55 protein-coding genes and 1 pseudogene (1 of these 56 running past the window's edge) are annotated in these 56636 nt (G+C 58.3%); 29 read left to right on the top strand and 27 right to left on the bottom strand.

Annotation, left to right across the window (positions count from 1 at the left end; genetic code table 11):
* The 8 genes from ACMRQN_RS04445 to ACMRQN_RS04480 all read left to right on the top strand — a co-directional run.
* The coding region (locus tag ACMRQN_RS04445) for an ABC transporter permease (protein ID WP_418733983.1) at positions 1-731 on the top strand (731 nt) is incomplete at its 5' end.
* Positions 732-826: 95 nt separating this feature from the next.
* Positions 827-1960 carry an ABC transporter substrate-binding protein gene (locus tag ACMRQN_RS04450; RefSeq protein ID WP_158048576.1) on the top strand — a complete coding sequence of 378 codons (1134 nt, stop codon included), beginning with the start codon at positions 827-829 and terminating at the stop codon, positions 1958-1960.
* A 183-nt stretch (positions 1961-2143) separates the two neighbouring features.
* Positions 2144-3316, top strand: coding sequence for an ABC transporter permease (locus tag ACMRQN_RS04455; protein ID WP_418733984.1), 1173 nt, complete (start codon positions 2144-2146; stop codon positions 3314-3316).
* A gap of 1 nt (position 3317) precedes the next feature.
* Positions 3318-3977, top strand: coding sequence for an ABC transporter ATP-binding protein (locus tag ACMRQN_RS04460; protein ID WP_418733985.1), 660 nt, complete (start codon positions 3318-3320; stop codon positions 3975-3977).
* Positions 3978-4045: 68 nt separating this feature from the next.
* Entirely contained in the window at positions 4046-4486 is a 441-nt protein-coding gene (locus tag ACMRQN_RS04465; RefSeq protein WP_418733986.1) for a DUF4418 family protein, read from the top strand.
* A gap of 54 nt (positions 4487-4540) precedes the next feature.
* A complete protein-coding gene (locus tag ACMRQN_RS04470) occupies positions 4541-7009 on the top strand; it encodes an aminotransferase class V-fold PLP-dependent enzyme (protein WP_418733987.1) in 2469 nt (822 codons plus the stop codon).
* A 185-nt stretch (positions 7010-7194) separates the two neighbouring features.
* On the top strand, positions 7195-8028 hold the full coding sequence (locus tag ACMRQN_RS04475) for a radical SAM protein (protein WP_418734090.1): 834 nt from the start codon (positions 7195-7197) through the stop codon (positions 8026-8028).
* Positions 8029-8101: 73 nt separating this feature from the next.
* The gene (locus tag ACMRQN_RS04480; protein WP_158048570.1) at positions 8102-8758 is read left to right on the top strand and encodes a DJ-1/PfpI family protein; all 657 of its coding nucleotides are present in this window, start codon (positions 8102-8104) and stop codon (positions 8756-8758) included.
* Between the two features lie 89 nt (positions 8759-8847).
* On the opposite strand, the gene ACMRQN_RS04485 is transcribed toward ACMRQN_RS04480, so the two are convergent.
* A complete protein-coding gene (locus tag ACMRQN_RS04485) occupies positions 8848-9855 on the bottom strand; it encodes a radical SAM protein (protein WP_158048569.1) in 1008 nt (335 codons plus the stop codon).
* An 843-nt stretch (positions 9856-10698) separates the two neighbouring features.
* Here ACMRQN_RS04485 and ACMRQN_RS04490 point away from each other — a divergent pair.
* The 18 genes from ACMRQN_RS04490 (at position 10699) to ACMRQN_RS04575 (ending at position 27854) form a co-directional block, all read left to right on the top strand.
* A complete protein-coding gene (locus tag ACMRQN_RS04490; RefSeq protein WP_418733988.1) occupies positions 10699-12639 on the top strand; it encodes an NADH-quinone oxidoreductase subunit L in 1941 nt (646 codons plus the stop codon).
* A gap of 16 nt (positions 12640-12655) precedes the next feature.
* Positions 12656-13525, top strand: coding sequence for a respiratory chain complex I subunit 1 family protein (locus ACMRQN_RS04495; RefSeq protein ID WP_418733989.1), 870 nt, complete (start codon positions 12656-12658; stop codon positions 13523-13525).
* Between the two features lie 12 nt (positions 13526-13537).
* Positions 13538-13981 carry an NADH-quinone oxidoreductase subunit B family protein gene (locus ACMRQN_RS04500; protein WP_158048566.1) on the top strand — a complete coding sequence of 148 codons (444 nt, stop codon included), beginning with the start codon at positions 13538-13540 and terminating at the stop codon, positions 13979-13981.
* A 5-nt stretch (positions 13982-13986) separates the two neighbouring features.
* Positions 13987-14871 (top strand): NADH-quinone oxidoreductase subunit C, encoded by an 885-nt coding sequence (locus ACMRQN_RS04505; protein WP_418733990.1) that lies wholly within the window; start codon positions 13987-13989, stop codon positions 14869-14871.
* A gap of 2 nt (positions 14872-14873) precedes the next feature.
* Complete coding sequence (locus ACMRQN_RS04510) at positions 14874-15962, top strand: nickel-dependent hydrogenase large subunit (RefSeq protein WP_418733991.1); 1089 nt, start codon at positions 14874-14876, stop codon at positions 15960-15962.
* Between the two features lie 6 nt (positions 15963-15968).
* A complete protein-coding gene (locus ACMRQN_RS04515) occupies positions 15969-16337 on the top strand; it encodes a 4Fe-4S dicluster domain-containing protein (protein WP_417300559.1) in 369 nt (122 codons plus the stop codon).
* Between the two features lie 191 nt (positions 16338-16528).
* Positions 16529-17431, top strand: a complete 903-nt coding sequence (gene rhaD, locus ACMRQN_RS04520; RefSeq protein ID WP_417295269.1) for a rhamnulose-1-phosphate aldolase — start codon at positions 16529-16531, stop codon at positions 17429-17431.
* 181 nt (positions 17432-17612) lie between these two features.
* On the top strand, positions 17613-18290 hold the full coding sequence (locus ACMRQN_RS04525; RefSeq protein ID WP_418733992.1) for a CDP-alcohol phosphatidyltransferase family protein: 678 nt from the start codon (positions 17613-17615) through the stop codon (positions 18288-18290).
* Positions 18291-18461: 171 nt separating this feature from the next.
* Positions 18462-19769, top strand: a complete 1308-nt coding sequence (locus ACMRQN_RS04530; protein ID WP_418733993.1) for a phenylacetate--CoA ligase family protein — start codon at positions 18462-18464, stop codon at positions 19767-19769.
* On the top strand, positions 19769-20200 hold the full coding sequence (locus tag ACMRQN_RS04535) for an amino acid-binding protein (RefSeq protein ID WP_276997151.1): 432 nt from the start codon (positions 19769-19771) through the stop codon (positions 20198-20200). Before ACMRQN_RS04530 ends, ACMRQN_RS04535 begins: the two co-directional genes overlap by 1 nt.
* Positions 20190-21602 carry a D-alanyl-D-alanine carboxypeptidase family protein gene (locus ACMRQN_RS04540; protein WP_418733994.1) on the top strand — a complete coding sequence of 471 codons (1413 nt, stop codon included), beginning with the start codon at positions 20190-20192 and terminating at the stop codon, positions 21600-21602. The genes ACMRQN_RS04535 and ACMRQN_RS04540 overlap by 11 nt, the downstream gene beginning before the upstream one ends.
* A gap of 43 nt (positions 21603-21645) precedes the next feature.
* The gene (locus ACMRQN_RS04545; RefSeq protein ID WP_418733995.1) at positions 21646-22086 is read left to right on the top strand and encodes an FHA domain-containing protein; all 441 of its coding nucleotides are present in this window, start codon (positions 21646-21648) and stop codon (positions 22084-22086) included.
* A gap of 41 nt (positions 22087-22127) precedes the next feature.
* Positions 22128-23858, top strand: coding sequence for a thiamine pyrophosphate-dependent enzyme (locus ACMRQN_RS04550; RefSeq protein ID WP_418733996.1), 1731 nt, complete (start codon positions 22128-22130; stop codon positions 23856-23858).
* Between the two features lie 11 nt (positions 23859-23869).
* Complete coding sequence (locus ACMRQN_RS04555; RefSeq protein ID WP_158048557.1) at positions 23870-24451, top strand: indolepyruvate oxidoreductase subunit beta; 582 nt, start codon at positions 23870-23872, stop codon at positions 24449-24451.
* A gap of 18 nt (positions 24452-24469) precedes the next feature.
* Positions 24470-24892, top strand: coding sequence for an amino acid-binding protein (locus ACMRQN_RS04560; RefSeq protein WP_276995744.1), 423 nt, complete (start codon positions 24470-24472; stop codon positions 24890-24892).
* 18 nt (positions 24893-24910) lie between these two features.
* Positions 24911-26302, top strand: a complete 1392-nt coding sequence (locus ACMRQN_RS04565) for a phenylacetate--CoA ligase family protein (RefSeq protein WP_418733997.1) — start codon at positions 24911-24913, stop codon at positions 26300-26302.
* A gap of 126 nt (positions 26303-26428) precedes the next feature.
* Positions 26429-27346, top strand: a complete 918-nt coding sequence (gene gluQRS, locus ACMRQN_RS04570; RefSeq protein WP_418733998.1) for a tRNA glutamyl-Q(34) synthetase GluQRS — start codon at positions 26429-26431, stop codon at positions 27344-27346.
* A gap of 61 nt (positions 27347-27407) precedes the next feature.
* Positions 27408-27854 (top strand): universal stress protein, encoded by a 447-nt coding sequence (locus ACMRQN_RS04575; RefSeq protein WP_418733999.1) that lies wholly within the window; start codon positions 27408-27410, stop codon positions 27852-27854.
* A gap of 151 nt (positions 27855-28005) precedes the next feature.
* Here the strand turns inward: ACMRQN_RS04575 and ACMRQN_RS04580 are convergent, their stop codons facing one another.
* Entirely contained in the window at positions 28006-28959 is a 954-nt protein-coding gene (locus tag ACMRQN_RS04580; protein WP_418734000.1) for a prenyltransferase, read from the bottom strand.
* 92 nt (positions 28960-29051) lie between these two features.
* Here ACMRQN_RS04580 and ACMRQN_RS04585 point away from each other — a divergent pair, with 92 nt between their 5' ends.
* Together ACMRQN_RS04585 and ACMRQN_RS04590 are read left to right on the top strand one after the other, a co-directional pair.
* Complete coding sequence (locus tag ACMRQN_RS04585; protein ID WP_418734001.1) at positions 29052-29495, top strand: acyl-CoA thioesterase; 444 nt, start codon at positions 29052-29054, stop codon at positions 29493-29495.
* A gap of 33 nt (positions 29496-29528) precedes the next feature.
* The gene (locus ACMRQN_RS04590; RefSeq protein WP_418734002.1) at positions 29529-30425 is read left to right on the top strand and encodes an acetamidase/formamidase family protein; all 897 of its coding nucleotides are present in this window, start codon (positions 29529-29531) and stop codon (positions 30423-30425) included.
* A gap of 424 nt (positions 30426-30849) precedes the next feature.
* Here the strand turns inward: ACMRQN_RS04590 and ACMRQN_RS04595 are convergent, their stop codons facing one another.
* The 9 genes and pseudogenes from ACMRQN_RS04595 to ACMRQN_RS04635 all read right to left on the bottom strand — a co-directional run bounded on the left by ACMRQN_RS04595 (position 30850) and on the right by ACMRQN_RS04635 (position 36796).
* The gene (locus ACMRQN_RS04595; RefSeq protein WP_418734091.1) at positions 30850-31278 is read right to left on the bottom strand and encodes a 3H domain-containing protein; all 429 of its coding nucleotides are present in this window, start codon (positions 31276-31278) and stop codon (positions 30850-30852) included.
* A gap of 15 nt (positions 31279-31293) precedes the next feature.
* Positions 31294-31461: pseudogene (locus ACMRQN_RS04600) on the bottom strand (HTH domain-containing protein); the annotation flags it as partial.
* The gene (gene nadC / locus ACMRQN_RS04605; RefSeq protein WP_418734003.1) at positions 31458-32342 is read right to left on the bottom strand and encodes a carboxylating nicotinate-nucleotide diphosphorylase; all 885 of its coding nucleotides are present in this window, start codon (positions 32340-32342) and stop codon (positions 31458-31460) included. The pseudogene ACMRQN_RS04600 and the gene nadC, both read right to left, overlap by 4 nt.
* Positions 32339-33682 carry an FAD-binding protein gene (locus ACMRQN_RS04610; protein WP_418734004.1) on the bottom strand — a complete coding sequence of 448 codons (1344 nt, stop codon included), beginning with the start codon at positions 33680-33682 and terminating at the stop codon, positions 32339-32341. The genes nadC and ACMRQN_RS04610 overlap by 4 nt, the downstream gene beginning before the upstream one ends.
* 6 nt (positions 33683-33688) lie before the next feature.
* Positions 33689-34702 carry a quinolinate synthase NadA gene (nadA, locus tag ACMRQN_RS04615; RefSeq protein WP_418734005.1) on the bottom strand — a complete coding sequence of 338 codons (1014 nt, stop codon included), beginning with the start codon at positions 34700-34702 and terminating at the stop codon, positions 33689-33691.
* 230 nt (positions 34703-34932) lie between these two features.
* A complete protein-coding gene (locus tag ACMRQN_RS04620; protein ID WP_418734006.1) occupies positions 34933-35322 on the bottom strand; it encodes a hypothetical protein in 390 nt (129 codons plus the stop codon).
* Between the two features lie 118 nt (positions 35323-35440).
* Complete coding sequence (dut, locus tag ACMRQN_RS04625; protein ID WP_418734007.1) at positions 35441-35890, bottom strand: dUTP diphosphatase; 450 nt, start codon at positions 35888-35890, stop codon at positions 35441-35443.
* A 3-nt stretch (positions 35891-35893) separates the two neighbouring features.
* Positions 35894-36340 carry a transcriptional regulator NrdR gene (gene nrdR, locus ACMRQN_RS04630; RefSeq protein ID WP_296058818.1) on the bottom strand — a complete coding sequence of 149 codons (447 nt, stop codon included), beginning with the start codon at positions 36338-36340 and terminating at the stop codon, positions 35894-35896.
* 117 nt (positions 36341-36457) lie between these two features.
* Positions 36458-36796, bottom strand: a complete 339-nt coding sequence (locus ACMRQN_RS04635) for a hypothetical protein (protein ID WP_418734008.1) — start codon at positions 36794-36796, stop codon at positions 36458-36460.
* Positions 36797-36911: 115 nt separating this feature from the next.
* On the opposite strand from ACMRQN_RS04635, the gene lexA reads away from it, so the two are divergent.
* Positions 36912-37562: a transcriptional repressor LexA gene (gene lexA / locus ACMRQN_RS04640; RefSeq protein WP_297148885.1), complete on the top strand. Its 651-nt coding sequence runs from the start codon at positions 36912-36914 to the stop codon at positions 37560-37562.
* Here lexA and hflX read toward each other — a convergent pair.
* The 16 genes from hflX to dapA all read right to left on the bottom strand — a co-directional run.
* Positions 37522-38862, bottom strand: coding sequence for a GTPase HflX (gene hflX, locus ACMRQN_RS04645; RefSeq protein ID WP_418734009.1), 1341 nt, complete (start codon positions 38860-38862; stop codon positions 37522-37524). The two genes, lexA and hflX, sit on opposite strands and share 41 nt — an antisense overlap.
* Before the next feature lie 2 nt (positions 38863-38864).
* Positions 38865-39782: a diaminopimelate epimerase gene (gene dapF, locus ACMRQN_RS04650; RefSeq protein WP_418734010.1), complete on the bottom strand. Its 918-nt coding sequence runs from the start codon at positions 39780-39782 to the stop codon at positions 38865-38867.
* A 25-nt stretch (positions 39783-39807) separates the two neighbouring features.
* Positions 39808-40779: a tRNA (adenosine(37)-N6)-dimethylallyltransferase MiaA gene (gene miaA / locus ACMRQN_RS04655; protein WP_418734011.1), complete on the bottom strand. Its 972-nt coding sequence runs from the start codon at positions 40777-40779 to the stop codon at positions 39808-39810.
* A gap of 5 nt (positions 40780-40784) precedes the next feature.
* Positions 40785-42155: a tRNA (N6-isopentenyl adenosine(37)-C2)-methylthiotransferase MiaB gene (gene miaB, locus ACMRQN_RS04660; protein WP_418734012.1), complete on the bottom strand. Its 1371-nt coding sequence runs from the start codon at positions 42153-42155 to the stop codon at positions 40785-40787.
* A gap of 6 nt (positions 42156-42161) precedes the next feature.
* Positions 42162-42479, bottom strand: coding sequence for a stage V sporulation protein S (locus ACMRQN_RS04665; protein ID WP_366513193.1), 318 nt, complete (start codon positions 42477-42479; stop codon positions 42162-42164).
* A gap of 132 nt (positions 42480-42611) precedes the next feature.
* Positions 42612-43712 carry an ATP-binding protein gene (locus ACMRQN_RS04670; protein ID WP_418734013.1) on the bottom strand — a complete coding sequence of 367 codons (1101 nt, stop codon included), beginning with the start codon at positions 43710-43712 and terminating at the stop codon, positions 42612-42614.
* 3 nt (positions 43713-43715) lie between these two features.
* Positions 43716-45248 (bottom strand): ribonuclease Y, encoded by a 1533-nt coding sequence (gene rny, locus ACMRQN_RS04675; RefSeq protein WP_296058835.1) that lies wholly within the window; start codon positions 45246-45248, stop codon positions 43716-43718.
* Between the two features lie 217 nt (positions 45249-45465).
* Positions 45466-46032 (bottom strand): regulatory protein RecX, encoded by a 567-nt coding sequence (locus tag ACMRQN_RS04680; protein WP_418734014.1) that lies wholly within the window; start codon positions 46030-46032, stop codon positions 45466-45468.
* A gap of 6 nt (positions 46033-46038) precedes the next feature.
* A complete protein-coding gene (recA, locus tag ACMRQN_RS04685; protein WP_158048538.1) occupies positions 46039-47094 on the bottom strand; it encodes a recombinase RecA in 1056 nt (351 codons plus the stop codon).
* A gap of 173 nt (positions 47095-47267) precedes the next feature.
* Positions 47268-48434, bottom strand: a complete 1167-nt coding sequence (gene pgsA / locus ACMRQN_RS04690; protein ID WP_418734015.1) for a CDP-diacylglycerol--glycerol-3-phosphate 3-phosphatidyltransferase — start codon at positions 48432-48434, stop codon at positions 47268-47270.
* Entirely contained in the window at positions 48434-49747 is a 1314-nt protein-coding gene (rimO, locus tag ACMRQN_RS04695) for a 30S ribosomal protein S12 methylthiotransferase RimO (protein ID WP_418734016.1), read from the bottom strand. The genes pgsA and rimO overlap by 1 nt, the downstream gene beginning before the upstream one ends.
* A 12-nt stretch (positions 49748-49759) precedes the next feature.
* Positions 49760-50257: a YajQ family cyclic di-GMP-binding protein gene (locus ACMRQN_RS04700; RefSeq protein WP_296058843.1), complete on the bottom strand. Its 498-nt coding sequence runs from the start codon at positions 50255-50257 to the stop codon at positions 49760-49762.
* 14 nt (positions 50258-50271) lie between these two features.
* Positions 50272-51417, bottom strand: coding sequence for a helix-turn-helix domain-containing protein (locus ACMRQN_RS04705; protein ID WP_418734017.1), 1146 nt, complete (start codon positions 51415-51417; stop codon positions 50272-50274).
* A 3-nt stretch (positions 51418-51420) separates the two neighbouring features.
* Positions 51421-54027, bottom strand: coding sequence for a DNA translocase FtsK 4TM domain-containing protein (locus tag ACMRQN_RS04710; protein ID WP_418734018.1), 2607 nt, complete (start codon positions 54025-54027; stop codon positions 51421-51423).
* An 84-nt stretch (positions 54028-54111) separates the two neighbouring features.
* A complete protein-coding gene (locus ACMRQN_RS04715) occupies positions 54112-55971 on the bottom strand; it encodes a ribonuclease J (protein WP_418734019.1) in 1860 nt (619 codons plus the stop codon).
* Positions 55972-56040: 69 nt separating this feature from the next.
* Positions 56041-56636 carry the 3' portion of a 4-hydroxy-tetrahydrodipicolinate synthase gene (gene dapA, locus ACMRQN_RS04720; protein WP_418734020.1) on the bottom strand. The gene runs 301 nt beyond the window's last position, so the window shows 596 of its 897 coding nt (coding positions 302-897); its start codon lies off the right edge, out of view — the gene reads right to left on this strand; the stop codon is at positions 56041-56043.

Raw genomic sequence — 56636 nt, forward strand, 5'->3', positions numbered from 1 at the left:
CGTTTCTCTTTGTGTTCCTTGAAGTTTGGGATATCGCCACGCTGAAGACTGGGTATATGAAACTGCCGTTTATCCCGAGCCCCGACAAAGTGCTCGAGCAGCTCACGGTTAACCACCTCAAGGTGATCGAGTCGGCGCAAGCGTCTCTGTTGTTGTTGTTTGAGGGCCTTAGCATTGGCTTGGTTTTGGGGTTTGCTTCGGGCGTTTTATGCGGCTGCTCGCGCTTGGCGAACTATTGGCTTGCGCCGCTGCTGAAGATTGTGGGCCCCGTGCCCGGTTTGGTGTGGCTTCCCGTGTTCGTGAAGATGTTCGGGTCGAGCCATGCGGGATCGGTGGCGGCGATCGTGCTGGCTGCTTGGTTCCCCATGACGCTCATGTTGTCGAATGCCATTAAGAACACCGATATCGCGCTGATCGAAAGGGCTCAAACGCTCGGGGCATCGAAAACGCGCATCGTAGCCCATGTGATGATCCCGGCCGCTGCGCCCGCATTGGCCGACGCCCTGTTCATGGCCCTTGCCGGTTCGTTCGGGGCGCTGTCGGCGGCAGAGCTTTGCGGCGTCAAGTCTGGCCTTGCGCTCGCCGTGAGCACATGGGGAACCATCGCGAACTTCGGCGTAGTGTTCGCTTACGTTTTGGCCATGATAATCATCTTCGCCACCCTGACGGCTTTGATGTTCGCGGTGCGCAATTGGCTGCTCAGGTGGCAGAAGGGCCTTGTGCGTTGGTAGTGCTCACTCAGCTTCGCGCTGTTTGATGACAGGAAGGGCCGCCGATCAGATCGGGCGGTTCGGGAATCGATGAAGACAAAAGGGAAAGGGACAATATGAAGGAAAGTACTAGCAAGGGCTTGAGCCGTCGCTCGTTCGTGAAGGCTGCCGGTGCTACGGCGGCGGTTGCAGCGATGGGCGGCGTTGTGGCTGGTTGCGCCGGCGGCGAGTCTGCCAAGCAGGAGAGCAGCTCTGCTGCTGCGTCGAGTGACAAAACGCCGTGCACCATCGGCTACTGGGGCGGCTCCCCGTGCGAGCTTCCCGTGTACGTGGCTATCGAGAACGGCTATTTCGAGGAAGCGGGCCTCGACCCGAAGATCACTTTGATCACGAGCGACGTGTCCATCCTGCTCGCTAACGACGAGATCGACTTCTTCGAGTCGACCCCCGGCGACTTCCCAGCCATTTACCAGGGCATGCCTTTGAAGCACCTCGACACAATCCATGTGGGTTGCTGGTCGGGCGTCACGAACAACCCCGACATCAAATCCTGCAAAGACCTCGCCGGTCGCCGCGTGGGCACCACCATGATGAACGGCCCCGCATACACTGAGTGCATCTCGCTGTGCGCCCGCGAAGGCGGCGACCCCTCCACCATTGAATGGGTGAAGTACTCCGGCTCGACCATCGCGGATGCGTTGAAGAACGGCGAGATCGACGCAGCGTGCGGCTCCGATGCCACCACCTATCCTATTCGCTGGAACAACAAAGATGATGTCCATTTCTTCTACACGTCTTGCGAGGATCTTGGCGAGTACTACTGCTGCTTCATCGGCTGCAATTCGAACAACCTCGCCAAGTACCCCGAGATGGGCGATAAGCTGACGAAGGCGATGGCAATGGCCAGCGACTACATCAACGAAGATCCCCAGCGAGCCATCGACATGGCCATGGAGAAGGGCTATGCCGATAACGCGTTCCCCGAGATCCAGCGCGGCTTGACCGTGAACTACTTGTGGGGCCATGGCAACGAGAAGGACATGCGCGCTTCGAGCAAGGAGCGTTGGCGCGAGCTCTACGACGCGGGCGTGCTCACCGAAGCTCCTGCTGATGCTTCGAAGGTCGATGCCTACCTCGACAGCCTTGTCGACATGGTGGTTGACTTCCGCGGCGACGTCGCGAAGGACACGGCCGACACGAAGGGCTGCGCTGCTCGCTTGGCCGAGTTGGGTGAGATTTACACCATCTAGTTATCGTAAGCGCAATTAGGCACATCTCTTTTGATGACACAGGGCGGCTCGCCAAGGCTCATTGCTTTGACGAGCCGCTTGAGCGAACGGTTTGTGGGGCGAAAGCCGCGCTGCACGAGGGAGAAATCGAGAGACGAAGGGAAAGGGAAGGCGTTGGGTTCGTTGATACTGCGCAGCTTGCGCATGCGTAAAGTGCAAACGGCGTCGATCATCGCATCTGTCGCGCTGAGCGCGGCGTTGATTCTCGCGTTCGGCCTTGTTTACGGAGGCGTTACGAAGGGCATAGAGTTGTCGGACGAGCGCGGTGGCGCTGACATCATGGTGGTTCCAGCCGATGCCGAGAAATACTTGACCGGTGCTGACCTTCTGTTCACGGGCGCACCGGTGTCGATGTACATGACCGAAGATGAGGTGCGTGCCGTTTCTGACATTGAGGGAGTTACGCGCGTGACGGGGCAGTTCTTTAGCCAAACGCTCGACCAATCCTGCTGTTCGGCGACAAGCCCCACGCGTCTCATTGGCGTCGATTTCACCACCGATTTCGTGGTAACGCCCCTTTTGGATGAAGGGTTCGCCGGCGAGCTCGGTGCGAACGAAGTCGTCGTCGGCAGTCGCGTCGACGGCATCTCGCAAGGGCAGATCTCAATCTTGGGCAAGCCGTACAACGTGGTTTCCACGATGGCCGAGTCGGGCGGAGAACTTGACGAGTCCATCGTCATGGACATCGATACCGCACGGGAGATATCTCGCAATACCGATGGCAACGAGCGCTATTGGGATATGTACGGGGATCCATCCGAGCTGGTCAGTTGCATCATGGTCGAGATCGACGATGAGCAGCTCACTCGCGTTGAGACCAAGCTGAACCTTATGCGCGAGCTTTCCTATGTTGAGCATTCGGAGACCGCAGAGCGCGCACAGGCTCAGCTCAAGGCTGTGTTTGTTCTTCTCGCCGGGTCGGCGGTGCTTATGTTGGTCGTAACTCTCCTTCAGATTTTCGCGCGATTCTACTCGTGCGTGTGGGACAGGAAGAGCGAGCTGGCTTTGTACCGCGCAATCGGCGCAAGCAAGTCAGATATCAGGAAGCTCATCGGCGGCGAGGTTTGCTGCCTTGTGGTAATTGGACTGGTTGTCGGCCTTGCTTTGGGAGCGGTGGCCTATGAGTCGCTCATTTCCCTGCTTCTTGACACTTTGGCGTTCCCCTTCGTGGGCTTGGGCGCTCCGGCAGTTGCGGTATTTTGCTTGGGTATCATTGCCCTGTTTGCTTTTGTGTCTTTCCTGTCGGTCGTTTGGCCGCTTCGTCAAGTCGGGCGGTTGGATCCATCGTTGGCAATGCAACAGGGGGATATCGATTAACATGGCATATCTGAAAGTCGAGAACCTCGGCAAAACATACGGCGAAAACGTGATCCTGGAAGGCATTTCGTTCACTGCCGAGCCCGGCGATTCCATCGCCTTCGTCTCGCCGTCCGGGTCGGGAAAGTCTACATTGCTCTCTATGCTGGGCCTTCTTCTCTCATCGACGACCGGAACGGTGATCGTCGACGGAAAAGACAGCGATTCGATGGGAGACAAAGAGCTCTCTGCGCTGCGGCGCGAGACCTTCGGCTTCGTGTTTCAGCATACTCAGCTCGTAGGGTCGCTTCGTGCCATAGAGAACGTTACCGCCCCTGCAAGTTTTGCGGGCAAGATGCCCTTCGATGCGCGCCGGCGCGCGCAGTCGCTTTTAACCGATCTTGGCCTTGCCGACCGCATGGATCATTTTCCGTATCAGCTAAGCATCGGGCAGAAGCGACGCGTTTCCGTTGCGCGCGCCTTGCTGCTCGATCCCCCGATCATCATCGCCGACGAGCCGACGAACGACCTCGACTCGTCGAGTTCTCAAAGCGTTGCGGATACGCTGTTCTCGCGCGTGGAAGAGGGCGGGATCCTTCTGTATGCAACGCATGATCAGGCGCTTGCTTCGCGCGCGAAGCGTGTAATGCACCTTGAGGGCAAGACGTTCGTCGAGCGTTGATGCGCGCATGTCTTCTAAAAAGGCGAAACTGAATTAATGATGCGCGAATCTTTACGAAAGGGATTTCAATGAGGAAAAACGTTTGGAAAGCTGCTGCGGCCGCGATTGCCGTATGCATGCTTGTGATGGTTGCCGCGTCGCTTTTCATCGAAGGTTGCACGAAGATGCTTGAGACGACGGCTGGCAATATGGTTCCTATGAAATGCCATTGGGTCTTCGTCGCAACTGCGATAGTGGGCATCGTGGGGCTTGTGGGCGCGTTGTGTTCGTTTGTGTGCTCCACGAAAGAGGGACGTCGCGTTTCGTCGATCCTTGTTGCAGTTTGCGCTGTTGCTGCAATCGTGCTGACAACTTCGCTTGGCATTGGAATATGCGCAAGCGCGGAGATGGCCTGTCATCAGAAGGCTTTGTTTGTTTGGGTCCCCGCCGGCATCGCTCTCGTGATTTCCCTTGTCCAGGTTGTCAAGGCTGACCCGAAAGCGGCTGACGCCCCGAAGATGAAGCTTTAGCAACCTAGCCCGTGCTGCTGGCGTTCCCATCTGAGAAACGAAGAAGGAGAGCATTTGGCGCAGCTTTCGAGGCGTCTTCAAGAGAAGCCATCTTCGCATCTCGTGGCCTCGTGGATAGAGTGGTACCGGAGAACCCCGATCTTGGTCTCTCGCAGCATAATGGATGCGGTGGACGCTGGGGAATTGAGCAAACCTTTGGATCGTTCGGGATTTCGCGCCATGCCACGCTTGCGCGTTGAGGATGTTGTGTTTGGCGAGGAGCTTCTTTCCGCAAACGATGCGGGCATTCCGTCAATCGAAGCTTTTGGTAAAAGCGGGGTTCTATCTGCTCGGGAGCTGGCCTGTCTATCGGCGGATCCCCGTAAGAAAGACGATTTCGAGCCCGCAAACCCTGAATGCGGCTTCGCGATTGATGTTGCTCGCGATATGCTATCTGAAGCGAAAGAGAGATGCGACAGCCGCGGCTATTCTTCTGAGCTAGCCTGGGCCGACGAGTTCGCGCAAAACGTGCGCCGCGATTTCCCATTGTTGAACGACCGTAAGCACAGACGCTCTTTGGCCTATTTGGATTCGGCCGCCACGGCGCAGCGCCCTGCATCGGTGCTGCAGGCCATGGAAGATTTTGACAAGCACGAAAACGCGAACGTATACAGAGGGGCCTATGAGCTCTCGATGCAGGCAACCGCTTCTTTCAACGATGCGCGTCAGGCGGTGGAGGAGTACCTGGGTGCTTCTCGCCGTGAGGTGGTTTTCACGCGGAATACGACCGAGTCCATCAACCTGGTTGCACTTTCGTGGGGGTCGCACAACATAGAGCGCGGCGACGTTATCGTGACGACCTTGGCAGAGCATCATTCCAACTATCTTCCATGGCTGCTGCTGAGCCAGCGAGTCGGCGCGCACGTCGAATTGGTGTGGTTATCTTCCGATGGCTCAATCGACGAGGCAGATTACGAACGTGCTCTTGCCCTGAAGCCTAAGCTTGTGGCCCTTTCCCAGATGTCTAATGTGATAGGCGTTGAAAACCCCTTAGACCGGCTCGTTAAGCGCGCCAAGAGCGTTGGTGCTCGAGTTTTGATCGATGCAGCGCAGGGGCTGCCTCATTGCGGGATGCGCGTTGACGAGCTTGATGCTGACCGGGTCGCTTTCTCGGGGCATAAGATCTATGGCCCTATGGGCATTGGGTGTCTATGGATCTCGGCCGATGCTTTCAACGAGATGGACCCTGTGATGTCGGGCGGCGGCTCGATTTCCCATGTGGGCGAGGGCAGCTACTACTTGCGTCCCTTGGCCATTCAATATGAGGCGGGCACTCCTGCGATTTCTCAGGCAATTGGTTTGGCAGAGGCTATCCGCTATGTGAAGGGTCTGGGCCCGAACAACATCTGCGGGCACGAACGCGTTATGACCCGTTACTTGATGGACGGCTTGCGCTCTATAGAAGGCGTTACCGTGTGGGGAGACCACACTGCGCAAGAAGGTCTTCATGGCTTGGTCTCGTTCACGGTTGAGGGCGTCAAGCCCATTACCGTGTCGAAATTCCTCGCATCGTTGGGCGTGGCGATTCGCGCGGGAGGCCACTGCGCGCTGCCTCTTCACGCCAGTATGGGCTTAACGGGGACGTGCCGCATTAGCATGGCCACATATACAACAAAAGAAGAGCTTGATGCTGCGCTTTTAGCTTTGCGTCTGTTGGTGCGACTGCTTTCGCGCAGCCGGGCGCTAAAGGAACCCTTTGCGCGCGAAGATTCGATTCGCCGCCATTATGCGCAGGTGGCCGCGCAGGCTTCGCAGTGCGATATCCATGTTGGAGAAGCGGTGCAGCTATATGATGACCGCATCGTAGCCGGGCTCCCCGATGCGGCGATCGCGGCTTCGCGTGGCTGTGGAGACCCTGTGGCGAAGGCAGAGCTCAAGGCCGGCGAGCACGTTCTTGATTTGGGAAGCGGCGGAGGCATAGACGCCATAATCGCATCGCGTCTTGTGGGTGCTTCGGGTCATGTTTATGGGCTCGACATGACCCCCGAGATGATAGAACTAGCCAATAAGAACGCAAGCGAAGCCAACGCCGAAAACGTTGAGTTCATCGAGGGAAACATCGAGTCGATTCCGCTGCCTGACAATTCGGTTGACGTTGTTTTGTCTAACTGCGTTCTTAACTTTAGCAGCAATAAGCGCGCTGTTATGCTTGAGACTCTTCGCGTGCTTCGCCCCGGCGGGCGATTCGTGGTCTCCGACATCGTCTCATGGCAAGCGATTCCAGATTCTGCCCAGCGCGATTTGTGCGCAATCATGGGATGCACCAACGGGGTGTCTACGCGGGAAGAATACGAGACTTTTCTTGAAGAGCTTGGATTTTCGCGTGTGAATTTGGAAGTGAAAAGCATTTACACGAGCGCCGTTCTGCAGGGCAAGGCAAAGAAAAAAGGAAGGCTCGAGTCCGTTGAGGCCCTGAAATCCGCAGGTGTCTGGGAAGCTGTGGATGGTGCTTGCGGCAGCGTGGTTATCTGCGCTTACAAATAGCAGGGAGGCTGCATCTCTTGGACCGAATCGTCTTGAAAATAATCGAACAGGCACGTTCGGGAGAGCATCTTAGCCGCGACGAAATCGCGTGGCTGCTTTCGTTTCCAGAGGAATCCCCTGAGAGCCTCCTTGTGGTAAAGGAGGCGAAGAGGCTGGCTTGGGAGAGGTGCCGCGGCCGTGCTTTCGTGCATGCCCAAATTGGCCTTGACTCGCTGCGTTGCCCGGGGAATTGCCGATACTGTTCTTTTGCGCAGGTCAATGACTCCAATAGCAGAGAGTGCTCCGTGATGGACATGGATGCATTGCTCGCTTTCGCGCGCTTGTTCAGCCAAGAGGGCGCAAATCTGATTTCGCTGATGTCGACGGCCGCGCTCCCTTTCGAGAAGCTGCTTTCCTTTGTAGCGGTAGCACGTCTTGTCATTGACGACCATGTGATTCTTTTGGTGAACGGCCCAGATCTCTCGCTCGAGCAGGCAATCGAGCTTCGGGAGGCAGGTGCTGATGCAGCGTATCATGCTGTTCGCTTGGGAGAAGGTTATCTGACTGACTTGGATCCTCGAAGAAGGGTGCAGACGATTGAGAATATCCAGGCTGCTGGCTTGGCCTTGATGAGCGGCGTTGAGCCTCTATGGCGCAATGCCCCCGAAGATGAGCTGCTTGATGCTATTGAGAGGCAAATCGGCTTGCGACCCGTATGGACAGGGTGCTGCAGCCTGACTATTGCGGAAAACTGCTCTATACATGGCCTAAAGCCCGCATCGCGCTCAAGAGCAAGGCAAGTTGGCGCTATCATTCGTCTTGCTGCCGGTTCTCGCATACCTGTTGGCGGCGTCGGCGGCGTTGCGTGGGTTGATGCAGGGACCGACCCCCGAATGCGCGGGAGGAGCTCACATCATGAGTCCTTGCGCCGGGACATGCGAGAAACTCGACGCGATCTGGAAAAAGACGGATGGCTTGTTGCAGGCCAAGATGAATCCTGGGCATATTGCTTGCGGGGCGTGAAGCCTAGCGCGTGGTGAGCGCCTTCGGGGCCGTTGCCTCCGTTGTGCCGAAAACGAACTCGCTGAGCATTCTGGGGAAAGGGGATCTATCATGAATCGCGAGATGGCTTCTGCGAACGCCGGCGCCCCCGGCGAGCCGAAGGGCGCGAGCGAGGGCAAGAAGGTTCTTCTGTTCTTGCCCGAGGCGTTTGAAGACCTTGAGGCGGTTGCTGCGCTCTCGATGTGCGGGTGGACAGGGTACAGGGCCCATCTTCCGAACGTGTCCGTTGACTGCACAGGCTTCCACGAGGTGGCGCACGGGCGTTTCGGCCTTTCCGTTCCCATAGATGTCCCCATTGGGGAAGTGGACCCCCTCTCATACGATGCGCTTGTGGTGCCCGGGGGATTTCATGGCTTTGGCTTCGATGAGGCCTATTGCCCGGAACTGCGCGCTTTGGTGCGGGCGATGCACGGCAACGGCGCTTTCGTGGCAACCATGTGCGTGGGTGTCCTTCCTGTTGCAGAAAGCGGTATCCTTAAGGGCGGAAAAGCAACCACGTATTCGCTCAGCAGCAGGCACGACAACTTTGGAAGGCTCAAAGAGCTGGGCGTCAACCCCGTGAAGAAGCCGGTTGTGTGCTGGAACGGCATCGCATCATGCTCGGGCCCCGCATACAGCGAGCAGGTTGTCGAGCTGATGCTCGAGCATCTGGTCGGGCCGCAGGGTGCAATGGAAATCGCGCGTTTCCGCAAGGGTCTTCCAGGCTAATCGCTCTCTAAGTTGCCGTTTTGGCCGAGCACCCACTGCCCTTTGGCGTGACCCCCCGGCGACGGACAGCCTGGGCCGCCCCTCCGGCATCAGCGCATCGCCGTCTTCGCGAACATGGCCGAAGGGCCCTCGAGGACCTCCCAGCCGCATTCGCTATACAGGTCGCGGCAGCGATCGGCGGTCCAGCCTCGCACGGTCTCGGCCTCGACATCGCGAGGGTTCGACCCGACTTCCGCCCACAGCAAGTTGGCGCCCGCGAACACCCCGAGCCCGTTCGGCTCGTGCGTGCAGTTTCCTGGGACGGCAGCGCCCGTGGCAAGCGCAACGGCCGCGACGATGGTCGCCATGCGGGCGTAGCTCAGCTGCCCATGCGCGGCGAGCGGCGACGTTGGGATGCTCGTGCGCCGCATCGCACCCGAAAAGCATGCCCCAAGGTCTCGAGTGAGCAGGGTTTTCTCGACCAGCTCCTCGACGGAGTGCTCCGGCCCGACCGGCTCCACGCACATGCCCACTTGAAGCCCCGCCTCGCGAGCGTTTTCGATCGACTTGATGCGGCGGGCGACGGGGATGCGGGTGAACTCGCCCTCGCCCATGCGGATGGCATGGTAGACACCCGTATAACCGGCATCTACCAGGTCATTTGCGTGCTGGAGCGAGAAATCGCCAGTGTTCGCGATGAGCGGAACGTCGGATATCATCGCGTCTTTGATGGCTCTCGATAGCTCGAGGAACCGGTCGGCGTCCATGTCTGCGGTGGACATGACGTACACGGCGTTTACGCCTTGGCGCTCCATGGAATTCACGCCGGCGATGGCGTCTTCGGCGGAAAGCACACTCGCATCGGGAAAGACGCCGTTACATGCGGCGAACGAGCAGAACTTGCAGTCCATGGGGCATGATCCGGTGTTGATGCCGATCTGGCCGTGAATTTCCGCTTTTCCTTGCGAAAGCCCGGCGGAAAGCAAGCGCCCCGCGCGCTGGATGGCAAAAGCCTCCTCGCTCAGGTCGTCGATCTCAAAAAGACGCGTGACCTCAGTCTTTGTAAGGTCCGATCCGTCCAACGCCTTGTTGATCGCGGCAGCAACGTCATGGTTCATGATCTTCTCCTCCTCAAGCGCCGCAGCGGCCCCCGCTGCGGCGCGCTCACAGCAGCTCTCTGTATGAGACGTATGGCGATTATACGCTTAGATTCATTAATGGACAATGGCATATATAGGATGTCGTCCATCTTAGGTATTGCTGACCGTTGGCCTTTAGCCGCAATCGCCATTTTATTTCTTCTGGCTCTGCTGTTTGGGAAATAAGGACTTATTGGTGGGGGCCGAACAATAGCTGCATCGACTGGCGCCTCCCTAAAGATTAGAGGGGGTTTTCTTCGAAAGCCGCAGGCGTTTGAAGAAAGGTTATCTGAAAACCATCGACAAGCTTTGCATTGAGTACCTTGCGAGTGCCAGCAAAACACGAGCTGGGGATACTGAAGCCGCTCCCGTACGCCCCGCTCGCTTCTCTATTCGAAAAGGAAGGGGGGATTCGGGGGGAATGAAATCGAGAAAGCGGATAACGTGGGAGTACTGAAATCCACGAATCGGGGCCTCATCAGGCATTATCGGTCTCTGCGGTTATCGGCGATATTGTCAAAAATCACCCTTGACCCGCTGGGGGTCAAGGGGTCGCAGGTTCAAATCCTGCCAACCCGACCAGCTTTCTCAAGCGGGTCAGATGGAAATCTGGCCCGCTTTTTTCTTTCGCGAGATAATTGCTACCTCTGCGATAGCCCTTTTACCGATTGATTTCGACCTGCACCCCAAAGGTACAGGTCGTACCCTTTCTTTAATATTAGAGTAGACGCCACGCGAGTCTCGCGTTCGCCTTCTTGCTTGCGTTTGGCGTTTGGCCTCCGCCTTGGGCGGGAAGGTTTCTATTCAAGTAAAGGAGTATGCATGGAGCTGCTAGCCTCCCTCATTGTCGTTCCCGTTGTTGCGGCATTGCTGCTTCTCGCGATCAAAAACGACCGTGCGCGCGATGTGATAGCCATTGCCTTCGCCGCGCTTATCGCGTTGCTCTCGATTGCGTTCGCGGTTGTGTTCGCGGGGCCTGGCACCTATGAGTTCGCTCTGCCCGCCGAATGGGGGCATCCGCTTTCTCTGGTGAACCTTGCCATCGACCTCACCGTCGCCATCTTCGTCGTGTGCTATGCGATCCGCTACAAACGCCCGCTCGCATTGGGCCTGGCCGCGCTGCAGATCGTTGTGGCCCTGTGGTTCGAGTTCGCCGTTCAGGCGGGTGCCGAATTCTCCACGACGATGCGCGTCGATGCGCTCGGCGTGGTCATGGTGCTCATCATCGGCATCGTCGGCTCGGGCATTTGCGTCTATGCGCTCGGCTACATGAAGGATTTCCAGGCTCACGAGCTGCATGGGAACCCGCAAGCGCGCGATCGCCGTCCATGGTTCTTCGCGATCATGTTCGCGTTCCTCTCTGCCATGTTCAACATCGTCCTCGTCGACAACATGGCGTGGATGTACACGGCATGGGAGGTCACCACGCTGTGTTCATTCCTGCTCATCGGGTTTACGAAGTCCGAAGAGGCCATCAACAACGCGTTCCGTCAGATCGTGATGAACCTTCTTGGCGGCGTTGCATTCCAGTTCTCCCTTGTCTACCTGGGCGTTTTCGGCCTGCCGCTTTCTTTCTCGACGTTCGTCGAGATCGGTAGCGCCTTTCCGACGCTCGTTATGCTGCCCGTCACTTTGCTCGCGTTTGCGGGCATCACGAAGGCCGCGCAGATGCCTTTCCATACATGGCTGCTCGGCGCAATGGTCGCCCCGACGCCGACATCGGCTCTGCTGCATTCCTCCACAATGGTCAAGGCGGGCGTGTTCTTGCTCGTGAAGCTCTCGCCGATCTTCGCGGTGAGCTTGGTGCCCTCCGTGATGGTGGTGCTCGTCGGTGGCCTCACGTTCGCGCTGTGCTCGTTCATGGCTATCTCGCAGAGCAATGCCAAGCGCGTGCTCGCGTATTCCACCATTGCGAACCTCGGCCTCATCACCGCATGCGCGGGCGTGGGAACCCCCGAGGCCGTTTGGGCGGCAATCCTGCTCATCATCTTCCATGCAGTTGCGAAGAGCCTGCTGTTCCTGTGCGTCGGCACCGCCGAGCACCATATCGGCAGCCGTAACATCGAGGACATGGATCTGCTCTTCGAGCGCATGCCTCGCCTTGCCCGCTTCATGATGCTCGGCATCATGTGCATGTTCGTGGCGCCTTTCGGCATGCTTATCGCGAAGTGGGCGACGCTCGTGTCGTTCGTCGAAACGGGCAACGTCGCGCTCATCATCTTGCTCGCATTCGGTTCCGCCGCGACGTTCATGTTCTGGGCGAAGTGGCTCGGCAAGCTCTCGGGAATCGCGGGCGAGCCGCAAAACGTCGAGCTTTCGGTGCATAAATCCGAATGGGCGGCGCTGCTTTTGATGGCGGGGCTTGTGTGCGTGACGTGCGTTCTGCTCCCAGTCATGTCGTCGGGGCTCGTCGTTCCCTATATCCAGACCGCGTTCCACTACGGTGGGCAGGACATCTCCGACGGGAACCTCTGGATCGCTGCGATCTGCGCGGTGCTCGTTATCCTCATGCTCTTCGCGGGGCTTGGCCGCTCTTCGAAGCAGAAGAAGGTTGACGTCTACCTCGCGGGTGCTTCGTCAGACAACGCGGCTCGCACGTTCCGCGGCTCTCTTTCCACTCCGGTTGAGGCCACGTCGCGCAATATGTACCTCGACGGTGTCTTCGGCGAGGCTCGCATCGCCCCGATCGGGTCGGGCGCATGCATCGTGATCATGGTTGCGGCGATTGCTTGGGCGGCTGCTATGCTGCCAGGCTTGTTGTAGGAAGGCGAGGCTTCTCATGACGCTCATCGTTACGGTCATCGGCATCATCGCATTTGCGATTGCGGGCCCCATCATCGGCTGTTTGCTCGCGGGACTCGACCGCATCATTTCCGCGCGCATGCAGGGACGCGTCGGGCCGCCGCTTCTGCAGCCCTATTATGACGTGCGCAAGCTTTTCTCCAAGGAAAACGCCTCCGTGAACACGTCCGAGCACGCGTATATCCTGTTCGCGTTCATCTTCACCCTGGTGGCGGGCGGCGTGTTCTTCTCGGGCGGGAACCTGCTTCTGAGCGTGTTCCTCGTGACGCTCTCCTCGCTGCTCTTCATCGTGGCCGCCTATTCTTCGCGCTCGCCGTACTCTGAAGTGGGCGCCGCACGAGAGACGCTGCAGGCGATGGCGTACGAGCCGATGCTCTACCTCATGTGCGTCGCGTTCTTCATGGCGTCGGGGTGGTTCGACGTTGCTGGCGTCTTCTTCCTCGATGCTCCCGCAATTACGACGGCATGGCTCGCCTTCCTGGGCTTCTTGTTCGTGCTCACGATCAAGCTGCGCAAGTCGCCCTTCGATATTTCCATGTCGCACCATGCGCACCAGGAAATCGTTCGCGGCGTCACGACCGAGATGAGCGGCCCTACGCTCGGCTTGGTGGAAGTGATGCACTGGTGTGAGAACGTGCTGTTCATGGGGTGGGTCGCGATGTTTTTCATCTGGTCGAACCCGCTCTCGATCATCCTTGCAATCGTCGTCGTTCTCGCGGTGTACTTCCTCGAGATCTGGATTGATAACAACTTCGCCCGCGTGAAGTGGCAGCTCATGCTGAAGTCCGCATGGCTTGTCGCGCTCGTCGCCGGCGGCTTGAACGTGGCCGTTCTGGCCTACCTGTAAGGAGGCTCACTTATGGCTTACAACTCGAAATCACCTTGGGTCATCCACTACGATGCCTCAAGCTGCAACGGTTGCGACATCGAGGTGCTCGCGGCGCTCTGCCCGGGCTTCGACGTCGAGCGCTTCGGCATCATCAACACCGGCAACCCCAAGCATGCCGACATCTTCCTCGTCACCGGCAGCGTGAACGAGCAGAACATCAAGGTTGTCCAGGAGATTTACGACCAGATGCTCGAGCCGAAGGCCGTCGTTGCCTGCGGTATCTGCGCGTGCTCGGGCGGCGTCTTCCACGACTGCTACAACGTGCTTGGCGGCGTTGACAAGGCAATCCCCGTCGACGTGTACGTGCCAGGCTGTGCCGTCCGCCCCGAGGCGATTATCGACGGCGTCGTGCAAGCGATCGGCATCCTCGATGAGAAAGCGAAGGCTATGGCGCAACAGAAGAAGGGAGCGTAGGACCTATGGAATTCTCCTCCGAGTTCATTCCGCTCAAGTTGGCCGAGGTGCCGGCGCTCTCCGACCGTATGAAAAGCGAGCATGCGCGCTTCGTGCAGATTCTCGCGGTGAACACCGACGCGGGCGTCGATTTGGTCTACTCGTTCATGATGGACGGCGGCGCGCTTTGCAATTACGAGGTCAAAGGCGTGAAGAAGACCGACGTCGTGCCCTCCATCACCGGCAATTTCCTCGCAGCTTTCGTGTTCGAGAACGAGATCCACGACCTGTTCGGCGTCACGATCGAGGGAATCGCCATCGACTTCGGCGGCAAGTTCTACCAGCTTGCCCAGTCCGAGCCGATGACCATTATCTCTCCCGCTCAGAAAGCTGCCCGCGAGAAGGCCGCCAAGGCTGCGGAAGCCAAGCGCGTTCGAGCCGCGAAGGTGGCCGAGACCGAGTACGCAGCCGATCACCCCGATGCCATCAAGCAGATGAAGCCAAAGGTCTCGGGTATCGACCCTGCGCAGATGACCGACTTCGAGGAGCGATTCGCGGGCACCGACCCCGAGAAGCTTGCGCGCATCAAGGCTGCGTTCGCGGCGAAGGCGGCCAAGGCTGCCGAGGCGGAGCAGTCTCGCAAGAGCAAGCGTGAGACCCGAGCGGCGGAACTCGAGAATCTCGACCCCGAGAAGGCCGCAAAAGTCCGCGCGGCCCTCGAGCGCAAGAAGAAGGCCGCCGAGGCGAAGCGCGCTGTCGGCTCTACCAACGTCGAGCGCGACGCCGAGATCGAGGCCAAGCTCGCCCAGCTCGATCCCGAGCGCGCGGCCAAGGTCCGCGCCGCCCTCGATGCGAAGGCGCGTAAGGAAACCGCCGAGCGTGCTGCGAATACCGGAAAGGACGGTGAATAACGATGGGCAAGGCAACCGTCATCCCCTTCGGTCCGCAGCACCCCGTGCTGCCCGAGCCGCTTCACCTCGATCTTGTGGTCGAAGACGAGAAGGTTCTCGAGGCGATTCCTCAGATCGGCTTCGTCCATCGAGGCCTCGAGAAGCTCGTCGAGACCCGCGATTACAACCAGTTCATCTTCATCGCTGAGCGAATTTGCGGCATCTGCGCGTTTGGCCATTCCATGGGCTATGCGGAGACTGTCGAGAGCCTCATGGGCGTCGAGATCCCCAAGCGCGCCGAGTACCTGCGCGTCATCTGGCACGAGCTCTCGCGTGTTCATTCACATATCCTTTGGCTCGGTCTTGCCGCCGACGCCTTCGGCTTCGAGAGCCTGTTCATGCATTGTTGGCGCCTGCGCGAGCGCGTGCTCGACATCTTCGAGAAGACGACCGGTGGCCGCGTCATATTCTCGGTCGTGAAGGTGGGCGGCGTCGTGCGCGACATCGACGCGGTGCGGTTCGCCGAGATCAAGCGTGTGCTCGAGGGCATCAAAGACGACTATCGCCAGATTATGAACGCCTTCCTGAAGGATTCATCGGTCAAGAACCGTACCGTCGGGGTGGGGCATGTGAGCCACGAGGACGCGCTTGCGCTATCCATGGTGGGTCCTTTCGCCCGCGCCTCCAACGTGAACTACGATGTGCGCATGCTCGGCCGCGGCGGTTACGCGGAGCTCGCCGATTTCCGTCCCATCCTCGACGACCAAGGCGACTGCTACGCGCGCTGCAAGGTCCGCGCTCTCGAGGTGCTGCAATCCATCGACATCATCGAGGAGATGATCTCCAAGATCCCCGAGGGCGACATCTCGGTTTCTGTGAAGGGCTCTCCGGTTGCCGGCTCCGAGGCGTCCAACGTCGTCGAGCAGCCGCGCGGTGAATGCTACTACTATGCTCGCGGTAACGGCACGAAGTACCTCGAGCGCATGCGCATGCGCACACCGACCTCGCAAAACCTCGCAGGAATGACCGCGGCGCTCAAAGGCTGCGATTTGGCTGATGTGAACAACATCATCCTCACCATCGACCCCTGCATCAGCTGCACGGAAAGGTAGTAGAACATGGGTGGATTCAAACTGGGAAAGATGACGCTCGGCTCGCTGTTCAAAAAACCCGAGACTGTGCTTTACCCCGTGGAAAAGAAAGAGGCCCCCGCAGGACTTAAGGGCCATATCGTCAACGATGCCGATGTTTGCATCCTGTGCGGCATCTGTCAGCGTCGCTGCCCGTGCGCGGCTATCGTGGTGGAGAAGCCCAACCGCAAATGGACTATCGACAAGTTTCGCTGCGTCCAGTGCGGCACCTGTGTGCTCGAGTGCCCGAAGCACTGCCTATCGATGGAGCCCGGCTGGCCAGCGCCTTCGAGGGAGATGTATACCGAGTCGGTAGACGTTCCCGAGCATCCCAAGCCGATGAAAAAGGTTAGTTAAGAACAGCGTTCTCGTATCGTCCATTGGGCGAAGGTTCTCGAATGCGCGTTTTGAAGGGACCCTGCGGGGTCCCTTTTCATTTTCGCCAAATTCACGGTTCTGATGTTGCGCAACGGAATCTAGCGGTATAGTCGGGCCAGTCGAGGAGGGCGGCGTTGCGATGCGTCCGAATGAGGGAAGGTTGTGAAACGATGGGCTTTTTCGATAGCGCGCAAGGCATGATTGACAAGGGAGTTTCTGCGGCGAAAGGCGTTGTTTCGGGCGTTGCCGTGGAACAACAGCCCTTCATGAAGGGCTTTGCGCGCCTGTGCGCCGACGGTTGGGACCAAGGCTGGCACGAGCGCAACGGCGGGAACCTCACCTATCGCATGACCGAGGGGGAAGTGGCGGATTGCCGTCCGTTCTTCTGCGAGAACCCGTCCAACTGGATTCCCCTCGGTGTTCAGGCTGACAACCTTCGCGGAGCCTTCTTCGCCGCGACCGGTGCGGGATGCTATCTGCGCAACGTTGCCCTCGACATAGCTCGCAACGTGGGGATTGTCGAGATTAACGCCTCGGGCGATGCCTGCCGTGTAGTTTGGGGTCTTAAAGACGGGGGGAGACCTACCTCTGAATTCCCCTCCCATTTCATGATTCACTCGGTTCGCCTGGACGCGACTGGAGGTGCGTCCCGCATCCTCTACCATGCACACCCCACCAATGTGGTCGCGCTCACTTCCGTGATGCCGCTCGACGCTCGCGCTATCACGCGTGCGCTCTGGAAAGTCATGACGGAGTGCATCATCGCTTTCCCGAAAGGTGTTGGCGTAGTTCCGTGGATGGTGCCGGGAGGATCTGAGATCGCGATGGCGACAGCAAAGCTCATGGAGACTTTCGATGCGGTCATTTGGGCACAGCACGGTCTGTTCTGCTCGGGTGTCGATTTCGATTCCGCGTTCGGTCTCATGCACACCATCGAGAAGGCGGCGGATATCTATGTGAGGGCGCGCCTGCTCAACGGGGGCGGCGATTTTGCGAACACCATATCCGACGACGGGCTTCGCGCCATCGCCCGGGATTTGAGGCTGGATGTAAATGAGACGTTCCTTGACTAGGTTTCTTCCAGCCGGGCTTTGGCGCACAGTGAGCAATCCGCGATCGAATAAACGTGCTAGCAACATCTCCGTGGGGAATCGGCGAAGTGTTTCGCTTCGGATAAAGCAGGGCGCTATAATAACTCGCTGCAATTAACACGACTGACCCGCTGGGGCTTTATTTACTGGGGGCTTGGCTTATATGGCGAAGATGATAGACAAGGCCGCGAAGAACGACCTGACACCCGAGGAAGACGAGGTGCTCGACACCATCTTCACCATTCCAAATCTCATTTCGACGATTCGCCTGTGCATGGTTCCGTGCTTCATCGTTTTGCTTCTGACCGGCTACGACATCCTTGCGACGGTTCTTTTCGCCGTGGCGGCGGGAACCGACTGGATTGACGGGCAAATCGCTCGCCGCACGCACACGGTCTCGAAGCTTGGTCGACTGCTTGACCCCGCCGTCGATCGCATCCTCATGATCTCAGGCGTCGTGTGCCTGCTCGCCGTCGGGCGCCTGCCGCTCTGGGTTGTCGTCTTGGTCCTTGGCCGCGATCTGCTGCTCCTTATCGGAGGGGCGTATCTGCTCAAGAAGTGGCGCATTCGCGTTGCGGTAATCTATCCTGGCAAGGTGGCGACAACGTTTTTGTTCGTCGGATTTGCAGCGCTCCTTCTTAACTGGCCGGTCCTTGCTGGCATGGGGGTTGTGCCCTTCTCTTGGCTGCCGGGTTTCTCTTCCGGCCCTTACTCGTGGGGCATCTGGTTTGTCTACGCAGGCCTTATCGTCGGCGCTTTCACGACGATCTATTACGTCGCAGCGGGCGCCCTCAAGCTATCCGCTGCGAAGCGCGAAATGCGCAAGGCACGTGCCGAATAACGTTTTCGGACGCTGGAAATCTAGTTTTGCCGCCCTTTTCCTATGACGGGGTGGGCACAAACGCTACACTGTACGAGTTAACCCTAGCTATCGGGTCAAATTTTGCATCCAATAGCTTGGTGACGTGGGCAAGGGCGCTCATGCGCCGGGTAAGATAAGGAAGGACTTGAGGTGTTTTTTCAAGAAGAAATCGAGACTATGCCGCGCGAACAGCTGCGCGAGCTTCAGCTCGAGCGAATGAAGAAGTCGATTCGTCACGCGTACGACAATGTCGATTTCTATAAGAAGTCCTTCGCCGAGGCCGGTGTCACGCCCGATGACCTGACCTGCCTCGAGGATATCGCGAAGTTCCCGTTCGTCGTCAAGCAGGACATGCGCGACGCTTATCCGTTCGGCCTTTTCGCCGTTCCGAAGAAGGACGTTGCCCGCATCCATGCATCCTCTGGCACCACCGGCCAGGCGACGGTCGTCGGGCATACCGCGAATGACATCAAGAACTGGGGCGACTGCTTCGCCCGCGGCATCTACATGGTTGGCGGCTCCGCCGATTCGACCGTTCAGGTGTCCTACGGCTACGGCCTGTTCACAGGTGGTCTCGGTGCACACTATGGCGCTGAAGCCGCTGGCTGCTCGGTCATCCCGACCTCTTCGGGCAACACGAAGCGCCAGATCCAAATGATGGCCGATCTCGGTACCGACATCCTGTGCTGCACGCCTTCCTACGCGCTTTATTTGGCCGATACGGCTATCAGCATGGGCTATGATCCTGCAAAGGATTTCAAGCTCTCCGCCGGCATCTTCGGCGCCGAGCCTGCCTCCGAGAACATGCGCCAGGAAATCCGCGACAAGCTCGGCATCCGCTACTGCGATGTGTACGGCCTGTCCGAGGTCATGGGTCCGGGCGTCGCGATGGAATGCTCCGAGTCCCATGGCTTGCATCTGGCAGAAGACCATTTCTTCGCCGAGATCATCGACCCTGAGACGCTCCAACCGGTGCCTGACGGCACGTATGGCGAGCTCGTGTTCACCACGCTTACGCGCGAGTGCTGCCCGCTTGTGCGCTACCGCACGCGCGACATCACCCGCATCATCAACGAGGAGTGCGCATGCGGGCGCACCCATCGCAAGATCGACCGCATCATCGGCCGCTCTGATGATATGATGATTATCCGCGGTGTGAACGTGTTCCCGCAGCAGATCGAGCAAATCATCACCGGCTTCGACGAGATCACGGCGCACTATCAAATTGTGCTCACCGATAATGGACCGCTCGACAAGGTCACGCTGAACGTCGAGACGGTGCCCGAGTTCCCGATCGACGAGATCCGCAAGCTCGAGGACTTGAAGGCGCGTCTTGGCGCCGAGCTTAAGAGCAACCTGCAGATCAAGGTTGACATCAAGATCGTCGAGCCGAAGTCTATCGAGCGCAGCGAAGGCAAAGCCAAGCGTGTCATCGACTTGAGAGAAGGGAAGCACTAATGATTTCTCAGCTGACTGTTTTCCTGGAGAACGACAAGGGTCGCCTCGCTTCTGCATGCCGCGTGCTGAGCGATGCGGGCGTGAACCTGCATGCCCTGAATCTCGCCGATACAGCCGATTTCGGTGTCGCCCGTGTCCTCGCCGATACCCCTCATGCCGCTGCCGAGGCGCTTCGCGCGGCCGGCTATCGCGCGATGGTCACACCGGTCCTTGCCGTTCGCGTCCCCAACGTGAAGGGCGGACTCGCGACTCTGCTTGAGTTTTTGGACCAGCAGTCCGTCAACATCGAGTACGGATACTGCTTCTCCGTCAATCCCGAAATGGCGATCGATGTGCTGAAAATTGGTGAAGCGGAAGGCATCGAGGCCAAGCTCGAAGAGGCTGGCTTCGCAACTGTATCCCCGGAAGAGGTTTACCAGCTTGATTGCTAGCTCTCGTCATATCGCGCGTAGCGCCCGTGCCCCCTTCGGGGTGCGGGCGCTTTCCGCGCTTTGCGCCTGCATTCTCGCAGTCTCGCTCTCGTTCACTCTCGTGCCCGCCACCGCTTTCGCCGGCGTCGCGAAAACCGATGTCGTCGCTGGCGAGACCGTCGAGTCGCGCGGGCTTGCCGTCTCGCAGTGCCCAAGCATCGATGCGACGTACGCTTATGTCATCGACGGCAACGGTACGGTGTATTTCGAGCGCGACCCCGACAAGCAGACGCATATCGCCTCGGTGACCAAGATCATGACGGCGATCGTTGCCTTGGAGAACTCCCAGCTCACCGATCAGGTGACGGTGAGCGCTGAGGCAGCCTCCATCGGCGAGTCCTCGGCATCGCTCAAGGAGGGCGACGTGCTTTCGATGGAGGACGCCATCAAGGCGCTTCTCACCTCGTCGGGCAACGACGCGGCTATCGCCATCGCGGATACCGTAGGCGCGAAGCTCGGCGGCGCGGGCGGCGCGCGGGCGGCATTCGTTGCCGCGATGAACGCTAAGGCGGGGGCTCTCGGGTGCGCAAACACGCTGTTCGCTAATCCCCATGGGCTCGATTTCAACCAATACGCGGGTGATATGCACAGTACGGCCCGCGATGTGGCAACGATGTCCGCCTACGCGATGAAAAGCCAGACGTTCCGCGATATCGTCTCGAAGGACAAGGCGACGATCACGGTCACGCGCGGGGGAGTCGCAACTCCGCTCGAGCTGGAATCGACCGATGAGCTTATCGGCGTCTACGAGGGCGCTTGCGGCATAAAGACAGGATTCACTTCGCTCGCCGGGGAATGTTTTGCGGGTGCCTGCAACCGCGATGGGCTCGACTTATATGCAATCGTGCTCAACTCGTCAAGCGAGCAGCAGCGCTTCACGGACGCGAAGACGCTTTTCGACTGGGTATACGCCAATAGTGTGAACTACTCGTATGCCCATGCGAGCGAAACGGCTACGATGTCCTGGGGTTCTTCCACCAAGGAAGTTCCCGTCGTTGCCGAGGTCGCGCATGGCGATTGGACGGATAAGACGATCAAAGCGACCTTCTCCGAACCAGACGGCTCGCTCGACGTGTTCTCGCTCAAAGGCAACGTGAGCTGTACAATGAGTTTCGACAACGTGAGCGGGAATGTGCATGAGGGCGACAAAGTTGGTAGCGCTGTCTTCAAGCAGCACAACGAGACGATTGCCACGGTCAACCTTATCGCGTGCGAGGACGTTGCGGCGCCGAATCCTCTCGAAGCTGTCGGTATTTGGGTGGGCAGGCTTCTGTCTCATTTCACCGGGAGTCAGACCGTTGCAGCGTCCGTTGACTTGAACGACACCCCGCTCATCAACGACAAGACGAAGGCCAAGTACTGATTCGCTACACTTTCATATGCAAGACGAAAGAAGGACGAGCATTATGACTGAAACGTGCCCCGTATGCGGTGCAACTCTTAACCCAGATGCTTCTGCGTGTCCGACCTGCGGATTCAAGTTGCTTGGCGCAACGCAGAGCTTCAAGCCGTTTCCCATTGAGGGAAGGGACGTGCCTGCGGCAGACCATCCGCAACACCAGTTCGTGCTGAGAGTTGTCAAGGGTCCCCAAATCGGAATGGTCTACAGGCTCGGCGATGCGCCGATGAGCGTCGGGCGCAATCCGCAGTGCGACATCTTCTTGAACGATATGACGGTCTCGCGCAGCCATGCCGTGGTCGAGCCTACGGGTGATGGCTACACGATTACCGACGACAGCTCGTTTAACGGGGTGTGGGTCAACAACGACAACGTCGAGGCGCGCGAGCTTCACGAGGGCGACGTGGTGCAAATCGGAGCTTTCTGCCTCGTCTATCGGGAGGAATAGACGCATCGGCGCATAAGGCGAGATTTACGAGAGGGTTTTACATGGAATTGTTAAGCGGAAATGAGGCGATTGCTCAGGGGGCTTGGGAAGCCGGTGCCCGTATTGGCGTCGCGTACCCGGGCACCCCTTCGACTGAGACGCTCGAGGCGTTTGCGAAGAAGGATGGCGTCTATGCCGAGTGGTGCGTGAACGAGAAGGTTGCCGTTGAGGTGGGCATCGGCGCATCTGCCGGTGGCGCCCGCGTTCTTTCGACCATGAAGCACGTCGGCGTGAACGTCGCGGCGGATCCCCTGTTCACTGCCGCCTATACCGGCGTTGGCGGAGGATTTGTCGTGCTGGCTGCCGACGATCCGGGCATGTACTCCTCGCAAAACGAGCAGGATTCTCACTACTACGCCTGCGCGGCGCATATTCCCATGCTCGACCCAGCTGATTCCGCCGAGGCGCTCGCTTTCACGCGCGACGCGTTCGAGCTTTCCGAGCGATTCGATGTGCCCTTCTTCATCCGCTCTTCGGTGCGCGTCTCGCATACGAAGACGCCGGTCGAGGTCGGGTCCCGAAAAGAGGTCGAGCCCGCTCCCTACGAGAGCAACCCTGCAAAGTGGGTCATGATGCCCGCGTTCGCGAAGCCGCGCCGCAAGGTGCAGCTCGAGCGCATCGAGGCGCTCTCCGAATGGGCCGAGACTTGCGCGTACAACCAGGTCATAAGGCGAGGCGACAAGGTCGGCGTCGTCTGCGCCGGCGCGGTTTCCCAGCATGTGCTGGAAGGGTTGCCCGATGCATCGGTCTTCAAGCTTGGATGCACGTGGCCCCTTCCCGAGAAGGCGCTTCACTCGTTCGCTGAGAGCGTTGAGACGCTTTACGTCGTCGAGGAAGCGTCGTGCTATCTGACCGATGCCGTGTCCGCGCTCGGAATCGACGTCGCGAGTTCCCCCGAGCCCCTTCCGCGCGACGGCGAGCTCTCGGTCGGGCTCATCCGCGCCGCTTTCGGTTTCCCCGAGCCCGCGCACGCTGCCGCCCAGGCAGACGTTCCGGGCCGCCCACCTGCGCTGTGCCCCGGCTGCCCTCATCGCCTCGTCTTCAAGGAGCTCTCGCGCTGCAAGGCCATCGTGACGGGCGACATTGGCTGCTACACGTTGGGCGCTTTGCCGCCGCTTTCCGCAATGGACACCTGCGTTGACATGGGCGCATCTGTGTCGATGGCCCACGGCTTCGAGCTTGCGTTCGCGGGTCGCGAGCATCGTCCCGTCGTTGCTGTGATCGGCGACTCCACGTTCGCGCATTCCGGCCTTTCGTCGCTTATCTCGACGGTTTACAACAAGGGCGCGGGCACCGTCTGCATTCTCGACAACCGCACGACGGCCATGACCGGTCGCCAGGGCAACCCGTTCAACGGCGAGACGCTCCAGCACCGCCCCTCGCGCGAGCTCGATATGGAAGGCGTCTTGAAGGCGCTCGGCATCGAGGACGTTCGCACGGTCGATCCGCACGATGCGAGGGCCGTCCGTCGCGCCTTGAAAGAGGCAACTTCCGCCACTGATACGCTTTCGGTGATCGTCTTCAGGGCTCCGTGCGTTCTGCTCGAGCGCCATCGCGAGCCTGTATTCGAGGTTTCTTCCCAGTGCACGGCATGCGGCGCGTGCATCACCCTCGGCTGTCCTGCGATTTCCAAGGACGAGTCGACCGGCCAGGCGCTTATCGATCGCGACATGTGCATCGGCTGCGGACAGTGCGCGCAGTACTGTGCACGCGGCTTCATTGTTCAGGATTAGGAGGGGACCCGATGAGTTCGAACACGAAAACGGTTCTTCTTTGCGGCGTTGGCGGCCAAGGCACGATTCTCGCTGCCGATTTGCTTGCCCGTGCTGCCGAGGAGAGCGGGCTTGACGTGAAGGTTTCCGAGATCCATGGCATGGCCCAGCGCGGCGGCGCGGTGACCACCGTCGTGCGATTCGGTGATAAGGTTCAGTCCATGATTGCCGATTTAGGCTCGGCGGACTGCGTCGTGTCATTCGAAACGACCGAGGCGCTTCGCAACCTTCCCTACGTGAAGGAAGGCGGCAGCCTCTTTGTGAACGACGAGTCAATCAAGCCCCTTCCCGTCGCAACGGGTCGCGCCTCCATGCCTGAGCATGCACGCGAGCGGTTGCGCGATGCGGGTGCGATGCTCATTCCCGCAACCGAGCTTGCCCGCAAGGCGGGTACCACGAAGGCGGCCAACGTCGTGCTGCTCGGTGCGCTCTCACGCGCTCTCGGCTTCCCGACGGACGTATGGAATCGGGTCATCGCCGCCCGCGTTCCCGAGAAGTATCTCGATGTCAACCTCGAGGCGTTCAAGCTGGGTGCCTCGTTTTCCGCGGAATAAGCGAGAAGGAGTGGTCTTATGAGCGTTTCCCAAATCAGCGTCTTCATCGAAAGCGAGCCCGGCCATCTCGTACGCGTGCTCGATTCCTTCGTCGAGGCGGGCGTCAACGTTCGCGGCTACAGCGCTTCCGATACCGGCGATTACGGTATCGTGCGCTTCATCGTCGACAACCCCGATGCGGCGCTCGCGGTGCTTCGTGAGCAGAACGCCGCCTGCGCGAAGTCCGAGGTGCTCGTGCTGCGTTTGGAGGACACGCCTGGCGAGCTTGCACGCGTCATGGGAATCATCGCCGACTGCCACATCAACGTAACGTATAGCTATTCGCTCATCAGCACGTATATCGTCCTCTCGGTGAACGACGTCGCTGCCGCCGAGAGGATGCTCGAAAGCGAGCCCGTTGAGCTTCTGGGCCAGGATGATCTTGCGCATCTTGTTGCGTAACCGCTTAAGAAAGTTGTGATGATAGTGAACAGTACCGCTGAAGAGATATTCGATCCCTCCGTGAAAGGCGCCGCCCTCAAGGCTGCTGCTGCGGGGAATTTCGACGTGCTTCCTATGTTCGACCGCGCCATGGAGACCTCGAGCCGCGAGCGCATCCGCGCAATCCAGCTTGAGAAGCTGATCGCTCAGGTTGCCTACACCTACGAGAACGTGGCGTGGTATCGCGACAAGATGAACGAGATGGGCGTTACGCCCGAGGACATCAAGACGCTCGAAGATATCCGCAAGCTTCCCTTCACCGATAAGAACGCGCTGCGCGAGACGTTCCCCTATGGGCTTTTCGCCCAGCCGCTCGACAAGATCGTCGAGATGCACTCGTCCTCGGGAACGACGGGCAAGCCGATTGTCGTTGGCTACACCAAGCATGACATGACCGTTTGGAGCGATTGCATCGCGCGTCTTGCTAGCATGGCGGGCGTCGTCCCGGGCGATCGCGTGCAGATGGCGTTCGGCTACGGCATGTTCACCGGCGGTTTCGGCCTCCATTACGGCTGCATGAAACTTGGCTGCACGATGATTCCGGCGGGTTCGGGCAACACCGAGCGCCATATCCAGATGATCGAGGACTACGGTACGACTGTAATCATCGCGACGCCCACCTACGCCCTCCATATTTGCGAGGTGGGGGAAAAGATGGGCTATGATTGGGAGAAGTCGACGTTGCGCGTCGGGCTTTTCGGCGGCGAGCCCTGCCCGCCTGCGCTCAAGGCGGAAATCGAGAACCGCATGCACATCGTGTGCACCGACAACTACGGGTTGACCGAGGTCATGGGGCCGGGCGTGTCGGGCGAGTGCCTTGCTGAGCGCGATATGCAGCACATAGCCGAGGACCATTTCCTGTGGGAGGTCGTCGACCCGGTGACCGGCGAGCCCGTGCCTGAAGGTGAGATGGGCGAGCTCGTTTTGACGCCGCTCGACAAAGAAGGCATCCCTGTGCTTCGCTACCGTACGCACGACTTGACGCGCGTCGTTACCGAGAAGTGCAGCTGCGGCCGCACGCATGCGCGCATGCAGAAGGTCCGCGCGCGCTGCGACGACATGCTCATCATCCGCGGTACGAACGTGTTCCCGAGCCAGGTCGAGGACGTGCTCGCGGGCATCGAGGGTGTCACCCCGCACTACCTTATTGTGGTTGACAATGAGACCGGTCTTGATCGCATGACGGTCAATGTCGAGCTCAAGCCTGAGGCATTCAGTGACTCGTTCGAGGTGATGGATAACTTCCGCCAGATGGTCGCCGAAAAGCTCAAGGGCACGCTGCTTGTTGGCGTGAAGGTGAAGCTTGTCGAGCCGGGTGGCATCGAGCGCTCGACCGGAAAGACGAAACACGTAAAGGACCTGCGCAAGTAGCGCTTCTGGTCTTATTCGATGCCGGCGGCGTTTGTCGTCGGCATCGTTGTTTTGGGGCTCTGGCTTGCGCGGGGCTTGGGGTTTGTTCTGGTTGTTGCATCATGAGGGAGCGAAAGGGGTTATGCGGTGAGCGAGAAGGTGGTCGGGCGTTTTGCTCCGTCGCCCACGGGGCGCATGCATGCGGGTAACATCTACGCTGCACTTGCGGCGTGGCTCGTCGCGAAGTCCCAGGGTGGCGATATCGTTCTGCGCATCGAGGATTTGGACCGCGAGCGCTCGAAGCCCGAATATATCGACGCGGTTCAGCGGGACTTCGAGATGCTCGGCTTGACGTGGGATCGCGGCCCCTTCTTTCAACACGATAGGGGCGAGGTCTACGCCGCCGCCTTTGATTCGCTCGAAGAGAGGGGCCTAATCTACCCCTGTTATTGCACGCGCGCCGACTTGCATGCGGCATCTGCCCCTCATCGTGGGGAAAAGCTCGTCTATCCGGGAACCTGCCGGTCGCTTTCCGCCAAGGAGCGCGCGGCGAAGGAGGCTTCGGGGCGAATGCCTGCCATGCGGCTGCGAACACCTGACGAGATCATTTCGTTTCATGACACCATCCAGGGCGATTACTCCCAAAACCTTGAGCGCGATTGCGGCGACTTCCTCGTTCGCCGATCCGACCAAGCTTTCGCCTATCAGCTCGCCGTCGTCGTCGACGATGCCGCACAAGGGGTGAACAGCGTGGTGAGAGGCGTCGACTTGCTATGCTCGACCCCGCAGCAGATCTACCTTCAGGACCTGCTTGGCCTACCGCATCCCGTCTACGGCCACATCCCACTTCTTGTAGCTGAACGAGATCGTCGCCTCTCAAAGCGCGATCACGACGCATCGCTTGATGCCTTAATCGCAAGATTCGGCTCCCCTGAGGCGATTATCGGACATATCGCAGGGATCACGGGCCTTGCACCCACGGCAGATCCAGCAAGTCCCGAGCAGCTTCTTTCTTGCTTCTCGCTTAAGAACCTTCATGGTAGAATTCAGATAGCCTGGATTTGATAACCTGTCCGACTAGGGGATAGGCGGCGTTCTCGTCGTCGTATGAAAGAGAGGTTTCATCATGGGATACTCAAAGATTCTCGTAGGTTACGATTGCTCCGACGCTTCGAATCGCGCGCTTGCTGACGCTTATGAGCTCGTCGATCACGGTCTGGCCGAAGGTGTGGTCGTCGTCACGGTTACCGACTTGGCGAAGACGGGCGACCCGGCGTTCAATGCAGCCGCGCGCGCTGCGGGCGTTCTTCTTACTTCCATCGGCGACGAAGAGGAAGCGCTTTCCAATTTGAAAAAGAATGTCGGCAATCGCGTCGTCGGCCATGAGGACGTCACGACGCTGCGCGTTGCGTTCGGGAAGCCGCACGAGCTGATCATCTCGATCGCGAAGGCGGAGGGCTGCGGGCTCATCGTCATGGGAAGCCGCGGCTTGGGCGCTGTCCGCTCGATGTTGGGCAGCGTTTCGACGGCGGTCCTTCGCGAGTCGGAGATTCCCGTTCTCGTGACGAAGTAACGCCTTCCCACGTGGTCGTTCGCGAAAGCGATATATGCCCTGCATCCCGAAGGCTGACATCGGAATGCAGGACATTTTTATGCGACGGGAATATGAGCACTTGCGCGTACTGCCGTCAATAGGGTCGAGGCATTGACGATTTGGCGGCCTCTTAGGCGATGAAGGCGATGGCGCTGCTCGCGATGATTGCGGCGGCATAGAACGACCCAAGCGCGATGTTCACGCTGCAGATCTGCGCCATGGCCCCAATGCGGGCCGGGGGAGCGAGAGGGTTGCTCAAGAGCGCCTTCAGCAAAGGATAGGAAGCTAACAGCGCGAACACCAAGATGATCGCACCGCGCGGGAAGAACACCGCAACAACGACTACGATCGCAGCGAGCCAGCAGAAGACGAGTGCATGGTAGAGCTTGCGAGCACGCGGTCGGCCGAGCAGCGTCGGCAGCGTGCGGCGGCTCACTTCGATGTCTTTCTCGATGTCGAAGGTGTTGTTCGTCATCATGATGAGCCCGATCCCGATGATTGTTGGGATCGACCAGACAAGCACGATGAAATCGAGATGACCCGTGAGGACTTGATAGCACGCGAGCGGAATGAGCCCGCCCATGACGAACCCACTTACCACTTCTCCGATTGGAAGGTAGGAGATAGGCGTTTTGCCAGCTGAATAGGCGATGACGATCACCGCGCCGATGATTCCAAGGACAAGCGGGATCCATCCGGCGCAATAGATGACGTAGACGCCGATCGCGAAGGCGGCGACGAGCAATCCAATTGCCAGGCGAAGCGCCGACGCGGGGTTGATATGGTTGTACACGAGCACAGCGTCGGTTATGTCGACATTATCCTCTTCGCTGTCTGCGCCTTTGACGAAGTCGTAATAGTCGTTGAAGGTGTTGACCGAAGCCTGCATAAGGATGCAGATGGCGAGCAGGGCGCACACCATAAGGACGTCGAGGGCGGGGGAGTGCACGACCGCGCAGCTTGTGGCGACGAGCACGGGCAGAATGGATGCGGGCCATGTGTGCGGAGCGGCAAGCTCGACAGCCATCTTCAACGTGAATCTCTCGTAAGGTTGCTGGTCTTTGCTTGAAACTGATTCGGTCATTGTCTCGTTTTGCCCTTCTTGATATCTCGACGCGCCGCGATGCGCTACCATACTAAGAGGTATTCTACCGTTTTTTAGAAGGTGTGCTCGTTATGCGTCTGAATGTGCCCATATCCGTTCGCTACGGCGAAACCGATATGATGGGAGTCGTCTATCATGCCAATTACATCCTCTACTTTGAGGATGCTCGTGAGAAATATCTCGCTGAGTTAGGATTCCCCTATGCTGATTTGGAAGCGCGGGGACTTATCTCTCCCGTCCTCCATGTCGAGTGCGACTACGGCGAGTCCGTTCGATACGGGGACAAGGTTGTTGTGCAGCTTGCCGTCACCGCGCTCAAACCGACGAAGGTGCAGTTTCGCTACAAAGTCCTCGATGGAGAAGCGCTCGATTTCGACGTGGCGAAGCCGTTTGCGACAGGAATGAGCGAGCATTGTCTTATTCGGCGCGATGATTTTAAGCCGGTGAGCATGAAAAAGGTGGTATCGGAGCTTTACGATCGCTACAAAGCGGCGCTTGAATCAGATTATCAATGAGAGTAACGGCAACGTTTGAAAGGGAGTTTTCTCGTGATTGAACTCGATGATTCCAAGACACTGTTTTCGTTCGGCAAGGATTTGGAGCCAGTACTGAAGGTGCCGTCAGGAGAGACGGTGCGCATCCGTACGAAGGACTGCTTCGGCAACCAGCTACAAGGCCCCGAAGATCAACTGAGCGAAATCGACTGGGAGGCGATCAACCCCGCAACGGGCCCGATTTATGTCGAAGGCGCTGTTGCGGGTGGCACGTTGAAGGTTCATATCGACAATATCGAACTCGATGCGCAGACAAGTTCTTGCACCGGAAAAGACGAGGGTGTTTGCGGCGACCGCTTCAGTGACTGGGCGACGCATTTTTGCAAGGTCGAGGACGGCAAGGTCGTGTGGGATGAGCGCCTGAGCATCCCGGTTGCCCCGATGATTGGCGTCATCGGTGTTGCCCCCGAAGGCGAGCCGGTCAACTGCGGAACGCCGGGCAAGCATGGCGGCAACATGGACAACACCGCCATCGCCGCAGGTGCGACGCTGTATTTCCCCGTTGCCGTCGATGGTGCGCTGTTCGGTTGCGGTGACATGCATGCTGTCATGGGCGATGGCGAGGTGAGCGTGTCGGGCGCAGAAGTTGCCGGTTATGCGACGGTGACGCTGACCGCGTTGCCCGAGCTTTCGGTTCCGAACCCCCTGATTGAGAACGATACGCATTTCGGCATCATCGTTTCCGCCGAATCGCTCGATAAGGCTGCCGAACTCGCGGTTCAGCAAATGGTCGACCTGCTTGCATCGCGTACCAACGAGTCGGAAGCTGACCTGGTCATGCTGCTCTCGCTTGTGGCCGACGTACGTGTCTGCCAGATGGTCGATCCCGAGAAGACGGTTCGCTTCATGGTCCCGAAATACGTGCTCGACGCTATCGGCTTTTCATTATAAGGAGCGAATATGGGCGCTTCCAAGCCCGCCGAGAAGGCCTTAATGCCGCTGCTCGCTGCAGTCCTGGCCGTGTCGCTTTGCCCTCTCGTGCCCGCCGAGGAAGCGCAGCCATAGTCTTCGCGCGCGCCTTCGAATGGGGAATCCTAGAGTAAGCCCAGCGTCAAGCGCAGTGATTTCTCCCTTCCTCTTCATCCGAACTCGAAAAGGAAGGGGGTTGCCTTCTTGAATGCGTGGCTTGCGATTCGGAGAGTTTACGTAATGAAAGACCTCCTCAAAAGAATGGGGGAGCCTGTCTGGTCTATTTGAGTGTCGTAGGATACACTTGTTCATGTCCTGTCATTAATTGCAAATGGAGGTCGTCTTGATGGCGGCCTCCATTTTTTTCACTCGATTGAATTTCTGTATTCGGTTTTGATAGCGTGAGCTACTTCGGCATCTCGTGGGGGAGCAGAGGCGCGAGGTAGCCTTTGTCCGCGAGCGCGCGCCCGATGGTCTCGAGTGCCTCCTCGTCATCGGCCGCGATAAGATGGTAATGGTAGCCTGAAGTCGCAGTGCTCAATGGGGCTGACTTGCCGCTTTCGATGTCGTTGATGAAGCGCGAGATGTCTTCCTCTGTCTCGATGGCGAGCGGGGCGCTCAGAAAACCGTAGGCGCGATGGCTGATTGAGACGTTTACAACGCGCCCGCCTGCGGAAATGATCGTTTCAAGCTCATCTCTAGTTTGCGCGGGATCGTGGTGTACCTTGAACGTTCGCTCGCACAGCCCGCTATCGTTGGATGCCTCGCATCTATCGTTGCGGGCTTCGGCTTTTACCTCTACCGATCTGGTAACTTTGCGCGAATCGCTTTCCAACACATATCCCTGCGAGGTGCCGACAATGCTCGCTCCCGTCTCACGTAAAAGCGCAATATCTTGCACAATGATTTGCCGGCTTACGCCAAGCTGTTGGGCAAGGATTCCACCCGTCAGCGGTTCATCACCGTTTTTTAAAAGAAGAAGCAACGCCTCGCGACGTTTTTGCGCTTTCGATGTCATGATCGCGTCTCGCTTCCGCCAGTTTCTTTGTCCAGCAAGCGTAGGTGCTTCATGGACACATCGAGGATAGGAGAGGAGTGCGTCAAAGCCCCGCTTGATACAAAATCAATTCCCAAATCGATGATAGAGCGCACATTCGCTGCGTCAATATTGCCCGAGCATTCCGTTTGAGCTTTGCCATCGATGAGCGCTATGGCGGCGGCCATGGTGCCATGGTCCATGTTGTCGAGCATGATGATGTCCGCGGCCGCATCCACCGCTTCGCGCACCTGATCGAGCGTTTCGCATTCGACCTCGATCTTGCGCACGAATGGGGCATAGGCGCGAGCTGCTTCGATAGCTGGTCGAATACCGCCAGCTGCGGCGATGTGGTTGTCCTTGAGCATCACGCCGTCGGAGAGGTTGTATCGGTGATTGTGCCCGCCGCCGCATCGTACAGCCTCTTTTTCGAACACGCGCATGTTCGGGGTGGTTTTGCGCGTGTCGATGAGCGTGGTTCCGCTGCCCTCGAGAAGCGCGGCAACCTTTCTCGTGTAAGTGGCGATGCCGCTCATGCGCTGAAGATAGTTGAGTGCCACGCGTTCGCCCGACAGGAGCGCACGAACGTCGCCAAACACCGTCGCTAGCTTTTGACCTGCGACGATATCGCTACCTTCTTCTGCGTATCGTTCGACATTGCTTTCGAGATCGAGAATGGCGAATGTCCGCTCGAACACGTCGAGGCCGCAGAGCACACCGTCGGCCTTCGCGATGAGGTCGACGGCGGCAGGGTGCGCTTCAGGCATGATGGCGGCAGTCGACACGTCCTCGTTGGTAATGTCCTCGGCCAAGGCGGCTCGGATGAGCGGCTCGGCGACGGTAGTCAGTGTGATGGGGCTCATGCGCACACGGCCTCCTTTGTCATGCAGAATTCCTTGTAAGCTTTCGCCTCGGCGCCGATCGGATGCTCGCTGTACGTTTGCGGAAAGGGCGAGGGGAGGCTTTCTTTTCGGGCTATATCCCACGCTGCGCGCTGTGCGAACACGAGCGATTCGAGTAGTGAGTTGCTCGCGAGGCGGTTTTTACCATGCACGCCGTTGCAGCTGGTCTCGCCAACGGCGTAGAGCGAAGGCATAGTGGTAGCGCTGTGCCGATCGACGTGTACTCCTCCCATGAAGTAATGCTGTGCGGGAACGACGGGAATCGGTTCTTGCGTGATGTCGTAGCCCTCGGTCAGACAGTGTTCGTAAATTTGTTTGAAATGGCTCATGATTTCGTTTTTCGGAACATTGGCAAAGGAGAGTCGAACGTAGTCGGAACCTTCTTTAGCCATTTGCTGTTCGATAGCTGCACTCACTACATCTCGTGGTTGAAGCTCGTCGGTGAATCGCCTTCCTCGTGCATCCAGCAGCACGGCTCCTTCGCCGCGGCAGGATTCCGAGATAAGGAATGCGCGTCCGGGTTTGGAAGTGTAGAGCGATGTGGGGTGAATCTGCACGTAATCGGTATGCTCGAGCGCTATGCCGTGAGCTTGTGCAATACGTAGTGCGTCTCCGGTGAGGCAGGGGAAGTTGGTGGATCGCTCGTACATCCCGCCGATACCCCCGCATGCCCAAACGGTGGCGTTCGCGGTGATGGACACCGTCCGTCCATCACCGCTGTGCGCGGCAACGCCTCGACAGCGCTCGCAAGCGTTCTTCTGTTGAGATACCTGACGGGTGTATTGACAGTTTCGGAGACTAACATTCGCTTCGGTGAGGATGTCGTCCATGCAGGTATTTTCGAGGATGCGCACGTTCGCTAATTGCTTTACTGCTGCCAAAAGCTTCGTCGTGATCTCGGCGCCTGTGGTGTCTTGGTGGTAACAGATGCGCGCGCGGCTGTGAGCGCCTTCGCGAGTGTAGCGCAACGTCCCGTCATCGTTTCGAGCGAAGTCAACGCCAAAGTTCATTAAATTGTCGATAACGCTGCGACTCGCGCGAATCATAAGGTCCACGCTTTCGCGACGGTTCTCGAAATGACCTGCTCGCAAGGTGTCTTTAAAGAAGGGCTCATAATCATTGTCGTTACGTTGCATGCAGATACCGCCTTGCGCCAGCATGGAGTCGCATTCATCGAGTGTCGTTTTCGCCAACATGATGACGGACAGCTCGCGCGGAAGGTTGAGCGCACAATACAGGCCTGCCACGCCGCATCCGACGATGACGACGTCGAAGAAAAGGTGTTCGATTCTCTCACCCATGTTGTCCTACTTTGCTGCGTATTCCAGCATGCGCTCAAGTGTCAGTCGTGCAGCGGGGGCAAGGTTCTCGTCAACGTGCACCTCAAAAGGCGCCGGATTGCGTAGACAGGCTGCAAGTTTCGGCAGCGTGACCAGATCCATGTTCTCGCAGCGGGGGGTCGTGGTGGGGAAGTGGAAACGCTTGTCGGTGCCGGCGTTTCTGCGGGTGAGCTCGCGCAAGATCCCCACGACGGTGCAGACGATGAAGTCTTTTGCGTCGGAAGCGGTTGCGTGTTCGATTATGCCTTTTGTGGAGCCGATGAAATCCGCCTCGGCCAGCACGTCCGCCGGGCATTCAGGATGTGCCATTACCACGGCATCGGGGTAGGCTTCCTCAAGATCGATTACCTGCTTTCGGCTGATGGTCATGTGTCGTGGGCAGTAGCCCTTATTCAGAATGACATGCTTATCGGGAATCTGCTCGGCAACGTAGCGACCTAAGTTCATGTCGGGAATGAACAGGAGGTTGCGCTGTGGCAAGGAGCTGCAGATTTTCACGGCGTTCGAAGAGGTGACGCATACGTCCGACCACGTTTTCGCTTCGGCGGTGGAGTTCACGTAGCATACGACGGCGAGGTCGCCGGCGTACTTCGCGCGGATAGAGTCGATGTCGGCCTTGCGGATCATGTGCGCCATCGGGCAGTCCGCAGCAGGTTCGGGCAGGAGCACCGTTTTCTTAGGGTTCAGCAGTTTCGCCGATTCTCCCATGAATTCCACGCCACAGAGTACGATGGTCTGCTGAGGAAGGTCAACGGCAAGCTTTGCCAGCGCGAAGCTGTCTCCAACGTAGTCGGCAATATCCTGCACCTCGGGTGGCACATAGTAATGAGCCAGGATGACAGCGTCTTGGCTTGTTTTAAGCCGCTTTATTTCGGCCGACAATGCTTCGATGTTGACAGCTGCGTCGTGTTCCGCTGATGCCAGAGCATCTGAGGCGTGCGTTGTGTTTGGCCTGGAATCGCGATTGCCTAGTTCGTTCATGCTCGCTCCATGTTTCGTATCGTTGCTCACGGATTGAGTATGACGTAGCACTTTACAGATGACTTGTCATCTGTAAAGTGCACACCTTATCTTCATTTGTTTAAGATTACATAACGCCTATTATCAATCATTTATATCTAGTATAAGAGCGGATGCATGGTGAATTAGCGAACCCTTGAATGGGCTTTTGATTGAAGCGTGGTTTGGCTAGCCGAAACGCTGTCGTTTCTCTAGCCCCAGGTGGACGTAGCTGTTCCTGCGGTGTTTACCGCACCGCCTCCGAAAAGTGTCGTCAGGTTACCGGTCTGTGAGGCTTCGAGCACGGCTGGCATCACGAGCGCCAGCGAAATGACATTAAGGACAAGCGCTATCGTGCAGATAATCAGTGCAATGGCGCCTGGTTTTGCCGCTTGCATGACCTTTTGTGAAAATGCTTGGTCTTGCGGTTGTTTTTTCAGCATGGTGTTGATTCTCGAACGAGCTATCAACGAGCATATAAGTCCTGCCGTACTCAGCAAGACTCCGCCGATGATGAGCGAGACAGGTCCAGCGATGTTGGCGAACGTAATCAGTTTCCTCGTTGAGGCGAGTTTTTGCTCTATTTCTTCGCTATTCCGCACTGCTATCCTTCGTCTCGTAAATTATCAAGTTGTTGACCTGGGGTTTCATATATGAAGCTCTGAGAGCCGTTCTAAGATACGATCTTGGTTTCTTTGGGCAACTATGCCGTGGAAATCGTTAGCTTTGAACGCCGCTGCTTCCGAATCCGAAGTCGCCGCGCCCGGTTTCGTCCAATGAGTCTCTGCATTCGAAGTTTGCGTTCTCTACCTTCATGATAACGAGCTGAGCAATGCGGTCGCCTTTTTGCGCTTGGAAGGTATCTTTTGGGTCAAGATTGATCAGGGTGACCTTCAGCTCGCCTCGGTAGTCGCTGTCGATAAGTCCCGGCGTGTTGACGATAGATATTCCGTGCTTCACAGCAAGGCCGCTCCTCGGCATAACAAAGCCTGCATAGCCTCTTGGCAGTGCGATTGCGACTCCTGTTGGAACAAGCTTTCGTTCGAAGGGCTTGAGCGAAAAATCTTCGGCTGAGCGCAGGTCTACGCCTGCGTCGCCCTCGTATGCGTAACGGGGAACCTCCAAGGTTTCATCAAGCCGTTTTATAGGAACGAGTAACTGTTCTGGCATGATTTATCGCAACTCCTCAAGTGCTTCAGCGAATTCTTCAATGTTTTGAAAGTCTTTGTATACGCTCGCGAACCTGACATAGGCGACATCGTCGAGCTTTGCAAGGCGCTTCAGCGCCATATCGCCAAGTTCTTTCGATCTTATTTCGGTGCGTGAGGTATTGCGAAGCTCTGTTTCGATGCTGTCGATCAAGTCGTCGACCTGCTCTTTCGAAATCGGCCGCTTGGCGCATGCGATAAGCAGGCCCCTGAACAGCTTGTTGCGATCGTAAGCTTCGGACGAACCATCGACTTTAACGATGACAAGCGGGTTATCGCCTAAGCGCTCGTATGTGGTGAATCGGCGTTGGCATTTCAGGCACTCTCGGCGCCTTCTAATCGATGTTCCGTCTTCGGATGGGCGTGAGTCTACGACTTTTGATTCAAGGTAGCCGCAGGAGGGACAACGCATGCGCATGCTCCTTTAAACTTTACTTCTGTTAAAGGTATCATACCGTATGGATTGTCCCTTACGGCTTTGATCAGGATGTCCGCACAATTGAAGATGCGGATACCACCAAAAGGTTTCTTACAGGAAAAACAGGATAAACGAAGCGATTGTCATTGCGACGCCGCATGCGATTACGTGTGATGGCTTCATATCGCTGTGGGAGATGCCGCGCAAGGTTCCTTCTTTGAGGCTTCGCACCATCTTGCGATCATCGAGTGGCGTGGTGAAGAGCGCTTTGAGTTGGGAGAAGTCTGAAGGCTGTGCCGCCGTGCTGTTCTGTTCGAAAGACTCCCAATCGAACTCGTTTTGCGCAATAGCTGGGAACTCGATGATGGTCGCAGATTGCGATTGCTCTGCTGAACTGGGCTTCAGCGCGGCTGATCCGTGTACGGGGTACCTCATTTCGAAATTTCCCATCTTTGTGCCTCCTTGCCCTTGCGTAGAACCTTTGTTCGCGTTTATAATAAATCGAACAAAGGTTCACGTCAATAATTATTTCAAACATTTGTTCGATTTATTGAAAGGACGCACTATGGCCACCAAAGTGACGAAGCGTCAACAAGCTGTTCTCGATTGCATTGAGGATTGCATTCGGGAAAAGGGCTACGGGCCGACGGTTCGTGAGGTATGCCATGCTCTGGGGCTTTCCTCCCCTTCCACCGTCCATGTCCACCTGAAGGCTCTCGAAGAAAAGGGCCTTATCAAACGAGACCCTTTAAAATCTCGATCAATTTCGCTTACCTACCCTCTTGAGGGCTCATCGGTACAGGCGAGCTCCGTTCCAGATGTCGTTCAGCCGAGCTTTAGTAAAATCGTGAACGTGCCTCTTGTGGGCGATGTCGCTGCAGGCGTGCCAATTCTTGCTGAAGAGAATATTACCGACACGATTTCCCTTCCGACCGACATTGTCGGCGATGCCCCCTCGTTCCTCTTGTCCGTGCGCGGCGAATCAATGATCGAGGCAGGTATCAACGACGGCGATTATGTGGTCGTTAAGGAGCAGCCAGTTGCCAATAACGGCGATATCGTTGTCGCTATCATCGACGATGGGGCAACCGTGAAGCGCTTCTACAAGGAGAAAGACCATATCCGGCTTCAGCCGGAGAACTCCTCCATGGATCCGATTATCACCACGAATTGCTCTATCGCGGGCAAGGTAGTTGCGGTGTTCCGTCGTTTGTAAGGTAGGGCTGAAAGGCGTTGACATAGCTTCGGGGGACGAACATTGTGATGGCGGTCCCCTGCTCTTCGTGGGTTTCGCTCACGATATGGCAGCGCTCATGAGCCTTTGCAACAAGAGCCCCCTTTGCATAGGGAATGAGGACGCTCATATGCGTATCGGCAGCTGAAGCGGCTTGCGCGATTCGTTTGACGAGCTCCTCAATCCCCTCTCCTGTTGCAGCGGATATCGCAATCGACTGCGGGTAACGGGACTTGAGAGCGCTAATGTCTTCGTCGCTTAGCAGATCGCACTTGTTGAATACCTCGATTCGAGGGATCGATTGAGCGCCGATTTGCTCGAGCGTCTCGTCGACGGCATCGCGTTGGCCCTCTCGTTCGCTTGAGGAAGCATCAACTACGTGCAGAATCAAATGCGCTCCCGTGATTTCATCGAGTGTCGACTTGAATGCCTCAATCAAGGTCGTCGGCAGTTTTTGAATGAACCCAACGGTGTCGGTGACGGTTATTTCACGCCCTTCGGGCAGCTCGAACTTCCTTGTCGTGGAGTCGAGGGTTGCAAAGAGCTTGTCATAGCTGAGGACATCGGCGTCGCAGAGGCGGTTGATCAAACTTGATTTACCTGCATTGGTGTATCCGGCCAGAGCAACGCGGAACATGCCGCTCGAATATCGTTCCTCGCGCTGCAGCGACCGAACGTCAGCTAAGTGAGCGAGCTCGCGCTTGATGGAGGTGATTCGCTTGCGTACCATCCTTCGGTCGACTTCGAGCTGGCTTTCGCCTTCGCCGAAGCGCGATCCGACACCGCCCCCCATGCGATTCGAGGCGAGATGCGCCCACATGCCGCGAAGGCGGGGGTAGAGATATTGGTTCTGTGCGAGGCGCACCTGCAACCTGCCCTCTTTCGAGGCGGCATGGAGCGCGAAGATGTCAAGGATGAGCGCCGTGCGATCGATGATCTTGACGCTCTTATCGACGGTCTTTTCGAGGTTAGATTGTTGCGACGGGATGAGCTCATCGTCGAATATGACCAGGTCCGCCGCATATGAGCGAGCAAGCTGGGCAATCTCTTCCGCTTTGCCTGTTCCGACGAACGTTCGAGGATTGGGTGATTCGAGCTTCTGCGTCGTCTTCGCGACGGTGTCAGCTCCCGCAGTGTCGGCGAGGCGCTCAAGTTCGGCGAGCGAAGAGTCGAGGGACCACTTCTGGTTCGGACGATCAACCCCGACGAGGATTGCTCGTTCCCGCTGTTCCTCAAACGTCGTTTGCGCTCCCTTGGTGAGCACCGTGGCGAACTGCTCCATGCTTACAGGACTACCGTTCCCTCGAACGCCTCGGCGGCAGGTCCCGTCATCATGACATGGTCGTCCTCGGCCCAAAGGATGTGGAGCACGCCACCGCGGAGGATGAGGTCGTTTTCGCGTCCGGTGCGTTCGGTCAACGCAGCAGCGACGCAGGTTGCGCATGCGCCCGTGCCGCACGCAAGAGTCTCGCCGCAGCCGCGCTCGTACACGCGCATCTCGATTCCCGCCTCTCCGATGTGGGCAAACTCGATATTGGCCTTCTCGGGGAATACGGGGTTCGACTCGTAGAATGCCCCGATTTTCTCAAGGTCGAGCGTCGCAAGTGACCTTTCCTCAGAAGTGAACAGGTCTTTCGGCAGTGCGTTGAAGTCGTTGATGAAGGTGATCGCATGAGGGTTGCCCATTGAGACGCAGGTGAAAGCGAACGGCCCCCAGGGCGAGTCGATTTCGATTTCGCGAGCATAGGCCGCGCCCGCCGGAGACGTTGCGTTCGCCTTGGCGTTAACGGGAACCTCGCTCGGCTCGAGGATCGGATGGCCCATATCGACCGTTGCTTGGGTCATCCGATCCTCATCGTCGACAGTGAAGCTGATCGGCTTCGGTCCTGCGAGCGTATCAGCGACAAACGAGCCGTCGCTCGCCTGCACGTATCCACGGTCGACGAGGAACTTCGCGAAGCAGCGCACGCCATTGCCGCACATTTGGGCAAGCGTTCCGTCTGAGTTGATGTAGTGCATATAGGCGGCGCACTCTGGTCTCTCGGAGGGGCGCACAAGAATGACGCCATCGGCGCCGATGCCGAAATGACGATCGCAAAGCCAGGAAACCTGGGACGTGGTCAGCTCGATCTCGTTAGAAAGATCGTCCACGAAGACAAAGTCGTTGCCAGCTCCGTTAAGTTTGGTGAATGAAAGCTCCATAGGTGCATGTCCTCTTTCTGTTGGCTTAGGCGCCCATTGTATCAAGTGAGTGTTGCGCTTGTGTTGCGATTGCTTCAGCGTTTCCGGAATCCGCGTCAATCCATGCAATTCGCGTATCTTTGCGAAACCATGTACGCTGTCGTTTTGCGTATCGTCGTGTTGCGGTCTTGATCTGCTCGATGGCCTCGTCAAGCGAGATATCCCCATCGAGGGCAGATACGATTTCCTTGTATCCGATAGCCTGAGGTGCGGTGATACCCTGGCGAAAGCCTTTGTCGAGCAATCGTTCAACCTCGCAGACGAGACCACATTCGATCATGTTGTCTACACGCCGTTCGATTCGCTTGTTGAGTATTTCTGGATCAACGGCGAGTCCGATAAACTTGGCAGGAACAGCTTGAGGAATCGATGCGAGATTCTCCTTTTGGATCGCATACGTTGTGCCCTCTTCGAGAAGCTCGAATGCCCTGATCACGCGTCTTACATTGTTCGGATGGATGACGGACGCGCTTTCGGGGTCTCGCTCGCGTAGTCGCTCCCAAAGGTTATCGGCGCCGTTTTCCTCGTAGTAGGCAGTCCACTTTTCGCGTACGGGGTTGTCGACCTGCTCCCCTTTCGGGAAGTCATAGGCATCGATTGCCGCGCGGACGTAGAGTCCCGTTCCCCCGACAAGCAGTGCCCTCTTTCCACGTTTGTCGATATCAGAGAAGCATTCTCTTGCATATTCCTGATATATGGCTGCCGAATACGGCTCCCCCGGGTTCACGAGGTCGAACCCGAAATGGGGAACAAGCCGTTCCTCTTCAGGAAGTTTGCCAGTGCCAATGTCCATGCCGCGGTAAATCTGCATGGAATCGGCGCTCACCACTTCCCCACCGAGATTTTGCGCAAGCAGCTGCGCAACGTCGGTCTTTCCTGATGCCGTCGGACCAACGACGCAGATGACAGGGCGCATAAGCGGAAGGCTGATGGTCGTCTTCCCCGTTTCGTCGATCATGGCGTTTAGAGACGATCGTCCGCGCCCAGCACGTGGCCCGAAAGGTACCATGTCTTAGCGTCGTCAATCTTGACGTTCACGAACGTGCCGGCAAGTTCGCTCGGCGTTATACCCTGAGGAGCGAGCGCGTGCACGGTTTGGTTCTTGGGGCTTTTGCCTGCGATCATTCGCTCATCGCGTTTCGAGGATCCCTCCACAAGGATAGGGACAACACTTCCGACATCCGGTTGGTTGAGCTCGAATGCGCGCTTTTGGACAAGGTCAACGAGGCGGTCGAATCGCTCCTGGATAACCTCGCGCGGTGTGGAGTCTTCAATCTGAGCCGCAGGCGTACCTTCACGCTTCGAGTAGATGAAGGTAAATACCTGATGGTAGCCAACCTCTTCCACGAGGCGGTACGTGTCCTCGAAATCTTTTGCCGTTTCACCTGGAAAGCCGACGATGATGTCGGTCGACAGGGCGATATCGGGTCGTACGTCGCGAATCTTGCTGATAAGGCGCAGGTAGTGGTCGCGCGAATAGCGCCTGTTCATTGCCGCGAGAATGGCGTTGGAGCCCGACTGCACGGGAAGGTGGAGCGCAGGCATGAGCGATCGCAACGAACCGAACTTCTCAATAACCTCGTCGGTAAGATCCTTCGGATGGCTCGTTGCAAAGCGAAGCCGTTCGATTCCCGTTTGGTCGACGGCGTCGAGGATGTCGGCAAAACGAGGTTTTCCGTAAAGGTCGCGGCCGTAGGAGTTCACGTTCTGTCCGAGCAGTGTAATTTCTTTCACGCCAGAAGCGACATAGCGCTCGGCCTCGGCGACGATATCCTCAATCGAACGTGATTTCTCGCGACCGCGGACATAAGGAACGATGCAGTAGGAACAGAAATTGTTGCATCCGATGGTGATGGGTAGCCACGCCGCCCAAGAATGCTCACGGCTTGTCGGGAGCTCGGTCGGGAATTCGGATGAGGCGGCGAGCACCTCGACCTGCTTCCCCTGTCCCTCAATAGCTGCCTCGAGCAAACGTGGAAGCGACCCGAGGTTGTGCGTGCCGAACACGACATCGAGATGAGGAAGGGCCTCAGTGAGCTTCTCCCCGTCGCGCTGCCCGATGCAGCCGCCGACAGCGATGACGCGCTTCGACAGAGGAGATTCTGCACGAAGTGGAATGTTTTTCATGGAGGCGACCTGGCCATAGAGGCGCGTATCGGCTGCTTCTCGGACGCAGCAGGTCATAAAGACCACGACATCGGATTCCTCAACGGTTTCCACCATGAGTGCTCCGAGCGCCTCGAGCATGCCCGCTATGCGCTCGGAATCGTGTTTATTCATTTGGCATCCGAAGGTGTGGATGCAGAACGTAAGCCCATTGATGGGTGAATGCATGCGGTATCAGCGCTCCGTAGGGTTGGCGGTTTTCTGTTCAGCGGCGATGGAAGGTATCACGGCGCCGCGCGGTTCAACGGTGAAACGGATGGCAGTTCGGTATTCGCCATCGATAACGATGTCGGCAAAGGATGGGGCGCATACGATTTCGATGCCCACGGGAGATAGGAAGCCACGCGAGATTGCGATGGCTTTGACCGCTTGGTTCACGGCACCGGCCCCTACCGCTTGGATGTCGACGTGAAGTCCATCCTTGATCATGCCAGCGATCGCTCCAGCGACAGATGCAGGAGAGGATTTCGACGACACTTTTAAGCAGCCGATTGACGGCTGCGATTCCGATGGGGTTGTCACGAGCATTTCCTTGTCGTTTCGTAGTGTGTTTCAGTGGTGGTATTAATGTCACTGAGAGAAATGATAGCAATTACTCATCAGCGTGGCAACCTGCGCAAACGGCTATCTCAGCTTATCGAAGCGCAGGGTGATCTCGATCTTTTGGGGGCCGACCTTCACTTCCGGTGCGCCGAGCGGATCAAGGTAATACCGATTGGCGATATCGAGGAAGGCATCCTTGCAGGAATCCGCGAGCATTGCTTTGTCCTCATCGCGGAGACGAAGCGACCTGCCGTCGCGATTGACTGCTTTCTGGCTGGCCGCTTTCGAGGTTTCGGGTGCCTTTTCTTTTGCGGGAATCGCCTGAGTCCTTACGAATTCGGCCAATGGAATGATGGGCTTGATCTCCTCATTTAAGATTCGGCGGGCGGAGCGCTCTGAAAGCGAGAGCCCCAATCCTTCTGCGATTTCGGCGAAGCTTGCCGGATCGGAAGCAGTGCAGAGGCGTTTGCATACCGGCAGCTCGAGCGGGTCTTTGCAGAAGGCCCGAAGGGCAGGAGAAGTGGTCGTCGCCCCGAACTCGTAGAGCGTGGCGGCGATTTCGGTCGCCGAACCCCAATAAACCGTGCATGCCTTCCTCGATTCGAGGGCGAATTCCGTTGCGGTGCGGACGATGTTTTTCGGCCCTCGCATCGAGTAGGTTCCCGATTCCGTTACTTCGAACGTAGGGAAGGTCGATTGATCGGCGCGTTCTGGAAGTTTGGTGAGGTCGGTTTCGACGTAAATCGCGCTACCGAAATCCTTGTCCGATGTGAGAACCTTCGCCTGCATCGAGTTCACTTTGATCGAGTAGAGAGCCATTCCCCTGCCGTGGACTCCCCATTTGTCCATGTGGACAGTGTCGAGCTTAGAAGTGACGCGCGGTTCAAAGATCTTCTCATGCAAGGCGAGAGGAATGCCGTCTCCATCGTCGAGCATCGTGAGCTTGCGAGTGTCCCCGTCGCGTCCTACCGCTAGGAAAATGGTGCGGGCATGGGCGTCTCGTGCGTTGCGAAGCAGCTCGATAACGATGTCCTCGGTCGATCGAATGTCGTGGGCAGCTTGGCGTCGCTCCGCTTCGGACGTGCGAAGACGAACGAAGCCATCCCCTAAATCGTCTTCGATTCGGAGATGGCTTTCGTCGCAGATGGAATCAACGAATTGTTCGAGATCCGATGCACCCATGTATTATTTCGCGATCCCGATGGCTCGGCTTTCGCGGATGACAACGACCTTGACCTGCCCCGGGTACTGCATCTCGCTCTCAATGCGGTGAGCGATATCGTGAGCTAAGACGACGGTCTGAGCCTCGTCGACAACTTCAGGCTCGACCATGACGCGAACTTCGCGGCCGGCCTGGATAGCGTAGGTGCGCTCGACGCCCTTGTAGGAGTTGGCGATTTCCTCGAGCTTCTCAAGACGCTTGACATATGCGTCGAGGGTTTCTTTACGTGCACCAGGGCGCGCAGCGGAAACGGCGTCGGCGGCCTGCACGAGTACGTCGAGGACGCTGTTCGGCTCGACGTCGTTGTGGTGTGCTTCGATCGCGTGGACGATTTCGGGACGCTCTCCGAAGCGGCGTGCAAGGTCTGCGCCGATGACGGCATGGCTGCCCTCGACTTCGTGGTCGACCGCCTTGCCTAGGTCGTGCAGCAAGCCGGCTCGCTTGGCGGGAATCGGGTCGAGTCCAAGTTCGGAGGCCATGACGCCGGAGAGATATGCAACCTCAAGCGAGTGGTTGAGCACGTTTTGACCGTACGAGGTACGGTAACGAAGGCGGCCTAGGGTTCTTACGAGCTCGGGATGCAGGTCGTGGATCCCCGTGTCGAAAGCCGCTTGCTCGCCCGCTTCGCGAACGCGCTGGTTAACGTACTGCTCGGCTTTGCCGAACATCTCCTCAATGCGCGCAGGGTGGATGCGGCCGTCAGCGATGAGGTTCTCCATCGTGACGCGACCGATTTCGCGGCGAACGGGGTCGAAGCATGAAATGGTGACGCACTCGGGAGTGTCGTCGATGATGAGGTTCGTGCCGGTGAGCTGCTCGAACGAACGGATATTGCGGCCTTCTCGTCCGATAATGCGGCCTTTGAGGTCGTCGGACGGGATATGAATCGTCGACACCGTGTTCTCAGCCGAATGGTCGGCAGCCACGCGCTGGATGGCGAGGCTCAAGATCATGCGGGACTTCTTGTCTGCCTCGGCTTTCGCCTGCGCTTCCGCATCGCGGATGATCGCGGCAGATTCGTGAGCAACCTCATCCTTCAGCGAGGTGAGCAGTTCGTTCTTCGCTTCCTCAGGCGTCATGCCCGCGATGCGCTCAAGGCGCTGCGATGCTTCTTGCTCGACTTGAGCGACATCGCGCTCGCGGCGTTCGATCTGGCCCTGCAACGAGGAAATTTGATGCTCCCTTGCGTCGAGCGACTCAACGCGACGATCGAGCGATTCTTCACGCTGGGAGACACGGTTCTCAGCGGCGCGCACCTCTTTCATGCGCTCCTTGTTTTCCGCTTCGGCTTCCTGCTTGAGTTTGAGAGCCTGATCCTTTGCTTCGAGGACCGCCTCTTTGCGCATCGTCTCGGCTTGTCGTTTTGCGTCAGCAATCATGTCGTCGGCCTCTTGAGCAGCTTTCTTCGTCGAGGCGTTGATTACGTAGCGGGTGATGACGAAGCCGAGAGCTATGCCGACGATTGCGCCGATGATCAGCCATGCAATTCCGGGCATATGCTCCCCCTTCCCTTTTTGGTTTCCAGTAGTCATGACATAAAAAACCCGGACAATACCGGGCCAAAGCGAAACGCGTATCAAAAGGAGCGTCATATTGGGTTATAGATATATATGAAGTCCCTCATGGGACGCAAATCACTTATGCCTCCATACATAATAGAGGATGTTTGCTGGTCATATAACCCTCAAGGTCAAAAAATGCGAAATTGCTCGCTTAGTCGGCGAAATATTCGCATTCAGGTGCAGCAAGAGACTCGCTCCAGCGTCTCGCGGCGGAAGCGGCGACGTCTGCGCTGTAGCCTTTTTGGACGAGCTTACGATAGGCGCCTTCTCGAAGATTCTTCGACCGCGGTGGTTTTCGGTTTAAAAGATCCATCGCGCGCTCGAGCTCATCGTCTCCGAATTGCTCGTAGGCGAGCTGCCAAGCTTCTTCGGAAGGCGAGTCGACATCCAGCTGTTCGAGAGCGCGCTCGACGCCGCGGCGGCCTTTGCCCTGCGCCAGCTGGGTGCGCATGAAGGCTTCGGCATAGCGCGCGTCGTCGACGATGTGCGCCTCGATTGCGCGCCCAAGGGCGTTCGAGACAGCCTGTTCGCTGAAGCCGTCCTTGATAAGCCGCTCGTGGAGCTTCTTGCTCGCTTGCTCTCGAATGCTTGCGAGTTTCAGTATTTTCTTGAAGGCCTTTGACTCCTCCTCCGCCAAGCCGGTCTCTTCATAAACGGAGGAGGACTCGATTTCCCTGATATTGCGCTTTAGCTGCTCTATGTCGACGAGCGTTGCCATGAACCGCTATTTCTTCTTCGGCTTGGCGACGGGGGTGACTGCATCGGCCTCTTCTGCGGTGCGCGTCGGGATGGGGATTTCGAACGCTTCGCGAACTTTGTTTTCGAGCTCTTCCCTCATCTCGGGATTTTGACGCAATGTAGCCTTCGCAGCCTCGCGGCCCTGTCCCAAGCGCTCTTCGCCGTAGGTATACCACGCGCCGCTCTTCTTTGCGACGCCGCATTCGACGGCCATATCGACGATGCAGCCCTCACGGGAGATTCCCTCGCCGTACATGAGGTCGAACTCAGCCTGGCGGAACGGAGGCGCGACCTTGTTTTTGACGACTTTTGCGCGAACGCGGTTGCCCACGACCTCGCCGTCCTTCTTAATGCTGTCGATGCGGCGAATATCGATACGCACGCTGGAGAAGAACTTCAGGGCGCGGCCGCCTGTGGTGGTTTCGGGGTTGCCGAACATCACGCCGATCTTCTCGCGGAGCTGGTTGATGAAGATGCAGGTTGTGTTCGATTTTGAAAGGGAGCCTGCGAGTTTGCGCAGCGCCTGAGACATGAGTCGCGCCTGAAGTCCGACGGTGGTATCACCCATCTCGCCTTCAATTTCAGCTCGGGGGACCAGCGCCGCGACCGAGTCGACTACGACGGCGTCGATCGCACCGGAGCGCACGAGCATATCGCAGATTTCGAGCGCTTGCTCGCCCGTGTCGGGTTGGGAGATGAGCACCTCGTCGATGTCGACACCGAGGCGTGCGGCATACACAGGGTCGAGCGCATGCTCGGCGTCGATGAAGGCGACCACACCGCCCATCGCTTGGGCTTCGGCGAGAATTTGGAGGGCAAGGGTTGTCTTGCCCGATGATTCAGGGCCGTAAATCTCGATGATGCGGCCACGAGGCACGCCTCCGATTCCGAGGGCTGCGTCGAGCGGCAAGGCCCCAGTTGGAATGACGCCGATGTTGAGGTGCTCGCCTCCTTCGCCAAGCTTCATGATCGATCCCCGACCGAATTTCTGCTCGATCTGATCGGTTGTGATCTTGAGCATCTTGGCTTTTTCGTCGTTCATTCCTTCTCCTCCGATTACGGCGATTTCGTCCATGTCATAGCTCCTCATTATACGAACAAACGTTTGTGAGTCAAGGCTCGTGGTGGAACTTGCCTCAACCGAATCGTAACGTCGCATTCTGACAGAGCTTTTACGAAAACCTTCCCGATTCCTGGCAGCTTATCTGCAGGAAATTAAGCGAAACTCGTCGAAAGCGCGCCCTCGATCATGCGCAAAGCTTCTCGAACTGTCGCATTGCGAACCTCTTCGCGATTCCCTTCGAAATGGAAGCACGTTGCTTTGCAGGCGTTTTGCGTGGACAACGCGGCCCATACGGTGCCGACCGGCTTGCCTGGCTCTTCCCCGCCGGGACCTGCGATCCCCGTCACAGCGACGGCTATGTCGACATCGAGGTTCTTGCGTGCGCCCTCTGCCATCTGCCGGGCGACCGTTTCGCAGACGGCCCCTTCGGTCTTGAGAACCTCTGCGTCAACGCCGAGCTCGCGATGCTTGATGTCGTTCACATAGCTCACAATCGCGCCGTGCACGACCTGCGAGCTACCGGGAATCGCCGTGAGAGTGCCCGCGATGAGGCCTCCTGTCAGACTCTCGGCGCACCCGATGGTCGCACCCTTCTCGCTCGCGCTTTCTATGATGCGACGTGCGATGTCCTCGTTCGTTTCGTTCTTCGCGTTCTCCTCTCGCAGGAGAGCTCGTTCCTTGCTCGTGGTGAGTCCGAGAAGGTGGCGCGCCTTTGCGAAGTAATCCATCATCGAGATGATGGTGAGAGCGAGCGCTACGATCATGGCAAGCCATGAGAGCACGTAGAGCGGGTTATCGAAGGGGTTCGGGCTGGTCACGGGGAGGATGGAGTCCTTCACGATAAACAGTACGATCGCGATGATCTGTGTGACGGTCTTCGCCTTGCCATACCAGCTTGCCGCGATGACGACGCCCTTGTCTGCGGCGACCATGCGGATGCCAGACACGATGAATTCGCGTGCCAAGATGATGAGCACCGGCCAAGAAGGCAGGACCCGGAGCTCAACCAGCGCGAGAAGCGCTGCACAGACGAGAATCTTGTCCGCAAGTGGGTCCATGAACTTGCCGAAGTTCGTCACCTCGCCACGGCTGCGCGCGAGGTAGCCATCAAGCCAATCCGTACATGATATCAGAATGAAGATAAGGGCCGCGATAAGGCTTTTAGTGGTCGATGAAACGCCTGCAATACTGAACCAGGTCGGCCAGGGGGTGATAAGCGCGACGACGAACACCGGGACGAGGCAGATGCGCACGAGCGTGATGATGTTGGAGATCGTCCAAAGCTTGTCGGTCTCCCCCGGCTTCAACTCGGTCGACATTACTCGGCCTCCATTTCGTAGAGCAGCGTGTCGGCAATTCGGACACGAACGATGTCGCCCACGTTCCCCTCGGTGAGGTAGGTCTCGCCGTCAACGTCGGGTGCCTGGCACATCGCACGGCCGAACAGCTGTCCGTCCTCTTCGACGCCCTCTACGAGCACGTCCATTTCCCGCCCGACGCGTTGCGCGATGCGCGGTGTGCACGATGCGTCTGCAAGGTCGCGCAAGGTCTGCGCGCGCTCGGCCTTGATGTCTTCGTCGATCTGCCCAGGCAGCTCGTATGCGGCCGTGCCCTCCTCGCGGGAGTACGCGAAGACGCCTATGTAGTCGAAAAGCCCTTCGGAGACGAAATCGCATAACTCTTCGAACTGGTCTTCCGTTTCTCCGGGGAAGCCAGCGATCAGCGTCGTGCGCAAGGTGACTTCAGGAATTGCTGCGCGAATGCGCTCGGCGAGTGCCAGATACTTCTCGCGTGAGCCTGCTCGATTCATGGCGTGTAGAAGCGTTTTGTCGACATGCTGGAGCGGAATATCGAGGTAGGAACAGATGTTGTCGTGGTCTGCTATGGTCTTGAGCAGCTCGTCGGTGATTCCCTCAGGCTGGACATACATGACGCGAAACCACGTCGATGGGTAGCGCTCCGCAAGCTCGCCCATGAGCGCTGCAAGCGATGACGGTTCCTCGAAGTCCTGTCCCCAGCGGCCGGTGTCCTGCGCGATGAGCACGATTTCCCGTGCGCCCTTCGCGACATAAGCAGCCACTTCGCGGTCGATGTCTTCGAGTGCGAAAGAGTGGTAACGCCCGCGAATATAGGGAATCGCGCAATACGAGCAGAAGCGGTCGCAGCCGTCGGAAATCTTCACGTACGCCGAGACGCTTGAGGGCTCGTCATTGGAGTCATCGTCCGCCGCGGTGCGCTCGGGCGAGCCTCCGAACAGGGCATTAAGGATTTCTCCGAGATCGTCCTCCTTGCTGCAGGGGACAAAAGCGCAGGCCTCGGTCAGCTCTGCCGCAAGCTCGTCGCCGTAGCGTGCCGGCATGCAACCTGCGACGATAAGCTTGGCATCTCCCGAGGCGACGTTTTCCATGCCCGCTGCCTCGAAAATTGCCTCGAGGCTTTCCTCTGTAGCACTTTGAATGAACGAGCAGGTGTTGATGATGATCGCATCGGCCTTCTCGGGGTCTTGCTCGATTCGGTAGCCCGCGACTTTTGCCTTTGCGCGCATTTTCTCGGAGTCGACTTCGTTTTTGGCGCAGCCGAGCGTGATGAAGGCGACGGAGCGCCCGCCGCCTTGGGTAACTTCCACTGTCATGAACAAGGATTCCTAGCGATAGTTCGTGTACTGAAGCGGTTGACCGTAGTCTTGGCCTTTCAAGAAGGCAATAACCTCCTGAAGCGTGTCACGGGAAGCCGAGGAGACGCGGAGCTTGTCGCCTTCGATGGTCGCCTTGCACTTCAGCTTGAGGTTGCGGATGTCCTTGCTGATCTTGCTTGCCGTCTCCTTGTCAATGCCGTCGACGATCGTGGCGGAAAGACGCACGCTCTGCCCGGTTGCGGCTTGCGGTTCTCCCCACTTCACAGCGGTAAGCTCGATCCCGCGCTTCACGAGCTTGCTGCCGATCACGTCTTTCACCTGGCGAGCGACGAAGTCAGCCGGTGCGTGGATCCCCAGGGTCTTGTTCTGCTTGTCGAGCGTGATCTCAGCGCCCGAGTCCTTCAGATCGTAGCGCTGCGAAATCTCGCGCTTAGCCTGCTGGAAAGCGTTGTCGACTTCCTGAATGTCAACGGTCGATACGATATCGAAGCTCGATTCCTTTGCCATGTGGGCCTCCTTGGTTATTCGGATGTGCGGGTCGTGCTCTTCGTCGATGTTGCATTGCTCGACGAAGAAGAGGTGGTGCTTTTCGTGCTGTTGGATGATGACGTCGAAGTCGACTTCGCAGAATCGCTTGAGGTTGCACTCGACGACGAGGACGACTGGCCGTGGTCCTGCTGCCATTTCGCAAGAATCTGCGAGAAGTCGACGGTGTAGTCGTACATGCCGTTGCTGTTCTCGGTCAAGTCGACCTTCTCCCCGTCGACGGTGACCTCGACTGCGCTCGAAGCGTCGGAGATGAAGCGCAGCTTAGTCGTGACGTCGAAGGACTTCTCGGCCGGCCCCGTTACCGTCTCGGCGACAGATGCCGAGCTCGAATCGCCCTCGTAGATCTCGATGTAGACGCTCGAACCCGACGCGACCTTGTAGGTGAAGGTGGCCTTCGTCGGCGCGACGGAGGACTGCTGGGTCTGGGAGTCTGAGTTCGAGGTGCTCTCGGAGTCGCCTTGCGCCTGCTTGTTCGACGTATCTGACAAGCCCGTGATGGGCACAGTCGGTGTTTCCTGAGCGGGTTGGGACTCTTTGCCGCCGAACACGAACACGCAGATGATGATAATAATCACGGCGATGATGCCGATGCCGATGAGAAGCGGAAGCTTCGGGCGCTGTTGCGCCACGTTCTGCGGTGCCGCGTAGAGGTTGGTGTACTGAGGGCTTCCCGGCGAGAGCGGCCTGCGCGAGGTGTGCACATGGTCGTTTCCGCGAGCTGTTCCTCGTGTGTCGTGCCTGTCGTCGAACATGAGGCGCCCCGATGACCTGCGCGAGGAATTGTCTGGCTGTCGCGAGCTCGAGCCGCGCGACGAGCGCTGTGACCTCATGTTCGGAACGCGCGACGAGTCGTTTTTCATCTTCCCCGTCTCGTAGGCGTTTGCGGCCTCGAGGTACATCCGCGTGATGGTCGTCTGATTGACGCCGACGATGCGCGCGTAGGTGGCGACCATGTTCTTCGCGTATCCGCGAGGCGGCATGCGCGTGAAGTCGTTGTTCTCGATTGCGCGAATGATGTCGGCGCGAACGCGCATCTGCCGTGCGATGGATTGGACGTCCATCCCCCGGCGTTCGCGCGCTTCCCTGAGCACAGCGCCGAATGTCGTATTGCTAGCCACCTTCTACTCCTTTGCGGCGTCGTTCGCTTCGAATGCTTTCAGTGTCTCGAGCTCCATGGCGTCGACGAGAACCTCGCGCGGCTTGCTGCCGTTGGGCGGACCGACAACTCCATGTTCCTCAAGCATGTCCATTATACGACCTGCTCGCGAATACCCCACCTTCAAGCGCCTTTGAATGTTCGAGGTCGATCCGAGACCCGATGACACGACGATGTCGGCCGCTTCCCAGATAAGCGGGTCATCCTCCTCCACCGTGCCGCCTGAACCGTCGGGCGACTGCGAGAGGTTCGTCACGATGTTGGTCTTCAAAATCTCGGAGTGATACTCGGGCTGTCCCTGTTCCTTCAGCGCATCGACGACGGCGTTGATCTCGTCCTCGGAGACGTAGCACCCCTGGATACGCTGCGGTTTCGCGTACTCGGGCTTGCTGAAGAGCATGTCACCCAAACCGATGAGGTTCTCAGCGCCTGGGGTGTCCAAGACAACGCGCGAGTCAATGCCGGACGCCACGTTGAACGCGATGCGATTCGTGATGTTCGCCTTGATGAGACCGGTCACCACGTTGGTGGAAGGGCGCTGCGTCGCCACGATGAGATGAATGCCCGCAGCACGGGCAAGTTGCGCGATGCGGCTGATAGAGAACTCGACTTCCTTGCCGACGTTCATCATGAGGTCGGCAAGCTCGTCAATGATAATCACGATATAGGGAAGCTGCGTGGCAAGCTCCTCGGGAACGGGTTCCTCGGTCGCCTCCGCGCTCTCAAGAGCCGCATGCACCTTCGCGTTGTATTGGCCGATGTTTCTGGCGCCGACCTTCGAGAAGACCTTCAGTCGGCGCTCCATCTCGGCGACGCCCCAGGCGAGCGCGCTCGCCGCCTCCTTCGCCTCGGTCACGACCGGGACGTAGAGATGGGGAATCCCGTTATAGGGCGTGAATTCGACGCGCTTCGGGTCGATCATGATGAAGCGGACTTCGGCGGGCGTCGCGCGCATGAGAATCGACATGATCATCGCGTTGATGGACACCGATTTGCCGGAGCCGGTCGTGCCGCCGATGAGCAGGTGGGGCATCTTCGCGAGGTCGGTGATGATCGACGTGCCCTCGACATCTTTGCCGATGGCCATGAGCAGCGGGCCGCCGTCGGCGTCTTTAAGGACGTCGCCTAGAAAGACGGTCTGGCGAGTACGGTTAGGTACCTCGATACCGACGTAGTTCGTTCCGGGAATGGGCGCAAAGATGCGAACACCCGGGGCGGCGAGCGCGAGCGCGATGTCGTCGGAGAGCGCTGTGACGCGGCTCACGCGCACACCGGCGGGCAGGTCGACTTTGAAGAGTGTGACCGTGGGGCCTGCGACCCACCCGACGACGTCGGCCATGATATGGAAGTCGGCGAGCGTTTCCTGCAGGTGGGCAGCCGTATCCTGGAGCTCGATTTCGGACGCACGGTCCTTCTCGGGATCGCTAGAGTAGGAAAGCAGGTCCATCGAGGGCAGCGTGAACCCTTCGAGCGGCGTCGGGGCGCTTGCGGGCAGTTTCGCGCGCGCCGCCCTCTTGGGCTTGGACGCTTCTTCTTGCGGTGCCACTGCGTTGGAGTCAGCCTTTTTGCCGAGCTTTCGCGTGAGCGACGATGACGTGCCCTCGATGGGCTCGATCCTGCGGGTCGGCATCGAGGCAGGTTGAGCCTCTCCCCCATCGGAAGTGCTCGACTGTTGCTCCTCGAGCTCGGCGAGGCGAGCCGCCTTGCGCTCTGCGCGGCCGAGGGTTCGGGTTTTCGCGGAGGAAGACGTTCCCTGTGCGATGGATTCGGGGGTTGCCAGGGGATGCGCGGCGATGACCTGCGTCTCGGCACTGCCGTCGACCTCGGGAGCTTCCTCATTTGCCGTATCGATTCCCTTTGAGTTGCGGCGAATCCTTGCGAAGGGGAACGACGCGCCCGCACCCTCCTCCGCTCGGCGCTCGGCGCGGCTTTCCCTGATTTTCTCAATAAGCTTGGAGATGGAGAAGCCGATGATGCACACGCCGGCAACAGCGACGCCGACAACGATAACCATCGTGATGACCTGCCCGAATAATGTGATGCCGAGCCAGGCGATACCCGCTCCAATATAGCCGCCCCGAACGGTCAGCTCGTGCTCGCTGAACAGGATGCCCGCAGGGTCGCCCCCCTCAGGCAATGGCGTCGCGAGCGCGAACACTGCGAGCAGAGCGACGAAAACGAGCGCAAGACCCACTGCGACGCGGGTCGGCACGCGTTCTGCTTCGAAGCGGATGAGAAAGGTTATTCCGATAGCGAGCAGGAACAGTGGCAGGATATAGGCACCGATTCCGAGCGTGAGATGAAGCGCACTCGAAATGAAGGAGGTCACGATTGCGTCGGAGCGCATGACGGCCGCGATGAAGAGCACAACGGCCGCGACCGTGAAGGCGATGCCCACGATATCGCGTTTCGCGTACTCGTCGATGAGCTTGCGGGAATCGCGTTCGGCGTCAGCCGCCTTCTGGGCGCGGGGGTTGCGCCCCTTGCGCGTGCCCGGCTTCCCAGACCCCGCACCTTGCGAGCGACGGTTTGCGGCGGTGTTCCTCGACGACGAAGATGGCTTCCGAGCCACTGTTGCTCCTAACTGGTTCGTTGATGCTGCGTGTTTGCGAAGCAGGCCCCTGCGTCGCTGGGGCGCAGGGGCGTGTTGGGTCGTTTAGATCTCAAGCAGGTTGGCGATAACCATGGGGCGCTGCTTGGTGCGCTCCCACAGCAGGGACAAAAGCGCGTCGCGCGCGGCTTTCTTGGCCTCCTTGAGCGTGGCGTTCTTGCCAAGCGCCTTGCGAAGCGCGCTCTTTACGGCAGCTTCTGCGTCGCGCGCGAGGTAGGCGTCGTCGCCGCCGGTGATGCCGCGCATCTCCACCTGGACCTCGCCCTGCACCTCGTGGCGCGAAAGCGAGACGGCAGCTGCAATGCAAGCAAAGCCCTGCTCACCGAGTGCGCAGCGCTCGTCGAGGACGTCTTGCGAGGTGTCGCCGACCGATAGGCCGTCGACGTAGACGATGCCGCTCTGGACAACCTCGCCACGATGGACGCCGCGGGGAGTGAGCTCGAGCGATTCGCCGTTCTCGCACAAAAAGATGTTGTCCTTAGGTACGCCGGTTGCTTCCGCAAGGCGAGCGTGGGCGCGAAGGTGCGTCGACTCTCCGTGGACGGGCATAAAGGACTTCGGCTGCACGATCGAGAGGACGATTTTGAGCTCCTCAGCACCCGCGTGTCCCGAAACATGGACGCGCGCACGGCTTTTGTCGTACACGTCCGCGCCGATCTTCGCGAGCGAGTTGATGACGCGCGTGACGGCCTTCTCGTTGCCGGGGACAGGCGTCGCCGAGATGATGACGGTGTCGCCTTCCTCGATGTCGATCGTCTTGTGCTCGCCGTTCGCGATGCGCGCGAGGGCCGAGAGCGGCTCGCCCTGGCTGCCCGTGCACATGATGACGACTTTCTCGGGCGGGATGCCCTTCAGTTCGTAAGCATCGATGAGGTCCTCGTCGGGAATGTTGAGGTATCCCAGCTTGCGGGCGATATCGGTGTTCTGCACCATCGAGCGGCCTGTGACGACAACCTTGCGGCCGTTCGCGCGCGCGGCGTCGCAGATCTGCTGCATGCGGTGGATATGGCTCGCAAACGATGCGATGATGACGCGCTGCTTCGCCTGGCTGATGATGCGGTTCAGGGTCTTACCTACTTCGGCCTCGCTCGGCGTGAACGTGGACTTCGTCGCGTTCGTGGAGTCGCTCATCATGAGGTCGACTCCGATTTCGTGGTAGCGTGCAAGCGCACCGAAGTCGAAGTGGACGCCGTCGATCGGGGTCTGGTCGAGCTTGAAGTCGCCGGTGTGCAGCACGTTGCCAGCCGGGCTCTGCAGAAACACGCCCACGGCGCCGGGAATCGAGTGGTTCACAGCGAAAAACTCCGTCGTGAAGCAGCCCATCTTCACCTGCTGGCCGGGCTTGATTTCAACAAGCTTGGCGTTCTTGATACGGTGCTCGGCGAGCTTTCCCTCGATGAGGCCGAGCGTGAGCTTGGTCGCATAGATGGGAACCTGGCGATCGAGATCTTTCAGGAGGTACGGGATCGTGCCCGTGTGGTCCTCGTGGCCGTGCGTGATGACGATGCCGCGCAGCTTGTCGGCGTGCTCGAGCACATAGGTGTAGTCCGGCAGGATAAGGTCGACGCCGGGATGATTGTCGTCGGGGAACATAAGGCCGGCATCGTCGACGATCATATCGTTTCCGCATTCGAACACGGTCATGTTCTTGCCAATGGCGTCAAGGCCACCAAGAGGAATAATCTTCAGCTTGGCCTTGGGGTCCTTGCCCGCGCTCGACGAACGCTTCCTTTGGGTGGGCTTGCGCTTCTTCTGAGAGCCGTCGCCCGCTTCCCCACCCTTGGTAAGCTGGGGGCGTTTATGCTCGAGCTTCACATGCTTGTATGTTTTGGTTTTCTTTCCCTTCTCCGCGGCACCGTTGTCGGGCTGCCGAGAAGCTGATTCAGTATGTTTTTCCTTTTCCATATATTTCCTTTATCACGGTACGCGAACGCCCGCAGGCGCAATTCACCTGCGGGCGTTCGCGCTGATCGATTAAAGGACGCCGACCTCGCGCATGATCGATGCGAGGCGTGCCGATTGCTCGGCGGTGGCGTCGATAAGCGGCAGGCGCACGCCGCCGACGGGGAAGCCGACAAGCTTGAGGGCTTCCTTCACAAGAATGGGGTTCGAGGTCTCGAACAGGCCGTTCATAAGCGGCAAAAGCGCTTCGTGGGCAGCCCATGCCTCGTCCCACTTGCCTTCGGCGCACTTCGTGACGAGCTCCTTCATGCGCTCCGGCGCGACGTTGCCGGTGGTCGAGATGACACCCGCACCGCCGAGGCGCATGACGTCATAAGTTGCGGAGTCGTCGCCGGAATACACGCTGAAGCTCTCGGGAGCGGCAGCGGCGATGGTTGCGATCTGATCCATCTTGCCGGACGCTTCCTTCACGGCGATGACGTTCTCGCAATCGTTAGCGAGGCGCAGCGTGGTCTCAGCTTCCATATTGACAACGCAGCGGCCAGGGATGTTGTAGAGGATAATGGGGAGCTCCACCGCATCCGCAATGGTCTTGAAGTGCTGGTACATTCCCTCTTGCGGAGGCTTGTTGTAGTACGGGACGACGCACATGAAGCCGTCGACACCGA

It is taken from the genome of Ellagibacter sp. (assembly GCF_048412355.1).
In the GTDB taxonomy this organism is placed as follows: domain Bacteria; phylum Actinomycetota; class Coriobacteriia; order Coriobacteriales; family Eggerthellaceae; genus Ellagibacter.

Excerpts from the sequence above, each read along its gene's own strand:
- ACMRQN_RS04670 (WP_418734013.1), bottom strand. The coding sequence starts at position 43,712 with ATGGGTGCATCGGATCTCGAACAATTCGTTGATTCCATCTGCGACGAA.
- dut (WP_418734007.1), bottom strand. The coding sequence starts at position 35,890 with ATGCCAGAACAGTTACTCGTTCCTATAAAACGGCTTGATGAAACCTTG.
- ACMRQN_RS04555 (WP_158048557.1), top strand. The coding sequence starts at position 23,870 with ATGAGTTCGAACACGAAAACGGTTCTTCTTTGCGGCGTTGGCGGCCAA.
- recA (WP_158048538.1), bottom strand. The coding sequence starts at position 47,094 with ATGAACGACGAAAAAGCCAAGATGCTCAAGATCACAACCGATCAGATC.
- ACMRQN_RS04715 (WP_418734019.1), bottom strand. The coding sequence starts at position 55,971 with ATGGAAAAGGAAAAACATACTGAATCAGCTTCTCGGCAGCCCGACAAC.
- ACMRQN_RS04490 (WP_418733988.1), top strand. The coding sequence starts at position 10,699 with ATGGAGCTGCTAGCCTCCCTCATTGTCGTTCCCGTTGTTGCGGCATTG.
- ACMRQN_RS04680 (WP_418734014.1), bottom strand. The coding sequence starts at position 46,032 with ATGGCAACGCTCGTCGACATAGAGCAGCTAAAGCGCAATATCAGGGAA.
- ACMRQN_RS04545 (WP_418733995.1), top strand. The coding sequence starts at position 21,646 with ATGACTGAAACGTGCCCCGTATGCGGTGCAACTCTTAACCCAGATGCT.
- ACMRQN_RS04450 (WP_158048576.1), top strand. The coding sequence starts at position 827 with ATGAAGGAAAGTACTAGCAAGGGCTTGAGCCGTCGCTCGTTCGTGAAG.
- ACMRQN_RS04480 (WP_158048570.1), top strand. The coding sequence starts at position 8,102 with ATGAATCGCGAGATGGCTTCTGCGAACGCCGGCGCCCCCGGCGAGCCG.
- rhaD (WP_417295269.1), top strand. The coding sequence starts at position 16,529 with ATGGGCTTTTTCGATAGCGCGCAAGGCATGATTGACAAGGGAGTTTCT.
- hflX (WP_418734009.1), bottom strand. The coding sequence starts at position 38,862 with ATGGAGCAGTTCGCCACGGTGCTCACCAAGGGAGCGCAAACGACGTTT.
- ACMRQN_RS04455 (WP_418733984.1), top strand. The coding sequence starts at position 2,144 with ATGCGTAAAGTGCAAACGGCGTCGATCATCGCATCTGTCGCGCTGAGC.
- ACMRQN_RS04575 (WP_418733999.1), top strand. The coding sequence starts at position 27,408 with ATGGGATACTCAAAGATTCTCGTAGGTTACGATTGCTCCGACGCTTCG.
- ACMRQN_RS04515 (WP_417300559.1), top strand. The coding sequence starts at position 15,969 with ATGGGTGGATTCAAACTGGGAAAGATGACGCTCGGCTCGCTGTTCAAA.
- ACMRQN_RS04485 (WP_158048569.1), bottom strand. The coding sequence starts at position 9,855 with ATGAACCATGACGTTGCTGCCGCGATCAACAAGGCGTTGGACGGATCG.
- ACMRQN_RS04500 (WP_158048566.1), top strand. The coding sequence starts at position 13,538 with ATGGCTTACAACTCGAAATCACCTTGGGTCATCCACTACGATGCCTCA.
- miaA (WP_418734011.1), bottom strand. The coding sequence starts at position 40,779 with ATGATCGACGAAACGGGGAAGACGACCATCAGCCTTCCGCTTATGCGC.
- ACMRQN_RS04565 (WP_418733997.1), top strand. The coding sequence starts at position 24,911 with ATGATAGTGAACAGTACCGCTGAAGAGATATTCGATCCCTCCGTGAAA.
- pgsA (WP_418734015.1), bottom strand. The coding sequence starts at position 48,434 with ATGTCGACCGAGTTGAAGCCGGGGGAGACCGACAAGCTTTGGACGATC.
- rny (WP_296058835.1), bottom strand. The coding sequence starts at position 45,248 with ATGCCCGGAATTGCATGGCTGATCATCGGCGCAATCGTCGGCATAGCT.
- ACMRQN_RS04585 (WP_418734001.1), top strand. The coding sequence starts at position 29,052 with ATGCGTCTGAATGTGCCCATATCCGTTCGCTACGGCGAAACCGATATG.
- rimO (WP_418734016.1), bottom strand. The coding sequence starts at position 49,747 with ATGACAGTGGAAGTTACCCAAGGCGGCGGGCGCTCCGTCGCCTTCATC.
- ACMRQN_RS04700 (WP_296058843.1), bottom strand. The coding sequence starts at position 50,257 with ATGGCAAAGGAATCGAGCTTCGATATCGTATCGACCGTTGACATTCAG.
- nadA (WP_418734005.1), bottom strand. The coding sequence starts at position 34,702 with ATGAACGAACTAGGCAATCGCGATTCCAGGCCAAACACAACGCACGCC.
- nadC (WP_418734003.1), bottom strand. The coding sequence starts at position 32,342 with ATGAGCCCCATCACACTGACTACCGTCGCCGAGCCGCTCATCCGAGCC.
- nrdR (WP_296058818.1), bottom strand. The coding sequence starts at position 36,340 with ATGCGTTGTCCCTCCTGCGGCTACCTTGAATCAAAAGTCGTAGACTCA.
- ACMRQN_RS04510 (WP_418733991.1), top strand. The coding sequence starts at position 14,874 with ATGGGCAAGGCAACCGTCATCCCCTTCGGTCCGCAGCACCCCGTGCTG.
- ACMRQN_RS04610 (WP_418734004.1), bottom strand. The coding sequence starts at position 33,682 with ATGGGTGAGAGAATCGAACACCTTTTCTTCGACGTCGTCATCGTCGGA.
- ACMRQN_RS04495 (WP_418733989.1), top strand. The coding sequence starts at position 12,656 with ATGACGCTCATCGTTACGGTCATCGGCATCATCGCATTTGCGATTGCG.
- ACMRQN_RS04550 (WP_418733996.1), top strand. The coding sequence starts at position 22,128 with ATGGAATTGTTAAGCGGAAATGAGGCGATTGCTCAGGGGGCTTGGGAA.
- ACMRQN_RS04460 (WP_418733985.1), top strand. The coding sequence starts at position 3,318 with ATGGCATATCTGAAAGTCGAGAACCTCGGCAAAACATACGGCGAAAAC.
- ACMRQN_RS04560 (WP_276995744.1), top strand. The coding sequence starts at position 24,470 with ATGAGCGTTTCCCAAATCAGCGTCTTCATCGAAAGCGAGCCCGGCCAT.
- dapF (WP_418734010.1), bottom strand. The coding sequence starts at position 39,782 with ATGGAGCTTTCATTCACCAAACTTAACGGAGCTGGCAACGACTTTGTC.
- ACMRQN_RS04635 (WP_418734008.1), bottom strand. The coding sequence starts at position 36,796 with ATGGGAAATTTCGAAATGAGGTACCCCGTACACGGATCAGCCGCGCTG.
- lexA (WP_297148885.1), top strand. The coding sequence starts at position 36,912 with ATGGCCACCAAAGTGACGAAGCGTCAACAAGCTGTTCTCGATTGCATT.
- miaB (WP_418734012.1), bottom strand. The coding sequence starts at position 42,155 with ATGCATTCACCCATCAATGGGCTTACGTTCTGCATCCACACCTTCGGA.
- ACMRQN_RS04525 (WP_418733992.1), top strand. The coding sequence starts at position 17,613 with ATGGCGAAGATGATAGACAAGGCCGCGAAGAACGACCTGACACCCGAG.
- ACMRQN_RS04580 (WP_418734000.1), bottom strand. The coding sequence starts at position 28,959 with ATGACCGAATCAGTTTCAAGCAAAGACCAGCAACCTTACGAGAGATTC.
- ACMRQN_RS04465 (WP_418733986.1), top strand. The coding sequence starts at position 4,046 with ATGAGGAAAAACGTTTGGAAAGCTGCTGCGGCCGCGATTGCCGTATGC.
- ACMRQN_RS04535 (WP_276997151.1), top strand. The coding sequence starts at position 19,769 with ATGATTTCTCAGCTGACTGTTTTCCTGGAGAACGACAAGGGTCGCCTC.
- ACMRQN_RS04505 (WP_418733990.1), top strand. The coding sequence starts at position 13,987 with ATGGAATTCTCCTCCGAGTTCATTCCGCTCAAGTTGGCCGAGGTGCCG.